Source organism: Deltaproteobacteria bacterium, assembly GCA_030690165.1.
Lineage (GTDB): Bacteria > Desulfobacterota > GWC2-55-46 > UBA9637 > UBA9637 > JACRNJ01.
The window spans coordinates 1-57,671 of sequence record JAUYHF010000023.1; the positions used below are offsets into that span (position 1 = coordinate 1).

The window sequence follows — 57,671 nt, forward strand, 5'->3', positions numbered from 1 at the left end:
AGGAGAAGGACAAGACCTATGGGTGTGTTCAGCGACAGAACGAGTATGGAAAGAATACTGTATGCTGTATTTACCTATGAAAACAAAAAGGAGGGAACTAATACCCCTTTCTTACTGACACATAATAATTGACATTACCCACAATAGAACCGCAACTGCTGTTCGTAAAATAGAACAGATTTACTTCTCCGGCTCAAGCCGCGCCAGCATGCCGTTCGATTCGTCGGTGAGTAAATAGATATAGCCGTCGGGGCCCACTCGCACGTCGCGGATACGGCCGATGGCCGTGCGCACGAGCCGCTCTTCCTTCACCACCTTTTCGCCGTCGAGTTCCAGGCGCACCAGCATCTCGCCGCGCAGCGCGCCAACGAGAAGATTGCCGCGCCATGCGGTAAATTTATCGCCCTCGTAGAACGCCATGCCCGATGGCGCAATCGACGGCACCCATTTGTAGAGCGGCTGCTCCATTCCGGGCTTGTGCGTACCCTCGCCGATTTTGGTGCCCAGTCCGTAGTTGACGCCGTAAGTAATCACCGGCCAGCCGTAATTGCGCCCGGCGCGCATTACATTGATCTCATCGCCGCCCTGTGGCCCGTGCTCGTGCGTCCACAGCTCGCCGGTTATCGGATGCAGCGCCGCACCCTGCATGTTGCGGTTGCCGAGCGTGAATTTTTCAGGTTTGGTGCCAGTGCGTTTCACGAATGGATTGTCCGTTGGCACGCGCCCATCGTCGTGCAGCCGGATCACCGAACCAGCATGATCGTCCAGTCTCTGCGCACGCTCCATTTCCCCGCGGTCACCAAGCGTGAGATAGACATAACCCTGTCGGTCGAACACGATACGTCCGCCGAAATGATGATCCGAAGAAGTCTTGGGCTCCATGCGGAACAGTACCTGCGACTGCGTAAGCCGGTGGCCGTCCAATTTAGCGCGCATAAGCTCAGTGCCATAACCGCCTGCGCCTGCGCCGCTGTACGATAGGTATATCCAGCCGTTATCTGCGTATTTCGGGTGCAGCACAACATCGAACAAGCCACCCTGTCCCACCGCGACCACGCTCGGCACGCCCTCGACGGGTCTGGGATCAAGTTTGAAATCCTTAGATATGATGCGCAGCCGCCCCTCGCGCTCAGTAACCAGCATGCGCCCGTCTGGCAAAAACGCCATCGACCAGGGATGCGAAAGCCCTTCGACCAGCGTCACCAAGTTGAAAGCATGTTTTTCCGAACTCATTGGCCTGGAATCGGCGGCCGCAGCAAACTGCGATATAACCGCAAGCCATGTGGAGACACATGCTATCCCCTTCATCATCACATGTGCTTTCATATCTGTGTAACCCCCTATATTTTATGCTTTTAAAACAACATGCTATAATTATTTATCAGATTTTTTCAATCCACGCTCCCGCGTGGTGGGCTACCACGCGACTTTCACACCATCGCCACACAGTCTTGAGGAAAAGGAGATATGTAAGCTGTTCAACATAATCCCCATAGCTCATGCCGTCGTCGCGGAGGACATTGCAGTAATTCCAGAGTTTTTGAACAATTTGTGCAGACCCGTTAGCCATATCTTTATGAGAAACGATTAAGGAATTCGGTTATCGTAAGTATCTCTATACCTTTGTATTTTTTTAGGCGAAGCAGGTGGGAGTCTCCGCTCACAATAATATCAGCCTTGCCGTCAATAGCAAGATTGATAAAGACATTGTCTGAAGGGTCTTCAATGACAACATATTCATTGGATATAATATTGACCTGTTTCCCAAATTTCTGTATATCTGCAATAATCCCATATATCTCCGAAATCTCAAGAGAGAATTTGACGGACAGTACCCGTACGAGTTCATCCAGAGTCTGCAGGGAAAAGAGGAGGTTGTAACTGGTTTGTATCAGCTTCAATGCCTGCCGCGGGGTTCCCTTCCACAGATAAGCTGATATAAGGACATTTGTATCAACAACAATATTACGGATCACTTCACTCCTCTGACCTCATGAACGATTTTTTCAATCTCTTTCATTGTCATCAGAGCAAGTTTTTTCTTTTTCACAACCGCGTCCATGGAATCAAAGATGTCCTTTTCTTCCGCAGGGAGAACAATCACTTCCACCTTGCTGCCTGCCTTAAAGGGAAGCGCTGTCAAGTGTATGCTCTTTTTCTCGTCTACTTCCAATAGCTTCTTAACTACATTCATATCAAGCCTCCTTCATGCTTTATTTTACTACATCTGCTCATAATAACAATGCTATTCAATATAATCGCCATCGCGGAGGACATTGCAGTAATTCCAGCCTGCCTGTGCGTGTCCGCACGCAGACAGGAGTTTTTGAACGATTTGTGCAGGGGCTCATATTTTTAACCTTTCTGTGAAGTATCGTATCGTTTAGATTTTTTCATATTGCATTCATTTTAATTTCAGAGTTTTGAAGGATTGACAGACTCATAATAATTCTTTGAAAAATCAGAATGAATTATTATGCTCTGCTAAATGCATATTTCTTTTCGCGCATATGAAAAGCAGCTTCTCCTCCTTCTAATATTTCGCAAACTTTCTCCCTTGTACCCAAATCTTTCCCTGTTGGGTCCTTCCTCGTATCTTCAATCGCTCCCAATGAATATGTTATCTTTGTTTCTCCAGAGGGAGGCGTCTTTTCAAATGAAGCAACTATTACTTGTTCTGAATCAGTGTTCACTACAAGGTTTGGATTGTGTGTTATAAGAATAATCTGTCTTCTGGTCTTAGCCTTCTGAAAATATCCAGTTAAAACTTTGTAGACAGATTGGTTGTCAAGATTCTCTTCTGGTTGATCTATCAACAGCGGTCGTCTGTCATTCTTGTCCATCTCTAAATACAGGATCAATAATACGATTCCTTTTACTCCAGGCGATAAGTTTTCTAACTCTATCCCATCGTACTTAATTCCGTAATTAAGACTTATATGATCTGTGCTATACAGCCAGTCATCAAATTGGGCCTCAGATATTTCAGATAATAATTGAGATTGTAAAGTATATTCTCCATTTTTATCATCTAATGTTTCTCTTAACTCCAGAAGAGCTTTTTCAATATTCTCCTTATCTCTTGTTATCCAATATTGCTCTATTATTTCTTTTGCCTTAGTCGCCAGATCACCAGATGCTCTATACGGACCTTTTGTTCTATGGTCAAGTAGCGATTCCCCCTTATTAGCCCAATCAGTTGTACGAGCTTCCCATTTAATATAAAACTCTAAGCTTCTCTCTTCTTTATTACCAGCTTCCAAAGTATGACTTAGCGATCTATAGAGGTCTTCAAGTGTTTTCTGCTCCTCTTTAAGATTGTCGAAATAGCTTAAATACTTTCCCCATCGGTCTACAGATTTATTTTTTAGCTGTTCTGATTTACTTGATTTGATATCTTCTATTGTTTTATTTAGTTTATCAATCTCTGTATCAATAGCTTGAATCCTCTTCTGAATTTCAATGCTTTTTTGCTTCTTTGCCTGATCAACTGTTGATTTGGCTTCTAATTCAGCAATACGCTTGTCTATAGATTTATGAGTTGTTTTTTCCGGGTATGCATCTGTATCAAGCCCTGAGATTTCTTTAATTTCTCGTTCCAGTTGGTCATTTCTTTGATTCAATGGGGTTATTACGTCACCTTTAAATAAAGGTTCAAAATTACCAATTGTATCGCCTTCTATTCCTATATGTGCCAAATCACTCTTTAATTGCTCGTAAAATTCATTTATATCTTCCTTGAAACTTTCTACCCTGTCTCTAATTTTCACAATCAGCTCAACGAGTTGCTTACTTTCACTTATCTTCTCAACAATTATTTTCCTTAAATCTCTCAGCTTTATTAATTCTTCTTCTATTTTCTGCTCTTCCTCGTTATCAAATGAAGGTATCTGCTTCTTAAGACCCTCTTTTTCATTCTTCAATTCATCAATTCTTTTCTCTTTTGAAGGCAATGACCTCTGTTCTTGATTCAGATGTAGTATTTCCTCATTAAGTTTGGTGATCGCAGCTCTAAGCCTTATCCTCTGTTCTCCAATTCGTTCTGTTTTCGTAGCTCTCAGATCTGCGAAGCTGGTTTCGCCAAGTTTATCTGTATCATCTAAATATTCAAATATTACATTCTCAATTTCATTTACAAGCTCCAGACCCACACGATCTTCTGAACATAATTGTTCAACAAATTGTTGTGAAAGGTATCGGACTTTATTTTCTTTACCCGGCAAAAGAGGCTTTCCTATTTTTTTATTATCTGGTGAACCACCCAACCACTCCACAGTAACCTCAGTTCCTATGAGTTCCTTATGCGCTTTGTAAAGAAAAGATGCCTTATTCTCCTTCCACGATCCAGTTGCAAAGGCTGTTAAGTCAAGCAATGCTGTTTTGCCTGATCCTTTACCACCGATTACACTCACTAATGCGGGATTAATTGGGAATTTAATATCTGCAAACCATCCATTAGAATTTTTAAAATGGAGAGACTTTATAATACGATTTTCATCACGCGTATCAGGAATTGTTTTGCCAATATGAACTCTTGCTTCAGGTTCATAAAGTATCTGGCGAAGACCTTCAAAAGTAGGATCAGCTTTTATCCAGCAATAACGATCTAAATCTGGTTTAAAAAGCTTATCCTCTTTATGAGCGTCAGAACCATGCACACATGGCTTTCTACCATTAATTTTTCTTTCTAATTCTTCTTCTGTGTCTACTCCTTGTCCTAGAAAATATATGCGATCATTCGGATTACTTGATAACACTATGTGACTAAAACGGTAAATTTCAAGTCTTACAGCTTTATAACCATCATCGTGTGACAAACCAGATGCTCCATCATTACTACTATTAGAAACTGCTATTATTGAATTCTTCTTGAGCCACGCCTCATTCTTAAACCAGTCCTTGAAACTATCGAAACTCGGCTTAAATTGACAAATTCCTTCTCTGTAGGCTACTTCATCTGTAATTAGTAAATCTTGTTTGTAAATTTTTCCAAGATTTGTTAGGCCGATTTGGTTGCAAGGGTATTTTTGCTCATTAAATGTGAAAGTAAAGCGGCTAAGTGCATCTTCAATATTATCAATATGATTGGAATCGGAAACATCAACCAATATATGAATATTTATAGCAGCGCCTTCCTTAGTAAAAGGTGATATCCTGAACTCAATATTAGGCAAAATCAAATGAAAATTTTGAAGACGGTTGTTAACATTTTTCTCTTTGTAAATATTTTTATAGCCATCTATTGAGGCATAATCAGTAATTCCTATTGCACATATACTTGCATCAGCTAACTCAAGAGCTTTGATGTATGTCTCCCATCCTTCAAACTTATTATGTAGAACAGATTCTGGTGTATGAATGTGTAAATCCCATCGTCTCCACTCTGATCCTTTCGGGTATTTACTTGGCATAATGAACCCCTCCCTTAGAGTTGCTTTTATTGGCCTGATGAACAAGGCTTCCCGAAAACGCCCTTTTCAAAATCGCCTGCCGCAGGCGTTCAGCACGTTTAAGATTAATGTTCATTGTTCCTTCTATTTCCTCTGTGTTCACCGGGGACAGTCCCATCGTGTTCTCTACTCATTGCGTCCGTCCTTATTATTTTTTTCTATACACTTCATCGTGACTCCCTATATCAAAAAGGATAATTTCTTTTTCTTTAACGATAATTGTCAGCGTAACACGGTAGCTATGGGTTAGACTCACTGCCTGTACGCCCTCAAGTTTTCCACCGAGGTAATGGAATTCAAGATGCGGCTGAAATGGATCACGCCGCAAATCTTCAACGAGTTCCTCAAAAGCCCGTTTCAAATCAGGGTGCTTTTTAAAAAACTTCTTTGCACAGCGCAAAAAATAGTTGGTGGTTGTTAAGCTGAACACTATTTTTCCAGTTCAAGCGCCTTTATCAACTCTTTGGCATTTTTAAATTTAGTTACCCTTCCTGCCTTTAAATCTTCAAGCGATGCCCGGATGCGGGCATTATACGCCTCATCCTCAGCCTCGACCAGTTCCTGATACCGTTCTTCTGAGAGGACAACATACTGAGGCTGATTGTTTTTGATAATGTGGACAGGCCCCTCTTTCAAAACTTCATCTACGGCCGAAATCCCCTTTCTCTTAATTTCCTGTGCAGCCAAGGTATTCATTTTGATACTCCTTTAAGTATCTATTTTAGCGCTTAATTTATCTCAAAATTCCTTTTTAGTCAATCTAAAATCTTTAAATCGCAAATCTAAATTCATAGTAACCCCGCCACCCCCACATTCTGCCATGTGCCGCTTACGACCTTCCAGTCTTTGTTTTCCTTTTTGAATATCAATTCAAATCTGTAGCCTGCAGCAGATTCAGGGATTATATCTTTAATGCTTTTTACTTCCTTGCCCCTGACAAGAATCACATTGGCCTTTACAAGGGCTGTGCCGCCCTTTACCTCTGCGTCTACGCTTCTCACAAAGATAGAAACAGTCTCTGCCCTAATGAAATGGTAAAGGAGTAGCCTCCTGACACTATCATAATCATTCCCTTCTTGATCTCTGTATGATTTGGAGATATGTTTTCTTACTCCGTCTATATCCTTTTTCTGGCCTGCCTCTGCAATATCTTTTACTATGCCTTTTAATATATCTTCATCTGGCACACCCTTTGCACAGCCTGAGAAAATAAGAAGGCTAAGAAGAATAATCGCTGATCTCATAACCACCTGCTCTAATTTTTTATTTCCATTCCTTTCCAATCCTTGCGCCTATGAGTTGGCCTGCAAGAAGGGCAATAACGCTTACAGGGATAATGGCATAGCTGAAACCAAAGAGCCTTCGCAGTATAATGTTTGCAAGTATGGGTATGTATATGCACCTCGCCCATGGCCTTGAAAATCTTGTAAATCTTTTTCGGTAGAAACCAATCGGAATATTACCAAGCAGTATCAGCGACAGAAATGCAATAATGGAAAAACCTCCTGCCTCTACCATCCCGCCTCCTCTCTGATATTTTGAATCTTATTTAGAATATTCCCGCCTGCTTCTGGAGCCAACGGATATACTGAATAATCTGCTCTAACTTATCCCGGCTTATATTGGGAAGAGGCGGCATATTTCCAAATGTCCAATGGTGCGCTATTACGCCATTCTGAACCGCACGATAGAATGCCTCATCTGCATGATGATTTGGTTCATAAATTTTGTGCACCAACGGCGGCCCATTATTAGCGCCTATTCCAGCCTGACCGTGGCATAAAGCACAGTTTTTGTTGAACAAGGTTTCCCCGCCTGTCAACTCCTTGGGAAGCTTTGCCTGCGCCAAAACAAGCGCAAGATGAAGAGTTATGCTCAACAAAAATCCGCATATTGCCGCAAAAAAGATATTTTTTATCGCCATAAATTTATTCCTCCTTATAATGTAATCATAATCTCACCCAAAAAACACCTCTGCCACTTTGTATATATCCATATCAACTGTTTTTGTCTGCTTAACGCCTTCTTCAAGCGGGATGGCGACGATCTTATTTCCCTGAAGCGCAACCATCGTGCCAAAATTGCCTTCATTTATACACTCCACTGCCCTGACGCCGTATCTTGTTGCCAAAATCCTGTCGTGGGCTGTCGGGCCTCCGCCTCTCTGCAAATGACCCAGGACAACATGCCGGCTCTCCACGCCTGTTGCCTTTTCAATCTCCTTTGCAAGGAATTCGCCGATGCCGCCAAGCATAGCATGGCCGAAGGCGTCTTTTTTTGCGTCCTTTGTAATATAGCCTTCAATCCCCTTTGGCACCGCGCCTTCTGCCACAACAATTATACTAAATCCCCTTCCCTGCCTTGCCCTTTTTCTGACAATATCAGCAACATCCTTAACCTCAAATGGCTTTTCAGGGATAAGTATCATATCCGCGCCGCCTGCAAGACCGCCATATACGGCAATCCATCCTGCGTGTCTCCCCATCACTTCAACAACCATTGCCCTGTGATGCGCCTCTGTTGTTGTGTGTAGCCTGTCAAGCGCCTCTGTTACGATGCTTATTGCCGTGTCAAAGCCGAAAGTAAAATCCGTGCCTGAAAGGTCGTTGTCTATGGTCTTTGGCACGCCTATTGTTTTTATTCCTTGCTTGTATAATTTTGCGGCAACACCAAGCGTATCATCGCCGCCAACGGCTATAAGCGCATCCAGTCCAAGCTTCTTTATATTATTTACAACCTTCTCTGCCATTTCAGGAGACTTGAAGGGGTTTGTCCTGGATGTGCCGAGGATCGTCCCACCCCTGGGAAGTATGCCCGATGCTGCTTTGGTATCCAGCGGCACGGTGTCAATCTCCACCAGCCCTTTCCATCCGTCCTTGATGCCGATAACTTCATAACCGTAATTGACAGCCTTTTTTACAACTGCCCTTATTACAGCATTAAGTCCGGGGCAGTCGCCGCCGCCTGTAAGAATTCCTATTTTCATAATCTCACCTCCGTTTTTAGCTGATAGCTGATAGCAACTACTATGAGCTATGAGCTACGTTCACTGTTTTGCCATCTCATCCAATATCTCTGCTGTCCTGTCTTTAACAGGCAGATACACCTTAAACACGCTCCCTTTTCCGGCCTCGCTTTCCACCTCTATTTTACCGCCGTGCGCCTCTGCAATCTCTTTGCAGATGCTTAAGCCGAGACCCACGCCGCCCGCGCCTGTTGTCCTTGCCTTATCCACTCTGTAAAAGCGGTCAAATATATGAGGAAGGTCTTCCTCTGCAATGCCCATGCCTGTGTCAATTACTTTAATTATAGCCCAATTATCCGACTGTTCCAGCGAAATCTCTATCCTGCCGTCCTTTGGCGTATATTTAATGGCATTATATATCAGATTGAACAGAAGCTGGCCTATCCCAATCTTGTCCCCCATTATAACAACACCTTCTTTCTTAGCCATAACCATATCAATGCCTTTGTCTTTTGCCAGAGGCAGGGTTTGATTAAACCTCTCTTCAACAATCCCATCCAGCTTTATATTATCATTAGGCAGTCTAACCCTGCTGTCAAGTTTTGCAAGATTAAGGAGGCTCTTTACAAGGGCGCTCATCTTATCTATCTCTTCAAGGCTGCTCTTAATAACCTCCTTGAAGCCTTCTACTGTTTTTTCAGTTTTAAGCGCAATCTCCATCTCGCCTTTCAGAACAGTCAAAGGGGTTTTCAGTTCATGAGACGCATCTGCTGTAAATTGCTTCATCTGTTTAAAAGAAAGTTCAAGCCTTGCAATCATGTCATTAAATGTCTTTGCCAATCTCCCGAGTTCATCTTTAGGGCCGGAGACATCTAATCTCTCGTTTAAGCTCCCTGCCTCTATCTTTCTGGCAAGGACTGTAACCATATCCACAGGGCTAAGCGCTTTTTTTGCAAGGAACCAGCCCACACCGCTTGCCAATATTACAGCAAGAGGGATTCCAAATATCAGGATATAAAACAAAGCGTTTAGCGCCGCAGTAGATTCCTGCAGCGGCGCGCCGACCTGCAATATGCTTATTAGCTGGCCATTTTCCATTAAAGGAAATGTAACAATCCTGACCGGATACTGGCCTATGTTTTTTATGGTCTCATATGTGGCATTGCCGGCAATAGAATGATGATACGTCTGGGCTGACAAAGGAAGATGGTTTTTCCCGAGGGTTGAAGATGTAAATACTATCTTGCCATATTCATCCATCAGTTGAATAAAATTGCCTGATGTCTTTATTCCAAAGAAATGCTCAAGAAAGATATCAAAGTTTTGAGGCAGATTTACGGTGCCGGGCCTGAATACTGCCCTGGAAACCATATCGGCCATGGAGAATAACCGCGCATCAATTGAGCTTATAATGTTTCTTGAGAGCGCAACATACAGGATAGAGCCGAATGTGATGAGGCTGGCAGCAAGAAGCGTTGTATACCAGATTGTCAGTTTAGCCCGGATGGGAAGGGTCATAATAAGTAAGGATTAGAGGTTGTTTTCAAAACTTTATCAGAGAAAATACCGGATAGTCTTTGAGTTTGCTTCTGCCGTTGAGCGCCTCAATCTCAGAAAGGAATGCGCATCCTACAATCTGGCCGCCCATTTTTTCTATAAGATGTATAACTGCCGACATCGTTCCGCCTGTTGCCAGTACATCGTCTGCTATAAGCACCTTTTGGCCGGGGCTTACGGCATCCTGATGTATCTCAAGACTGTCTTCGCCATATTCTAATTTATAAGATGCCTTATGGGTTTTGTGCGGCAGCTTGCCGGGCTTTCTCACGAGTATAACCCCTGCGCCAAGCTTGTATGCCAGCGCCGCCCCCACAATAAACCCCCTTGCCTCAATACCTACAATCAGGTCAATGTGCTTCCCGACATAGCGGTGGCTCATCAAGTCCACTGTTGTCTGGAATGAAACAGGGTCTTTTAAGAGCGTTGTTATGTCTTTAAAGAGTATCCCCTTCTTAGGGAAATCAGGGACATCTCTTATAATCTTTTTTAACGCTTCTACCATAATCATCCCTCCTATGAAACTCAAACAACAACTCAAAACTCAAATGTCAAATCTCAAAATTAAAACTCAAAACCTTAAAACTGATTTAAAAGTTTTGAGTTATAAGGCTATAGTTTTGACTTTTGAGTTATGTTTGAGTTTATACTATAAACTATTTTAAGGCAAGAAAAAAAGAGGGTTTCTTGGCTTCTTGTCCTTTCTTACTTCAAAGTGCAGATGCGGACCGGATGAATTGCCGGTATTCCCCAATCTGGCGATAACACTCCCCTTCTCCACCATCTCCCCGCCCTTTACAAGGTTTTCCCTATTATGTGCATAAATCGTGATGAAGCCGTCTTTGTGCTTTAACATCACCATATTGCCGTAGCCTCTTACGCCGTCGTCGCTGTATATAACCTCGCCGTCAGCAGCGGCTAATACAGAACTGCCTGTCGGAGCGGCTATATCTATTCCATCATGCTTTTTTCCATTCCTTACGCCAAATAAAGAAATCATCTCACCCTTTACAGGCCATGAAAATCTCCATTTTTCCACAACTATCTTGCCTTCCGGTCCTTCTTTTGATTCTTCTCGGGAGGGAGATTGGTTGTTTGTAGATTTGCGTATATCTTGAGTCTTCGGTTCCCTGCTTAAAACTTGCGGGGACAAGCTTGAGTCTTGCAACTGATATGGTTCAACCTTTAAAACCTGCCATGCGCCCGGTATAAATAGTTTCTGTCCTTCTTTTATCTGCGTTATATCGGTAATGTCATTAAATTCAGCCACATCCTGAATATCAACATTATAAGTCTTTGCTATCCTCCACAAAGTCTGGCCCTTTTCTATTTTGTGATAAACTCCGTATGAAATAGCGCAGCCAAGCAAAACAAGACAGGCCACAGACCAAAGACTCAGGACTAAAGTCTTTAGTCTCGTGTATTGTGTCTGTTTTAATGAACCGAACCTGTCCACTTTTTTGCCGCAATAAAACCTAATATTAAAAGCCAAATAAAGATTAAAGACAGGACATTAAAATATTTTTCAATAAATTCCTTTATACGTTGACCAAATCTATGTATCAGCCATGCAACAATATAAAACCTAAGAGACCTTCCAACAATTGATGCGATAGTAAATGTAAAGATATTCAGCTTAAATGCGCCTGCTGTGATTGTAATTAATTTATACGGTATCGGCGTAAATGCGGCAATAAATACAATCATGGCATTATGCTCCTCATACGAGCGCCTTATAATCTCATACTGAGAAGTCACGCCATAGAACTTGATTATAGGAAATCCGATAATGTCCATCATTTGCCAGCCTATGAGATACCCAAAAAGGCCGCCGATAATAGAGCCTAAAGAGCATATAAAGGCGTATCTGAATGATTTGGCGGGTATTGATATGGCAAGCGCGATAAGGAGCACATCCGGCGGAATAGGGAAAAACGAGGATTCTGTAAATGCCAGAATAAAAAGCGCCCATGTGCCGTAGGGCGTGTGCGCCCAGTGCAAAACCCAGTCATACAACCTTTTTAAAATGTGCTGTCTTCTGCCTTCCATCCATACCTCCCGACAAGTTTTACAAATCTGCATCCGCCCATTTCCTGTCTTGTTATTCCTTTCTTGGTTTTCATTATCTTTACAAGGGTTTGAGAGTATTCATCCCCCACTGGAATAACCAATCTTCCGCCTATATTAAGCTGTTCAACATAACACTTCGGTATATCCGGAGCAGCCGCTGTAGTAAGTATCGCGTCAAACGGCGCCTCTTCAGACCAGCCAAGGGTTCCGTCCCCGATATTTATCACCACATTGGAGCATCCAAGAGAATCAAGCACCTTTCTTGCTCCGGCTGCGAGGCTTGATATCCTCTCTATGGAATAAACCTTTTCTGTCAGCATCGAAAGAATAGCGGTCTGATAACCTGAGCCTGTCCCTATCTCAAGAACCTTTTCAGTTCCTTTCAGTTCAAGGGCCTCTGTCATAAAGGCAACAATATATGGCTGGGATATTGTCTGCCTTTCACCGATAGGAAGCGGATAGTCGCTGTATGCCTGGCTCCACAGAGCCTCTTCAGGAACAAACAGATGCCTCGGTATGGTCAGCATTGCCTCAATAACCCTCTTATCCTTTATACCCCTCGGGATGAGCTGGGTCTCAACCATTCTCTGGCGGCTCCTCAGATAATCATCTTTCTCTTTTATTTTTAACGGCGGCATAAATTATAGTTTCCAATTCTTAAGCTCCTCAAGCGATGCATAATTGGTCAAATCCAGATGAACCGGAGTAACTGATATAAATTTACTATCAATAGCCGCAAAATCACTATCCTTGCCGCCTTCGCACCTCAGAATATCTCCGCCTATCCAGTAATATTTCTTGCCCCTCGGATCAATCTTTTCTATAACGGCGTCGCCGTAAACCCTCTTCCCCTGCCTTGTTATCCTGTGGCCTTTGATATCGCTCCCTTCAGGCACATTGACATTCAAAAGGGTATCCTTTGGAAGCTTGTTTCTTAATATAAATCTGGCAAGCCTTGCCGCAAATCCAGCGGCGCTCTTAAAATCAAAATTATCTCTTGATACAAGGGATATGGCAAAGGATGGAATTCCGAGGAGGGTCCCTTCCATGGCAGCGGAGACAGTGCCTGAATATGTAACATCATCACCGAGATTGCCGCCCTTATTTATGCCTGATACCACAAGGTCAGGCCTTTTTTTAAGTATGCCGTTTACTGCAATGTTTATGCAGTCCGTTGGCGTTCCGTCAACAGCGTATGCATTTGGACTATGCCTCTCAACACGCAGAGGCCTGTGAAGCGTTAAAGAATGGCTTACCGCGCTCTGCTCCCTGTCAGGCGCAACAACAATGACATCGCCTACCCTTTTAAGCGTCCTTGCAATGGCCTTTATGCCTTCAGAATGAATACCGTCATCATTCGAAATAAGGATTATCTTTTTCAAACAAATCACCTTCAATTGGCAAGATAGCTTAAAGTTTAACGGATTGTCAATCCGAAAAATTATAAATATCATTGCAACTATGCCTTAAAGTTGCTATGTTTATTTGCGTAGAGGAAAAGAATTGGAGGAACAGCCCCATGAAGATTACCACCTTAATCGGTTTATTGGCAGCCACCTTGACAACATTATCCTTTGTTCCGCAGGTCGTTAAAACATGGAAAATGAAAGAAACAAGGGACATATCTTTATCAATGTTTTTAATCCTGGGTATCGGTATAATTCTATGGACTATTTACGGATTTATGATTCAGGATTTGCCTGTAATTTTAGCCAACTGCGTATCGTTTATTTTTACTGCAATAATAATATTTTTTAAGGTCAGGTATAAATAACGGGCCTTAAAAAAAGTTTTTACTGTGTCATTGCAGACCTCCAATAATCAACTGCCCCAGGCTTATCCCGCCGTCATTAGGCGACAGTCTGTTGTGTGTAAAGACATTAAAACCCATATCTTTCAGAAGACAAACTGCCCGTTCTGTTAAAACCTTATTCTGGAAAACCCCGCCGGACAGACATACGGTATTTAAGCCCTTTTCCTGCCTTGCCATCTTTGCCACATGCAAAATCAACTGCGCAAGGGTTTCATGAAAATTTTGTGAAATCGTCGTCATGTTAACATTTTTCCACACATCTTCAGCCATAGACTTGAACATAGGCTCCCAATTAAAAATATTCATATTGCCATGGCTTTTAACCTCTATTGGATATGCTGAACCTGTCCTACCGTCTGCCTTAGCTTCCAACATCATTGCGCCCTGCCCTTCATAAGTTGCCTTATGGCATATACCAAGCAAAGAGGCAATTGCATCAAAAATCCTGCCGGATGAGGTAGTAAATGGTGAATTAAAACCTTTTTTCAGCATTTGCAGAAATATAGCCAGTTCCGCTTCTGTAAAAATGTCTTTTAAATTTGCAATTTGTAATTTGCAATTTACAATTTTTTCTGATCCCTGTTTTAAAATATCCTCTCCATATATCTCATAAAGGATAGAAAAGAGCGCCCTCTCCGGTTCTTTTACAGCCTGCTCCCCGCCTAAAAGCCTTAATTTACGGAATGTGCAGAATCTTTCAAATCCTTTATAATCTGCAATCAAAAACTCCCCGCCCCATATTGTGCTGTCAGTTCCGTATCCTGAGCCATCCCATGAAACACCCAGGACATTATCAGTCAGGTGGTTATCCAGCATACATGCTGCAATGTGCGCATGATGATGCTGAACCTGAATATGTTTTACGCCATTTTGTGAAAACGCCCATTTTGTAGAAATGTAATCAGGATGCATGTCTGAGACAATCCTTGCAGGTTTTATATTATAAAAACCGGTCAAATCATCAATTGCGTTTTCAAATGCCTCTTTGCCCTCCTCTGTTGTTAAATCGCCGAGATGCTGACTCATCACCGCCTTATCTTCCCAGCCAAGCGCTATCGTAACCTTCTGATTTCCTCCTACCGCCAAAATAGGTTCATTTAGCTTATACGGGAGTTTGAATACCTGCGGCGTATAGCCCCTTGAGCGTCTGATAAATACCGGCTTCCCGGCAATGACACGGATAACAGAGTCATCGCATCTTCTGACAATATCCCTATTGTGGAGAAGAAAACCGTCTGCTGTTTCTTTAAGTCTCTCCATAGCCTCTTTATTGTCTTTTATAATAGGGCTGTCGCTGAAATTTGCGCTCGTTGCAACAATGGCAGTCTTTAAATCTTTTAGCAATATATAGTGCAAAGGAGAATACGGCAGAAAGGCGCCAACTGTATCAAGCCCCGGTGAAATATATCCTGACAGCCGTGAGTCATCTCTTCTTCTCAGGACAACTATCGGCCTTTCCCTGTTAATCATTGCCATTTCTTCATCTCCACTTAAAAAGGCCTCTTTCTTCACATACGAAAGCATGTCGTCTTTGTCTGCCGGAAAGAGCACGGCAAACGGTTTCTCATATCTGGCCTTCCTGTTTCTCAAAAGACTGACCGCATTATCATCTGAGGCGTCTGCCATAAGATGAAAGCCCCCTATGCCCTTAACCGCTGCTATGCGGCCGCTTTTTATTGCCTCTTCGCATAGTTTGATTGCATCGCTATCTTTTGCAGCAATCCTTCCATCCGGCAGAGCCCAGCATACATGAGGCCCGCAAAGAGGACAGGCATTCGGCTCTGCATGAAAGCGGCGGTCAAAAGGGTCGGTGTATTCCATTAAACATTCGGGGCACATTTTAAATGAGGCCATTGACGTAAGGGGGCGGTCATAGGGAAGCCCTTTGATTATGGTAAACCTCGGGCCGCAGCCCGTGCAGTTAATGAACGGGTATCTGTACCGCCTGTTGGATGGATCAAAGAGTTCTTTAAGACAGTCCTCGCATACAGAAAAATCAGGCGGAAATAAAGGCCCTTTGCCGTGAGACCTCCTGCTTTCTTTAATTACAAAATCAGCATCTCCTGCAAGAGATACCTCTTTTATCCTGATATCTGATATGCGGGCTGATGATGGGTGACCGGCAAATATATAATTCACAAAATCCTGCAAATCATGTCCGTTTCCCTGAACCTCTATAATAACCCCGTCTGATATATTCTCTACAAAACCGGCAAACCCTCTTTCCTTTGCGCATCTATAGATAAACGGACGGAATCCGACCCCCTGCACTATGCCGTTTAAAAAAATTCTTATGCGGCTTAAAGTCTGCCCCCGATTGAAACTATCGGGGGCAGACGAAATTGGCAATGCCATATTGTGTCCCTTCAGACTACGTCGCCTTTATCCTCCATATTGTTCCTTTGGAGGTATCTTCAAGGAGAATACCCTTTCCCTCTAATTCTTTTCTTACAGCATCAGCCTTCTTGAAATCTTTTTTCTTTTTTGCCTCATCTCTTTTCAGGAGAAGATTTTTAATCTCCTCTTCCGATATGATAAGGCGCGCCTTTTTCTCTCCAAAATATTCTTCCGGGCTCCTGTTAAACACGCCGAGAATTTTCCCCACTTCTTTAAAAAATGCCCTGATAACAGGCAAAACCTCCTGAAACTCTTTGTCCACTCCTGTTGTTTTAGCCAAGTCCAACAAACGATTTGCCCTGTTTACTTCTTTAAAGACAAAGCCTACGGCAGAGGCGGTATTGAAGTCATCATCCATAGCATTGATAATGGATTGAAGAACCAACTTTTTCCGTTCTTCATTTACCTCTGCATTTACAACATCCGGCCAATCCCTTTCCATTCTCTCCATGGTTTCATGGAATCTATCCAACTCTGCCTCAGCATTCCGAAGCGACTCCTGAGAATAATCTATCGGCGACCTGTAATGGCTTGACAAAAGGAAAAGTCTTACAGCCTCTGCTGAATAATTCTTCAAGGAATCCCTTATTGTCAGGATATTTCCCAGCGACTTGCTCATCTTTTCCTTTTCAATATTCACAAAGCCGTTGTGAAGCCAGTATCTCACAAAAGGCTTGCCTGTTGCAGCCTCGGACTGTGCAATCTCATTTTCATGATGAGGGAAAATCAAATCCTTACCGCCGCCGTGGATGTCAATTGTCTCTCCAAGAAATTTCTGGCTCATTGCAGAGCATTCTATATGCCAACCAGGACGCCCTTCGCCCCAGGGAGTGGGCCACGACGGCTCGCCTGGTTTGCTTTTTTTCCAAAGTGCGAAATCCAGAGGGTCTTGTTTTCTCTCATCCACCTCAACCCTTGCGCCTGACTCAAGCTCTTCTATATTTTTCCCTGACAACTTGCCATAGCCCTTGAATTTCCTTACAGAATAATAAACATCGCCGTTAAGCGTATATGCAAACCCCTTATCAATCAATCTCTGTATTACATCTATCATCTCTTTTATCGTCTCTGTTGCCTTCGGGCAATCAGCGGGAATCTCCACACCAAGCGCAGCCATATCTTCATCAAACGCCTTTACATACCTTTCAGCAATTTCCTTCCAGTTCACACCGTCCTTATTCGCCCTGTTTATGATTTTGTCATCTATGTCTGTATAGTTCCTCGTGTATCTGACATTAAAACCTTTGTATTTCAGATAACGATAGATTACATCAAAGGCTACAGCGCTTCTGGCATGGCCTATGTGGCTCAAATCATAAACAGTAGGTCCGCAGACATACATAGTAACATCGCTGCCTTTAATGGGTTTGAATTCTTCTTTTTGACGTGTAAGGGAGTTATAGATTCGTAAAGGCATGGAAGATTCACGGACAGCCGAGGCTAAAAAGCCCCGGCGTCTCGGTGAAAACAATGTATTGATTTAAAATGTTTTACTTATTTAACAGATAACAACTCAACTTCAAATATAAGCGCGGCATTTGGACCTATTACTCTGCCTTGACCACGTTCGCCGTATGCTATCGCCGTCGGCAGAAACAACTGCCATTTTGAGCCAACCTTCATCATTTGCAGTGCCTCAGTCCAGCCCGGTATAACACCGTTCAAAGGAAAGCTTGCAGGCTCTCCACGTTTATAAGAACTGTCAAACTCTGTGCCGTCAATTAGTGTACCGCTATAATTGACTGTCACGGTATCTGTCGCCTTAGGCGTCTGACCATTTCCATCCTTGATTATCTTATACTGTAAACCGCTCGATGTAGTCTTTACTCCCTCTTTTCCCTTGTTTGCGGCAAGGAAGGCCTCTCCCTCTTTCTTGTTTGTTTCAGCAAGCGCCTTTGTCTGCTCACCATGTTTGGCTGTCATTTCCTTTTGAAAGGCCGTCATGGTTTCCTGAATCTCCTTCTCTGTCATTAAAGGCTTGCTGCCGGAAAGGGCGTCTTTTATACCTTTTAGAAGGACGTCCGTGTTGATATCCACTGATTGACTTTTAAAATTGCCGCCAATATTAAGCCCGATGCTGTAACTGACCTTGTCTTTCTCATTTTTCAACATTGTGTCGCCTCCTGCGTTCGCACAACCTGCTATAAGCACAGTGCTTAACGTTACTGCCAATAGTGTTTTCATTCTTTATCTCCTTTTTTAGTGGTATATATAGATAATTTATAGAGCCGAAAGTGTAACAACTCAAATCAGATTTGTCAAAACAAATATCTATTAAAACATCTATTTAATTTATTACCTCAATTCACTCGTAGTTTTTATTGAACCATCTTTATCAATGTAAAACTTCCCGCCGTATGGGTCTTTGGGGATTTCCTTGATTATGTTTTTTGCTAACAGGTCATTCAATGTTTCAGGCCGAGTTTTAAATCTATCCTCGTAAACTGACGCAGCCCTTTCCAGAAAGAGTATGGCTTTAAGCGCATTCAATCGCATCCCATACATCTTTTTTGTATTTTCATCATCGGTTCTTAACAACATCTCTTGTAAAAAGATGATAGCATTTTCAGTCCTGTTGGCCTTATACATGAGCCTGGCCGCAAGTTGGGGAAGTAGTGACGGAGAACCAGACCGCTTCGATGCCTCCATTAAATAAACTGCGCCCTCTTCATTATTCTGTAAAAAATAAAAATGGTTGAACCCGATATAAAACGGTATATTCCAATCCCAATCTCTATATCTGCTCCCTTTTTCCAGCAATGTATTTGTCTCCCTCACCATATTACCTTCCCATATTAGATGGGCCTGAGCCACATAGTAGGGATCCAAAAAATACGGATCAAGATCAGTGGAGGCATTTAAGATATTATAAAACCATCTCCACTCCCATTCCTTTAACCGCGGTCTTTCCTTTCGTTCAAAGGTGCTTCCAAAAAAGACCAGGCCCTGCAGAAAGGCATAGTCTGAGGCAAGGCCGTCAAATTCAAGAGCCATTATCTTTAATATCGGCGAGGGCAGGACATAAGATGTATCTTCACCCTTTGGGAGCAGTTTCTTACCCTCTGTAACTTTAGAGATAATAGAGGCATGAACGGGGAATAACAAGAGAATGAGAATAATCGGCAATGCCCTCTGCATATTAAGGGAACTCCCTCCTTCTAAAAATAATGCTGGCAAGGATTATGGTTAAACATGTATAAACAACTCCATAAGAGACTGCCCAGAAGATATATGACAATGATATTGGCAGGGCATGCGCTGCCTGAAGTTTGATGTCAAATATGGAAAGATTCGGAAAGATATAATATGCCGCCTGAACCACCTTTACAGTTACAGATGAAACCTTAATGCCCACTGCCTGAGGGGCCTCCACAAGTGCCTTCACATCCATTATAGACTGGCCGATGATGTAGGATACAATGGTCAAAACTAAAGTAATAAAAGATGTGGATGAAAGGGATGCAAAGAGAAAGGTCAATGCAGAAAGGAGTATAAGCGAAATTGTAATAAATGATATGGATAGTAACACCATGGGCCATGAGAACCTGGGGAAATAACCCGGATAGCTCAGCTTAACCATTAAGATAGAGATGATAGCAAAGATGCTCAAGATAGATATGGTCGTCAGGATAAGGAGCGCCATCCCAAAGAATTTGCCGAGGATATATTGAGGTCTTGATATAGGCCGGGAGAGGACCATATAGATAGTCTTTTTATCCAGATCCTTTGCCATAAGATTAATCCCTACAAACAAAACAAGAAGCAGCCCTGCAAATGATACAGTGGATAAGGCCATATCTACAGCCACCTTGCCCACCTCTTGCATAATCATACTGGAGATAAGGAGGTTTGCGCCCAATAAGAGAAGCGCAAATATGGAAATACCATAAATTGCCCTGTTTCTGATTCCCTCTTTAAAGGTTATTACTGCAATAGGCCAAAGCACAGTCATACTTCAGCACCTCCGCCAGACAACTCCACCTCTCTCAAAAATATCTCTTCCAAAGTAGCCGCCCCTGATAAGAGGCTATCTAATCTATCAACCAATCTTAATTTACCGCCGACAATAATTCCCACCCTGTCGCAGAAACGTTCTATATCAGTAAGGATATGAGATGAGAAAAAGATGGTCTTGCCCTGCGCCTTTAGTTCCATCATTATATCACCCACCATCTTTCTCCCTATGGGGTCAAGGCCGCTCATAGGCTCATCAAGTATGACGACATCAGGGTCGTGTATCAGCGCAAGGGCAATGCCCGCCCTCTGAACCATGCCCTTGGAATATGTCCTTAATTGCCTCTTGCGAGCGCTATGGAGATTGACCTTGTTTAATAACTCGTCTGTCCTTTCCCTAATAGCAGTAGAAGATAGACCTGACGCCCTTCCGCCGAACCAGAGGAGTTCCTCTGCCGTGAGATAATCATAGAAATAGGGGTTTTCAGGGAGATAACCGACATGCCTTCTCGTATCCTTATCCATCACATCCATTCCCATTATGGATGCATGGCCGGCATCAGGAGAAATAAGGTTTATAAGTATCTTTATGGCAGTGGATTTGCCTGCTCCGTTTGGCCCTAAAAAGCCAAAGACCTCCCCCTTATGAATATCAAGGGTGAGGTCTTCCAATGCTATGATCTTTCTGTAGCTAATACTCTCTTTAAATTGCTTTGAAACCCCTTCAATCCTTATCATAAAAATTATTTATACTCATCCTTTCCGCAATGTCAATATTTTTTCTTGGACAGTCCAATAAAAAGGACCCTATTTTTGACAATACATCGAAATCTTAAAGACTATAAGAGAGGCCATCAAAAGTATAGTTTTAACATCCTGATCAATGACCAATCGTTAGATCATGTATTATTATTTTGACTCGTAGGTTTGAGATTTGCTATCAATGGATGAAATGGCCTTTTGCGCTGGAATAAAGTCTGGCCTTAATTTTAAAGCTATCTCAAATTCTTCTTTAGCTTTATCCATCAATCCCTTTTTTTTATAGGCATTCCCAAGGTTAGTATGTGCCTCTACAAAATCCGCATTAAGTTTTAGTGCAGTCAAGTATTCTCCTATGGCCTCATCAAGCCGACCTTGGCTAAAATAGACAGAACCAAGATTATTATGTGCTTCTGCATAGCCTGGGTCTAATCTCAATGCTATTTCATATTCTTGCAGTGCCCCATCCAATCTTCCTTGTTTGGCATAAATATTCCCTAAATTATAATGAGCCTTTTCACTGTCTGATTTAAGTCTTAATGCCGCAAGATATTCATCTTCAGCCTCTTTCAATTTTCCTTGGCTCAGATAGAAATTCCCAAGATTACTATGAGCCTCTGCAAACTCAGGTTTGAGTTCTAATGCCATTCTGTATGCCTGCAGCGCCTCGTCCGATCTCCCCTGTTTAGAATAGATATTACCCAAGTTATAATATGCTTCTGGAAGGTCGGGTTTTAGCCGTAATGCATTCAGATATCCATTAATAGCCTCGCCAAATTCCCCTCTGTCATAATATGCGTTTCCAATGTTGTTGTATGCCTTTGCGTTGCCGGGACTTAATTCTACCGCAATCCTATATTCCTTTAAAGCCTCATCCAGCCGCCCCTGCTTTGAATATACATTACCGAGGTTTATACGGGCCTCCACAAGGTCGGGGTTTAGCTTTAACGCTGTTAAGTGCCTTGTAACAGCCTTATCAAAATCACCTTTATCAAAATAAGCCACACCAAGGGCAGTGTATCCGCGCCCCTTTTTAGGACTTCCCCTCTCCACATCCTCCCACAGCAGCAGTTCATCTTGCCATAATTTGTTTCTTTTAAAGGTTGTGAATGCAACAGGGATTATAACTAATATAAAAAGGGCATGAATATACAACATCTTAAGGGCAGAAGAGGTATTGCAAAGATTATCCACAGGCGCTTTGCCTCTGTTTTTAGTTCTTCCGGCTTTTTCTGTCTCGGGCATTGCCTTTTTGAACATAAGGTACGTTTGGTTGGGTCAAACGCAGTGGACCCAACATTGTTTTGATGGGTTCGCTTTGCTTAACCCATCCTATAGTCTAATTATATTAAATTGGAGGAGAATAAAAAAACTGTCCGGTCAATCTTTAATTGACCGGACAGCGAAAGCTAACTCAATAGTAAAAATAACCATTTGCTACTGGGAAATAAAGTTTGTGCATTTACCTACGGTTGCAGCGTTAAGATTATCTGCTGTAGCTACTCCAGTAGTGGAAGCAGGAATATCTCCAACAACAAGGGCTATCCCCTCCTGATTCAGAGACGTAGCCCTATATGATGCTGTGCTATCAGAATCCCTTCCATAACACGCGTTACCGGCTGTATGCTTTGCTACAATTACATAAGCGCTGCATGCTGTTCCTGATGCCGGAACTGTACCGCTAGCGCCGATACCAACATTATTGCTTACAGAAAACCCAGCTGTACCCCTTGCATTAAAGAGGAAGGTACCAGCTACACTTGGTGTTGAAGGGCTTAGCGGCCCGGTGGCCATAACTGGACCAGCTGTGCAGGCGCCTGTTGTTGCTGGTAATGCAACTGTGTCAATTTGTCCATACGCCTGTGCATCTGCAAAAAGGGCCTCTTGGGTTGTTGCAAGGTTCCTTGAATCAGAATTGGCCGCGGCATTAAACCCCCTGATTCTGTATGCGCTGAACTGCGGTATTGCTATGGCCGCCAGAATGGCGATGATTGCCACAACAATGAGGAGCTCAATGAGTGTAAAGCCCTCTTCCTTTCTGAGTGTTGGACTCAGTAATTTTGCTAATTTTGTAAACATGGTAGTTTACCTCCTTTTGAGTTTTTTGTAACTTAAACCTTTAGGTTTGAGGTTTTCAAGGTTTAAGCCTTGAGCTACAGTTTCTTCTCCACCTCCTTTTTATTTTAAAGTTTTCAATAAACCTTTTTAAACCTCTTTGATAATAAGTTACTGCAAACCTTATGCCAAATTTATTTTTATAAGTAAAAACAATTAGTTAGAATTTAATGGATTTTATCGGGAGACAAATCTGACAAAAATTGTTATTAGTGAGACAATAATTGTCACGAAATCCCTTGACGGAAGCGTCCATTTTCCTTTAATCGGTCATTTTAAATAAAAAATGCAAGAATCCTTTAATGTCCCTTTTAAGACATTTGAAAGCCGTATCAAGTTTCTTTGCAAGAGATAAGACCTTCTCTGGTTTTATGTTGAAGGTGTAAATATTTCTTGCAAGATGCCTGAATTTACGAAAATCGTCTAATAAGTCATAAGTTTTCACGCTAATAACAGGCGGCCTGAGATTTCTTACATCCCTGGTCATATTTTTGAGAAGAATGCTGTGCCACCTTTCTCCCTCAGGCAAACCTTCTTCTGTTGCCGCGCAAATCATCTTGAGTATCTCTTCAACAGCCATGTAAAAGTTTTCTATGTTATGAGAGATACTATCTATGTATACTTCATAAGCGCCGTCTGAAGATGACGGAAGGTTATCCATTCTCACTTTTATGATTTCCGCAATCCTTCTTACATTTTCCAGTTCCTCGGACAACTCTGTTTCAAACCGCAGAATCTCTTCCTTCTTAAACAAGGACGCCCTCCCTTTCGATCTTTTGCCTCACCGTCGGCAAAGTCTCCTCCATGTCTACAAGGTCAAATGGTATGTCACCCAATATTTCTTCTATAAGTCCAATAGCCTTAAAATATGCATTAGAAGACAACCCCTCTACGGCAATATCAACATCCGAACCCCTGCGAAACCTCCCTGTTGCAAGGGACCCAAACAAGACAACTCGTTTCCCTCCAATTCTTTTTATCGCAATTGCGCACTCTTTAACCTTTTCCATTAACCGGATACGTCTTAACATTAGCATCTCCTCTTCCAGACGCCTTCGATTATCCCATGCCTTTTTATATTTGTCCGCTTCCATATTGACTCCCTTTGGATATGTTCTTTTTCCTAAATCTTTATCCGGACAGAATTACCCTGCCGCCGCCCGATGGCCATTTTTTCAGCGCTGGAATAAGGCCAATATAGCAATTAAAGAACCTCCCTTTTCAGGTATGAGATAAAGACAGGATATAGTTCCTGTTACGGATGAGCCGAAAAGAAAGGCAAAGACCACATCGTCCCTCTTTTCAAAATAGGTTTTGAGGGGCTTTAACAATGTATCAGGCAAATTCTGTTTCATAAATTTTATCCTTGCCTTTTTGTATCACAAACTTGCTACCCTGTCCATAAGAATCCCCACCAAGTATGTTTACTCTATTCCATATTTGTCCAGCTTATACCTCATAGAGTGGACAAAGCCCACCCTACTTTCTTCCTACTCCAAACCAAGCACCCGCTTAATCCCATTTTCAATCATAGGCCATTCATTTCCTGGAATCTCACCTATCTTCTTTTTTAATCTGGATTTATGAATCGGGCCAATGGATTCGCATTTTGCATAACTTTTTTGTTTCAGTCCTGTAGCTGATTCGTCTTCTAACAAAGGGATTCTTAAAGGGCCCGGCTTCGTTGTTACAGGGATAAGAATGACATCCGGACAGAGATCATTAATTGGGTCGATGCTTGCAACAATGGCCGGCCTGGGTTTTGGATTGGCCAATAATTCTACTATCCACACTTCTCCCCGTCTTATTCGCTCCACATAGCCTCCTCTACAGTGGATTCCCATGATTCCCGCTCTGCCTTTTCATCATCCCCCTCTTTGCAGCCGGATAGCAGGCTGCGAAGTTTCTTTTCTTCCTTTATTCGTTTGACTTTTTGTAAAAGACGTTCCAGTTTTTCTGAACGGCTTTCACCTGGCAAAGAGTCGAGGAAATTGATTAGAGGTTTTTCAATGGTAGTTGATAGCTTAGCCTTCATAATTGTTTATCCTCCTTTATAGAAGATATTATATCTTCTTTATAAGAATATTGCAAGGATGATTTTTCTGTCTACTCTATCCCGTATTTGTCCAGCTTGTACCTCATAGACCTGAAACTCATACCCAGCAGTTCTGCCGCTTTTTTCTTTACACCGCCTGCCTTTTTAAGGGCGTCTATTATAATTGCCTTCTCGTAATCTTCTACATTCTTTTCCAGATTAAAACCCTCTTGCGGAATCTCAATTTTAGGCTGAAGGCTTTCGTCTAAGGCGGAAGCTGAAAGTTCTTTCTCTGACACTTTGACTTTCTGATACTTTGCTTCTCTTTTTAAATATTCCGGCAGGCTTTCAGGCATAATGAGGGGAGTGGATTCCAGCGCAATAGCCCGCTCTATTATATTTTCAAGCTCTCTTATATTGCCCTGGTATGAGTAAGACTCAAGATAATCCATTGCCTCACGCGATATGCCCTTTATATCCTTGCCAAGCTCTTGCTTGTGTTTTTCAAAAAAGTGTTCTGCGAGAAGCCGGATATCTTCTTTCCTTTCTCTTAAGGGCGGCATATGGATTGGGATTACATTCAGTCTATAGAACAGGTCTTCCCTGAACCTTCCCTCTTTGACCTCCCTCTCAATATCCTTATTTGACGCCGCAATTATTCTCACATCCACCGATATATCTTCAATTCCGCCAACCCTTCTGAAATTTCTTTCCTGGATTACACGAAGGAGTTTTACCTGAAGCTGGATTGGAAGCTCTGTGAGCTCGTCAAGAAATATCGTGCCTTCATTTGCCACCTCAAACAAGCCGCTTTTATTCGCCGCTGCGCCGGTAAATGCGCCCTTCTGGTAACCGAACAGCTCGCTTTCAAGCAGATTTTCTGGTATCGCGCCGCAGTTTATCGGAACAAACGGCTTATCCTTTCTTATGCCCTCATAATGGATAGCCCTTGCCACAAGCTCTTTGCCTGTGCCGCTTTCGCCGGTAAGAAGGATGTTTGTCTTTGTATCCGCGACCCTTTTTATAATCTCGTATATCTCCAGCATCTTCGGACTTGTGCCGATAATGTTGCCGAAGGCATGTTTTGTCTTTAATTCCCTTTTTAAGAGGATATTCTCAGTCTCAAGCCTTTTCTTATCCAGGGCATTTCTTATGATATGCTTTACTTCGTCTATCTTGAACGGCTTTGTTATGTAGTCATACGCCCCTGCCTTCATCGCATCAATTGCAGTGTCAACTGATGCGTATGCTGTAATCATAAGGACTACAGTTTCAGGATTAATTTCTTTTATACTTTTCAAAACTTCAACGCCGCCCATGCCTTTCATCCTGACATCGCTTATTACAAGGTCATAGCTGCTGTTATTAAAGAGCCTCATTGCCTCCTCTCCGCCAGGGGCAGAACTAACTCTGTAGCCTTCCTTTTTAAGCATTATCTCAAGGAAGTCCCTTATGCCCTTTTCATCGTCAACTATGAGTATCTTCTCTTTTGACATATTTACCCCTTACTTCGTCCCGAAAACACCATCTTTACCCCATCCCCACCCTAACCCTCCCCTTGAAGGGGAGGGAGATTTTCCTCTCCCTCCGGGAGAGAATTTTCCCTCTTTTCTTCCTCTCCCTCAGGGAGAGGATTAAGGTGAGGGTGGGGTTAATTTTCATCCTCCTTTGTGAGCGAAGCTCATGCGGGTTTCACCTATTTACCATCGGCAGTGTTATTTTAAAACTCGTCCCATCGCCCTTCTTGCTTTTTACCTCTATCCTGCCATGATGACCTTCCACAATCCTGTGAACAACGGCAAGGCCAAGACCTGTGCCGAAATCACTTGTTGTAAAGAATGGGTCAAATACCCTGTTTATATCCTCTGCGTCAATGCCGCTGCCTGTATCAGAGATGGTAATCTCTGTAAATTCAGGGGTCAGGGTTCGGGGTTCGGGGGGCAACCCCTGACCCCTGACCCCTGACCCCTGACCCCTGTTTTTTTGACACCTGACCTCCAATCTTCCCCCATTGGGCATTACATGCCCTGCATTCAAAAATAGATTCCAGAATACCTGCTTTAACTGTCTGATATCGCCTTCCACTATAAGGCCGTCTTCTAATTTAATCTGAATGTCAATCCCTTTACATTCCGGGCTATTCTTAAATATTTCTATGGTTTCCATTATGATCTCATTCAGGCTAACATCAGTCATCTTAACAGCGGGTTTTGCAAACAAGAGAAAATCTGTAATAAGGGTATTCAGCCTGTCTGACTCCCTGATAATAATATCCATAAGGTGTTTATTGTCGCCGCCCAATACCACACTGTCCTTTAAGACCTGCACTGACCCGCTTATAGACGCCAGAGGATTCCTTACCTCATGCGCCATGCCTGCTGCCAACTCGCCAAGCGCCCTCAATCTATCCGCCCTTTTAAGCTGTTCCTCTATATCTTTAATCCTTGTCAAATCCTGAAATATTATTATATAGCCGCCCTCTTTCATTGGCGATACCGAAAGGCCAAGAAATATCTCTTTCCCATCCTTTCTTTTAAAGGGTTTATCTATCCTCAAATATGACTGGTCTCCTTCTAAAGATGCAACAGAATAACCCTCCTTCATCAAAAGAGGAAACACCATGTCAACTGCTTGATTGTATACCTCGCCAAGGGTATAGCCGGTAATCTTTTCCGCAGCCCTGTTAAAGGATGTTATCCTTGCATCAGCGTCTATAGTAAGTATGCCGCTGTTTATATTTTCTATAATATATTTATTTATGGCCTCAAGTTTCCTGAAATCAAACTTCTTTTCCTCAAGCTCCTTCTCTACTGTTACTGTCCTTCCTGCAAGATACCCTGTCAGAAACGCGACAGTAAAAAAGCCTATGATGTTAAGCGCCAGAGTAGCAAGTATATCCCCTCTTTCGTAACTAATGCCGCCTATTAAAATAACTTTATATTTTGCCGGAAGCGCCCTGTAAAAATCAAGGTTAACCAAAAGTCCATACGCTATGCTGCTTGCAGATGCGGCATAAAACCCGCCTTTGCGGTTAAGGAGGATGCTGGCGCTTATTATTGACAGAAAATAGAGGAATGATAAAAAACTTTCCAGTCCGCCTGTCACATACACAGTGGCTGTGATAAGGAATATATCGCCGAATATCTGGATGTATGCAAATACCTTTGCATTTTTAATCCATCTGAATATAACCGAATATATAATCGTAAAGAAGCAGGTAATAATTACAATTGCATACAACGGATATATGTTTGTTTGAAACGGCGAGGAACCCTTCAACTGAAACCACGCAGAAACCCCGGTGAATAGAACAACCAGCGCCACCCTCAAGACCATCAGCCATTTGAGTCGGGTTTTTAAGATGATATATAGGGAAGGTTGGGTAGGCATCTTAAGAGAGAGTCAAAGAGTCAGAGAGTCAAAGGGATAAAGTTTTTGCTTTGACTCTCTGACTCTTTGATACTTTGATGCTGTCTTATCATCCTCCAACAGCGCCGGCAAGGCTGAATATAGGCAGATACAACGCAATAATCAGACCTCCAACAGTCACACCGAGGAAGGCCATAAATACCGGTTCTATGAGGGACATCAATGTATCCACTGCCTGGTCCACCTCTTCTTCATAGAAATCCGCAATCTTGGAAAGCATGGCATCAAGTGCGCCGGTAGACTCGCCAACCGCTATCATCTGAACAACCATAGAGGGAAAAACTTTTGCTTCAGCAAGCGGCTCTGCCAGTGTTTTGCCCTGGCTAAGTGCTGTCCTTGTTTTCATAATGGCCTCTTCTATTATTTTGTTGCCTGCTGTCTTTGCGACAATCTCAAGCGCCTCAAGTATAGGCACGCCGCTTGACATCATGGTAGACATTGTCCTTGTAAATCTTGCAACAGCGGTTTTTCTTATCAGGTCTCCAAATATAGGGAGCTTTAACTTAATACCGTCCATTACTACCCTGCCTTTGGGTGTCGCATTGAACTGTTTAAGACCTATTACTATGCCTGCAATAGTCCCTATAAATATATACCAGTATGCCTTTAAAACATTGCTTAAGTTCACAACAAACTGCGTAGGCGCGGGAAGCGCCCTGCCAAAGTCTTTAAACATACCTTCAAAGATTGGCACAACAAACAAGAGCAAGCCGCCGACAATCACAACAGCAATTATAGATATTACAAGAGGATACATAAGTGCGCCTTTAATCTTGCCTTTTAATTTTTCCGCCTTTTCCATAAAGCCTGCAAGCCTGCCCAATATAGTATCCAGGATACCGCCAACCTCGCCTGCTGCAACCAGGTTTACATAAAGGTCGTCAAATATCTTTGGATGCTTGCGAAGGGCGTCGGCAAAGGTTGAGCCGCCCTCAACGCTCTTTTTTATTTCTGTCAAGGTTGTTTTAAATAGCGGATTTGGCTGCTGGCTGGAAAGTATATCAAGACACTGGACAAGCGGAAGGCCCGCATCAATCATGGTTGCAAACTGACGGGTAAAGATAACTATCTCTTTAGTTGTTACCTTGCCGCCAAATCCTGGGAGCTTTAAGGTAAAGCCCACTGCCTTTTTTTCCGCAACCTTACTTGTTATTATCTGCTGTCTTCTAATATTGGCAGTAGCAACAGCAAGGCTTGAGGCCTCTATCTCGCCTTTCCTCGGCTCACCTCTTAAGGTTTTTCCTTCGTATATAAATGTTGGCATCTTGTCGCTTCGCTCCATTGCAAATTGCAAAATGAAAATTGCAAATTGTTTTCCCGTTTTAAAATTTTCAATTCGCAATCTTCAATTTGCAATCTTCAATCTTCAATTTGCAATATCCCTCTATCTTGCCATTCCCCCCGGCCTCATACCGCCTGCATTTGACATCATCTGTCGGAGTTCATCCGGGTCCGAACTTCTGCCAATAGCCTCATCAAGAGATATAAGCCTTCTTTGATAAAGCAGCAGAAGAGATTGGTTCATTGTCTGCATGCTGAATTTGGCCTGGCCTACCTGCATCTGTGAATATATCTGGTGAACCTTGTCTTCCCTTATAAGGTTTCTTATGGCGGCATTGGGAACCATCACCTCCAGCGCCATGACCCTTCCCTTGCCATCCGCTGTTGGTATCAGGAGTTGAGACATAACACCTTCCAGAACAAAAGAGAGCTGCGCCCTTATCTGCGGCTGCTGATTCGCCGGGAATACATCAACAATCCTGTTTATGGTTTGAACGCAGGAATTGGTATGGAGGGTAGCAAGGCAGAGGTGTCCCGTCTCTGCAACAGTAAGAGCTATTTCTATGGTCTCCATATCCCGCAGCTCACCAAGCAGAACAACATCCGGATCCTGCCGCAACACATGCTTCAATGCCTTTTTAAAGCTGCTGGTATCCGCGCCAACCTCTCTTTGGTTCACGAGGGCCTTTTTAGATGGATGGAGATATTCGATAGGATCTTCAATGGTTATGATGTGCTCTTCCCTTTCCTCGTTTATCTTGTTTATCATGGCAGCAAGGGTTGTGGTCTTGCCGCTGCCTGTAGGGCCTGTCACAAGGATAAGCCCCCGCGGCTTTTTAGAAAGCTCTTCTACAATAGGCGGCAGACCGAGCTCCTGAAATGTCTTTATCTTAAAAGGAATTGTCCTGAAAACACCCCCTGTTGCCCCCCTTTGAACAAACAGATTGCCCCTGAATCTGGACAAGCCCTTTAAACCAAATGAGAAATCAAGCTCATTTCCCTCTTCAAATGTGTGTTTTTGGGCATCGGTTAACACGGTATATGTCATCTGTTTCGTATCAACAGGGGTCAAAGGCGGAAGTTGTTCCAGCGGCAAAAGTTTGCCGTTTACCCTTATCCTCGGCGGCGAGCCAGCTGTTATATGCAGGTCAGAACCTCCCTTGTCTATCATAACCTTCAAAAGGTCCTGAAGTGGCGGCATCTTTTTTTGTTCTGTGGCTGCTTCCATTATATCTCCCTCTTTATAGAGTCAAAGAGTCAGAGGGTCCAAGAGTCAAAGTTTTTACCTCTGACTCTATGACCCTTTGACACTCTGACACTGTACTTTTAATCCGCCATTGTCGCCCTTACTACTTCCTCTATTGTTGTCACGCCCTCTTTTATCTTTGTGATTCCGCTCATCCTCAGGCTCTTCATCCCTTCCTTTATAGCGCCCCTTTTTAATTCAGCGGATGATGCGCCGTTAAGCACAAGCTCTTTTAATCCCTCTGTCATGGGCATAACCTCGTAAAGCGCTATCCTCCCTTTGCATCCTGTGCCACCGCATGTTGCGCAGCCCTTTCCATGAAAACATTTAAATGTCTTTGCCTCTTCAGGAGGAACGCCGATCTCTATCAATGCCTGAGGCGGCACATGTATCTCCTCTTTGCAGTCCTTGCATATCTTTCTTGCAAGCCTCTGCGCCAGTATAAGGTTTGTGGCTGAAGAAATAAGAAACGGCTCTATACCCATGTTTAAAAGCCTGTTTATTGTGGACGGCGCGTCGTTTGTATGAAGCGTGGAAAGAACCATGTGGCCTGTAAGCGCCGCCTTAACGGCTATTTCAGCGGTCTCAAAATCCCTTATCTCTCCGACCATTATTATATCCGGGTCTTGTCTTAAAAATGACCTTAATGCGCTGGCAAAGTTCAAACCGATAGCCTCGTGCATCTGAACCTGGTTTATACCTGCGAGATTAAACTCTACAGGGTCTTCAGCAGTAGATATGTTATCAGAAATCTTATTTAATTCAGAAAGCGCTGAATAAAGAGTTGTTGTCTTGCCGCTTCCTGTCGGGCCTGTAACAAGAACCATACCCCAGGGTTTTTCAATCGCATCTTTAAAATCCTTCAATGCCTTCTCTTCAAACCCAAGTTTGGTCATATCAAGCTGGAGGTTGGATTTGTCGAGAAGCCTCATAACAACCTTCTCGCCGAAGAGGGTCGGAAGGACAGAAACCCTGTAATCCATCTCTTTATCCTTGCCGAGCTTCATCTTTATCCTTCCATCCTGCGGAAGCCGCCTCTCTGCAATATCAAGATTAGACATAATCTTCATCCTTGAAACAATGGCGTTCTTAAGCTTAAGCGGCGGTTTCATAACCTCTGATAAAACACCGTCCACCCTGTACCTGACCCTGAACGATTTTTCATAAGGCTCTACATGGATATCGCTTGCCCCCTTTTTAATTGCATCGGTGAGGATAATATTAACAAGCTTGACTACAGGCGCATCTTCAACTGCCTTTTTAAGATCAGCTACATCAACATCTTCCTCCTCATGCAGAATCTCCATTTCACTTTCATCAAATTCTGTCAGGACATCCCCAAGCGCCATCTCCTCCTCAGCAACAGCATAATATTTCTCTATAGCGTCTTTTATAGCCGTCTCAGAGGCAATCACTGATTCAACATTGTACCCGGTAAGAAATTTTATATCATCTATTGCAAAGATATTGGACGGATCTGCCATTGCCATAATCAAAGTGGAGCCTGTTCTGCTAATTGGAATAACCTGGTATTTCTTGGCAACATCTTCCGGAATAAGTTTGATTATTTCCGTATCTATCTCTGTGGCAGTAAGATCTACTGAAGGTATGCCGTATTGCCTGCTTAAAAAGGTTGTAAGGTCTTTTTCATTTATATAACCCAGCTTAGCCAGATTATACCCCAGCCGCCCGCCTGACGACCGCTGTTCCTCAATAGCCTTTTTAAGCTGTTCAGCGCTTAGAAGTTTTTCCCTGACTAACAGTTCACCGAGTCTATCGGCCATAATCCTGCTCCCTTTATAGTTTAAAAGTTGGTTCCCTAACCCCTCAACTCTTTTTCCACATTTTATTAGAAAGCTACCTAAATTGTCAACCTAAAAACAGACATAGACGACATTGCCTAATATCTATAGCCGCAGCTTTATGTTTGCTAACCATTCACCATCCCCTTCCTCCGGCCACAACTTTTCTTCCAGAACTTTTAACAGACTGCCCAGGGTCTCTTTGTGGGTAGCGGATACGGCCACGGCGTTGTGGCGGCGGCAAAGATTTTTTACTATATCAGGGTCAACCAAATCCTCTTTATTAAAAACAAGAAGCCTCTCAATATTATCCAGGCCTATTTCTTTTAAAACATTATCCACCACCTCAACCTGTTTCTCAAAATTAGGGCTGCTTATATCCGCAAGGTGGATAAGAAGGTCTGCGTCCTCCATCTCCTCAAGGGTTGACTTGAATGCCTTAAGAAGGTCAAGAGGCAGATGCCTGATAAATCCCACTGTATCTGTTATAACCGCATCCCTTTCCCTTGGAAATCTGAGCCTTCTGGATGCAGTATCTAAAGTCGCAAACAAAAGGTCTTCCACCTTTGTTTCGCTCTTTGTAAGGGCATTTAAAAGCGTTGTCTTCCCCACATTTGTATATCCCACAATGGATATTATGGGCACGTCGCTCTTTGCCCGGCTGCGCCTCCGCTCCAGTCTTCCGCGGCTTAAATGTTTGAGCTGTTTTTCAAGATGGCTTATCCTGTCCTGCACCCGCCGCCTGTCAACCTCAAGTTTTGTTTCACCCGGCCCCCTTCCCCCTATGCCGCCTGCCAACCTTGACATGGCGCTGCCTTTACCGGAAAGTCTTGAAAGGCGGTATTTTAATTGGGCCAGTTCCACCTGCACCTTGCCGTCTCTGCTGTGCGCCCTTCTGGCAAATATATCAAGTATAAGCTCTGTTCTGTCAATTACCTTCAGTTCTGTCACCTCGCCTATCTCACGCATCTGCGTTGGCGTCAGTTCCTGGTCAAATATTATAAGGGTTGCCTCTTTCTGAAGGGCATTTATTATGAGTTCCTTAAGCTTTCCGCTGCCCATGAGATATTTTGGACTGAGTTCCTTTGGCCTCTGAATAATCGCATCCAGCGCCGCAACATTTGCAGAGCGGGCTAATTCTTTAAGCTCCTCCATGGAAAGAAGCTGTTCTTCTCTGTCTCCTCTTGATACGCTTACAAGGATTGCCCTCTCCCTTTTATCCTTTACATCCCTTACTATAGTCCTGCCCATCTCATGTTCAATGGCCTCAGTAAATTCATCCATCTTTAAATTCAGCCTGTGAAATGATATGGGCGGATGAAGTTCATAAGTCTTGCCTTCAGGGTTTAACGGCAAAAGATGAGACATATAAATATTGCCCGGCAGACCGTCTTCAAGAACGCCTATTGCTGCCATAATGTCCAACCTGAGCAAGGCAAGGTCTGTGAGGTCATCCTGGCTTAGGGGTTCATTTTTAAGGTGGGTGTGTATGCAGCGAATACCCCTTAAATGTCTTCTTCCGAGTGGATAATCAGAGAGGACAGGTATGACAATCTCCCTTTCATCTCCAACGATTGCGCATACAACAATGCCCATGCGGTTTACAATAATGCCTATCTGTCTGCCTATTTCTCTGGAAAGCTCTGTGAGGTATCTTCCGAATTCAGGCTGGATAACGAGGCTGGGTGGAATCCGGCGCCGGTATATAAGCTGTAATTTTCTTATTTGATTGGCCTTAAGGCCTGCGGTATTTCCGTAGAGATGTGATATGAAAAAACCTCCTGATTATTGCGTATCTATTTTTGACTCAGCAATCACTGTTTATTCTCCTCTTTCTTCACTGCCCCTTTTCCCTTCCCAAATTCCTTCAATGTCTTTGCAAGCCCTTTGAGCCGTTTTGCAACAAGGAAGTTTACAGTTCCATCAGGGTATACGCCGTCAGGCTGCCTTTCTCCCGCAGCCGCTCCGGTGAGTATTTCCAAGCCCTCTTCTACTCTCTCAATCGGATAGACGGCAAACTTTCCTGTCTTCACTGTTTCAATCACCTCTTTTTTAAGCATGAGGTTTCTTACATTCTTCTTTGGTATTATCACACCCTGTTTCCCTGTAAGACCTTTTGCAGCGCAGACATCAAAGAACCCTTCTATCTTTTCATTTATCCCGCCAACAGGCTGAACCTCGCCAAACTGGTTCATTGAACCTGTTACTGCAATGCCCTGAGAAATGGGAAGACCGGAGAGGCTTGAAATAAGCGCGTAAAACTCAGTGCATGTGGCGCTGTCTCCTTCTATCTCTTCATAGAGCTGCTCAAAACAGATGGACGCAGAAAGTGTCAGAGGCGTATCCTGCGCAAACTTTTCTCCGAGATAGCTTGTTAAAATCATGAGGGCCTTATTGTGGATACGGCCGCTCATCTTTACCTCCCTCTCAATATTTACCACGCCGGCATCGCCGAGAAATGTCTTTGCCGTTATTCTTGAAGGCTTGCCGAAGGCATAATCTCCCATATCAAGCACCGCTATGCCGTTTATCTGACCTGCCACAGCGCCATCTGTGTCTATGAGGAAAGTCCCTTCTGTGATAAGTTCTCTTATTCGCTCTTCTATCCTTGAATTCCTGAAAATCCGCTCTGACACAGCCCTGTCCACATGGCCTGCTGCGACAAATTTGCCCCCATCCACCCCTGCCCAATAACTTGCCTCTCTTATTATATCCGTTATCTCGCTGAATTGCGCGGTGAGTTTTTCTTTATCATTTGCAAGCCTTGCCCCGTACTCAACAACCCGCGCTGCGCCTGTCTTGTCAAAAGGGTTAAGTCCTTCTTCTTTGCACCTTGCGGCAATAAAGGCGCCATACTTTGCTATATTTTCCGCGATTAGCGGCATCCTGTTGTCAAAGTCAGCCTTAACCTTAAACAATTTTCTATATTCATCATCAAGGCTGTAAAGCAGATAATAGATATACGGACTTCCTATCAGAACTATCTTTATGTCCACAGGTATCGGCTCCGGCTTTAACGTTGTTGTGGATACAAGTCTGTATTGTTCCCACACATCTTCCACCTTCACCTCTTTATTCTTTATCATCCGTTTCAGCGCATCATAAGCAAAAATATTCCGCAAGAGGTCAAGGGCATTAATGACAAGATAGCCGCCGTTTGCCCTTTGTATAGAGCCTGCCTTAATCATTGTAAAATCAGTCATTGCAACGCCGTACTGGACGCGGTGTTCAATCCTGCCAAAGAGATTATAATAGGTCGGGTTAGTTTCAATAACAACAGGCGCGCCCTTTGCCTCCTTATTGTTTACCAGTAGATTCACACTATATCTCTCAAAGCTTGGCTCCATCTTTGGAAGCTTAAGCCCCGGCAGGGAAAGCGCAAACTCCTCCTTTGGCCTGAAATCATCTGAATGCGCCAGCACATCTTCCTTTACCTGACTTAGATATTCAATTACATCCGGATACTGCTTGTATTTATCCAGAAGCTCATTGAGCAGAGGATTTACCACATACTGGACAACCTCTCTGTCCAGGGCATTTATCCTTTCTTTTGTCTCCTTTTCAACAACCCTTGCCTCACGGATTGTGTCGCTGAGCCTGTCCTGTAAAAACTTGCCCTCCTCCTCTATCCTTGCCTTCTCGCCTTTTGAAAGTTTCTCAAAATCTTCATGGCCAAATGTCTTGCCGTCCTTTGCCGGCAAAACAGCCAAGCCGCTCACAGTCTTTTTGAGGATAAAGCCTTTTTCCTGAGCCTTCTGCTCCAATCTGTAAAAAAGGGCCTTTGTCCTTTCCTGCTGGCCGTCCAAAATCTCATCCCTGTGCTTTTCATAATCCTTGCTCTCAAAGACCTTCGGTATATCACGTCTTAACGACTCTACCAGATCCGCCATATCAATTTTTAACCCGCCGCCAATCCCCTGCGGAAGATTTAATGCATTTGGCCTGTCAGGATCCGCAAAATTATATACATAGCACCAGTCGTCAGGAACCTTTTCATTGCCCGCCTTTTTTTCAAGCATTGCCCTGACAGTGGATGTCTTTCCTGTTCCGCTCTCGCCAAGGACATAGATATTAAAGCCGTGGCTCTCAAGCCCCAGGCCAAAATCCATTGCCCGCAAGGCCCTCTCCTGGCCGATAGTTTCCTCAAGCGGCTGGATTTCATCTGTTGTCATGAATGGAAACTGATTAGGGTCGCATGTCCAGCGCAGTTCTTCAGGCGTTAACGATTGTGGTTTTTTTGGCATAAGACCTCCGTTTAAATCTCTGTTTTGCATTTCGGACAGATAAACCTGTTTTCAATAGCTATATCATAAAGAAAACCGGGCAAGAGAAAGAAAAGCCATAAAAATATCCTTAACAGTATCTGCTTAGGCTGTGTAGACAATTTCTTTGCCTTTCCTTCGAAGCCACATTCACGACATTTTATCCAACGGTTATTATGAGACATATTCAAAGTTGTATAAACCAGCAGTAAATAGTTTCATCTAAAAATACCTTCTTTGTCATTCCGTAATCCTTTTTCTTGCCTTTCCATCTGTTCATGAATTTTTGTGATATGAGGCTGGATACCAAAAATCTCATTTTTTGTGAAAAAAGGAGTGATGTTGTCTATGTTGAGGTTGAGGTTGATGTTTGGCATTATCTACGGGTATCAGCCGTCAGAGGTACCGGCTTGTTAGATTGTGTAGTTTCTACCTGTTCGTAAGATAAGTACGGCAAACTTGCCTGCTCTCTGGCGTGCTCAATAGTCATTGCAACCAGATTGCCTGAAACATCGATGTCAATATATATGTTTTCGTTTATCTCCTTCGTCTCCGCTACTTCGTGATCAGAAAACTCTACTAGCGCAGTATCAGTATCTGAAAAATATTTGATTTTCATGGCATCCCTCCTTTAAAACTTCTATCAAAAAATGCATTATGCACTGTTTCTCCATCAGGAAGTAATACTACTCGTAGGATTTTACCCTCTTCCGCTATCTTTTTCCACTTTCTTATTCTTCCGTCTGCTTGAATTTCAGTATGGATTGGATTTTTGACGGCATCTTCAATCCACTCCATTTTTATTTTAGCACGGTCTGGTCGTTTTTTGACATAAAGAAAATATTGGGTGAATTTCATTGGAATAGTTTATATCCTAAAGTGATTTCACTTTTGATATTAAAATAAATCTCATTCCCCATCTTTTACACTAATTTTAAACAGCCTTCCGCCCCTGCTCAAGAAGAGATGCAAGATTAGTGATGAGGGTGGAATAGATTTGTGTTTTTATGCGCTTCCTCATTTTAAATTTTGAAGGTTTGATTCTTACAAAGAACTCCATTCATCGGCAGTAATTTGCCGGTCTATTATTGTTTCTACTTCTCTAATCATAAATCGTAGTTGAGGAATAGAATATTCGGCATTGGAAGGAATTGCTAAACGACATTGATTGTAAACCATGAACTGATGTCTTGTTCCTGAAAAAGGACCGTCAAAACCAATGTCCCGTAATCGCTTTATAAAATCTTTCCGCTTACACGGTGCCCACTGGCTCACGAATAGGCTCCTTGTTTAGATCAATACCTTCAATTACCGGTAAAGGATGACCAAGTTTTAATCCCACTAAAATCCAATCTTCAAGAGTTGAACGCAATTCATCCTCGCACCCGCGCAATGTAATCCCAAAAGCCAAAACCCCTTTACACGAAGGAATTCTACCGGTGAATGTGCCGTCTTCAAGTTTGTCATAGACAGCCCCTGACATAGCCTGTTCCAGATACTCACTCAAAATATAATGTATAGGCATAGTGTTCCTCCCTTTGTTCAGTCTTCAAACAAGACATATTATAACAGATTCCCTTTTGAATGTTAATCTTACCCACCCTGTTATTATTGTGGCGAGCCTGTCGAAATTCAAGATTCAAGACCCTATTTGCGCTTTGAACCAGTAAGTAGCCACCAAAGCAGTGTTCACATACCGCACTGCTGTCTTGCGCCCCTGCTTAATTAGAGAAGCAAGGTCGGTGATGAGGGTGGAATAGTTTTGTGTTTTTATGTCCTTCTTCATTTTAAATTTTGGAGGTTTGATTCTTGCTCATTTCCAACAAAAAACCTCACCTTTCAAATTTCAAGAGGGTTTTAGCAATTGTCTTTTCGTTAAAATACTCAAATTCATCAGTTCTTTTCTTGTCTTTGAGTTTCTTATTACATAAAGGAACCGCTCCGTACTCTCTTCTAAATGCCAGAACAAATGCAGCTTCAAGTTTTTTCCAAATTAAAACTTTATTTCGTGGTTTACATGAAATAACAAATGCCTCAATATGCGTTATACCATGTTTACCAAGAGCAAGCTCTCCTCTATAAACGATGCTTTGGCTAACACGTGAGGCACCTTTTTTTGTTGTTCCAATATAAATTACTTTTGACCGCTTCACTTGGTATTTGATTGGTTTATTTGCCACAAGCAGATAGATGCATTTGTCCTTCTTGAAGGCTATCCGTTTTAGTGTCATAACAATTTTTGGTGAACTAAATTTCATGTCAAACCTCTGAAATATTACTATGCAGTGCAAGATAGCGTCTAACTCGTTTATATCTGAAACTGTTTCGTCTATACTCCTTATTTGGAGTGCTATCCGAAGTATTTCGTATATCCCAATTCTGGCGACATTTATATCAAATAAAGATAATTCGTTCCCCTCACCCTAACCCTCTCCCGCAAGGGGAGAGGGAACTTAATTTTCCCCCTTGACGGAAAGGGAACTTATTATTTCCCATCCCTTGACGGGAGGGGATTCAGGGGCGGGTGAATCATGTGTCAACTTATTTAAGTCGTTCACTATAGTTTTATCAATGCCCATGCTCCTTATGTTCAATAGTCCTGAAAAGCTGGCTGGTCATGCAGCCGTTGCACTCTGCCTGTAGGGTAGTATAGAAGATGTGGTGGTCTTTGGCAAGTTTTTGGTTTATCAATTCAAGGATTTCACCTCTGCGGTTGCTTGCTTTTTCTTCCATATCTATATGCGCGCTCATGGCATGGATGTTTGAACAGATGCTCCATATGTGCAGGGTATGGATGCCCTGCACTCCGTCTATAGCCTTTATATCCTCCACAATACTTTTGATATTGACCTCTCTCGGCACCCCCTCTAAAAGTATATGGGCGGACTCCTTGATTATTTTAACAGCGCCAGGGATAATTATTATGCCTATGCCGATGCTTATGAGCGGGTCCGCGGCAAACCAGTTTGTCCAATAAATTATAATGCCGCTTAAAATAACGCCGACAGAGGCAACCGCATCCCATACAACATGGAGATATGCGCTCCTTATATTCAAATCTTCATGTTTATGCCCTTTGAGCCATGATGCAACGATAATATTGACTGCAAGGCCGATGAATGCAACGACCATTGTGCCTATGGCTCTGACCTCCGGCGGAGATACCAGCCTTTGATATGCCTCATAGAATATAACCAGAGATACAAATAAAAGCGTTACGCCGTTTATAAATGCCGCAAAGACCTCGCTCCTGTGCCATCCGTATGTCCTCGTCTCAGTAGCCGGCATGGCGCATATATAAAGGGCAAGCCAGCTTAAGCCGAGGCTGGATACATCCATGAATACATGGGCGGAGTCAGATAAGAGTGCAAGGCTGTTAAATAAAAAACCGCCAATAAACTCAGCGAAAAAGATAAACGCTGTAAGAAATATCGCGAGCTTAAACCTGCCCCTTAGTTCTATGTCAATGTGGGAGTTTGCCATCAGCCCCATCCTGCCTTTCAGGTATTATCCATATACTCTCTTTTTTCAAAGACACTGCAATCTTTTTGCCTTTGCTGAGTTTAAGTTTTCTATATACAAAATTCGGAATTTCTATCTTAAACGTTGCATCCCTGTCTTTCACCTTAAGGTATATGGTATAGCTGTCCCCTTTCCCAAGGGTCGTCAGAACCTCGCCTTCCAGTATATTATCCTGAACCTGTTTATCTATCGGTTTATCGGGTCTTATAATCATAATCTCTTCAGGCCTTATTCCGAATGTTATTTTTTCTCCAATAACGAGCTGGGCATCTTCAGGATGTATAAATGCCTTAACCTCTCCAATATCAGGGTTTTCTATTGTAACTGTTATACCATTCAAAGAAATAACTTTACCGCTGAACATATTCCTTGCGCCCAGAAATTTTGCAACGTTTTTTGTCTTAGGCTTATAAAAGACATCTTCCCTTGCGCCGAACTGCTCAAGTCTGCCGTTGTTTATTATCGCAATCTTTTCACCCATGACAAACGCCTCTTCAAGGTCATGGGTGACAAAGAGCGTTGTTATCGGGTATCTCTGGTGTATCATCAAAAGGTCAGCCCTTAATTTTTCCCTGACCTGATAATCAAGGGCTGAAAACGGCTCATCGAGGAGGAGTATTCTGGGTTCTGTTGCAATGGTCCTTGCAAGCGCCGTCCTCTGCCTCTGTCCGCCTGACAACTCCTTTGGAAATCTGTCCTGAAATCCGCCAAGCCTCATAAGAAGAAGAAGCCCTTCAACCTTTGCCTTTATTTTATTTTTGGGCAGATGGCTTATGCCGTAGGCGATATTTTCAAAAACAGTCATATGCGGAAAAAGGGCATAGTCCTGAAACACAAAACCTATCCTTCTGTCCTTTATCGGAATGTCTATTCCTGCTCTGGAATTAAAAACCTCTGTATCGTCAATCCTGACAAAACCTTCGTCAGGTCTTATAATGCCTGAGAGCATATTTAAGAGAAGACTCTTTCCTGCGCCCGACGGCCCGAACAGGACAGCCATATTTTCTTCAGTAGAAAATCCAAGGTCAATTGAAAAACCATGGAAATGTCTTTTAAGATGAAAGGAAAGTGACATGTCGCTTCGCTCCATTGCAAAATGCAAAGTGAAGATTGAAAAACTAATCCGCATTTTGCAATTTACAATCTTCAATTTGCAATGAACTAATACTTGCCTCTGGTAAACCGGTTTACAAAATAAATCACCGAAAATGAGAATAAAGTTATAATTCCTACAAGGAGATTTGCCGTCGCTGTATCTCCCATCTGCACTGCATCATATATGCCAACCGGCAATGTTTGTGTCACGCCAGGGATGTTTCCGGCAATCATAAGGGTTGCGCCGAATTCACCGGTTGCCCTGGCAAATGCAATTATGCCGCCTGCAACAATCCCCCTCCATGCCAAGGGGATTGTTATGGTTTTTAAAACCTCCCATTCTGTCTTGCCGAGAAGCCTCGCAGCATTTTCAAGATTTCTGTCAACACCTTCAATGGCAGCCCTTGCCGGCCTTACAAACAGAGGCAGAGACGCCACAAATGCCGCAACTACAGCGCCTTTCCATGTAAATACCAGGGTTATCCCCGCAGTATCTTCAAGAAATCTTCCTAATGGGCTTGATCTGCCTAATAATACCAGCAGATAATATCCAAGCACAGTCGGAGGTATTACAAGGGGCTGCATGATAATGGCGTCAAGAATGCCTTTTCCAAAAAAATCCCTTCTTGCCATGAGCCATGCAAAACACAGGCCGATAACTATAGAAAAAAAGGTTGCGAAGATAGAAACCTTGAGGGTCAGGTATAATGGAAATACATCCATTGTTAAAACTCCCCCGGCAGGAGGAAACCGTATTTTTTCATGATCGGCCTGCTGTGCGGGCCGTTTACATAATTTATAAATTCCCTTGCCTCTTTTTCAGCCTTTGTTATTTTAATCACAGCTACTGCCTGATTAATAGAATTGTGGATGTTATGGTCAATAAGCGTCCATGTTATTTCTGGCGCATCAGCAACTGATAATGCTATTATACCCGCTTGGGCATTGCCTGTCTGGATATACTGCAATGCCTGTCGTATATTTTCGCCATACACAAGCTTTGGTTTTAGGGCATCCCATAAATTCAGTTTTTTCAATGCCTCCATTGCGGCAATCCCATAGGGGGCATGGTCAGGATTGGCGATGGCAATCTTTTTAATGGATGGGTCAAACAGGTCTTCCAGTTTTTTTGCATTTATCCCATATGTTTTATTCACAGCAAGGACAATCCTTCCCTGCGCATACAGTTTTTTCGTATCAAGGATAATAAGACCTTTGTCTTTCAATTCGTCAATATACTTTTCACTGGCAGCAAAAAAAATATCGAAAGGCGCATCGTTCTCTATCTGCCGGGTGAGCATTCCTGTAGAGCCAAATGAGAGCGCAACTTTTATGCCGGTATCTTTTTCAAATTTTTGAGATATTTCCTTTAATGCAAAAGAAAGGTCAGCGGCAGCAGCGATTGTGAGATGTTTTTCTTCTGCAAAAACTGAGGCAGCAAGCAATAAGCAGGATAAAAGAAGAAGCTGTAAAATGCAAATGGGAAAATGCAAATTTAAAGGAAAAGGCTTTAAGTTTTGCAATTTACAATTTGCATTTTGCATTTAAGATAATTCCCCCTTCAATCTCCTTGTCATTAAATCCATAACCGCATCCTTTGGCGATTTATCTTCATACAGGACGCGGTATACCTGCTCTGTGATTGGCATCTCCACCCCATATTTTTTAGCAAGTTCATACGCTGCCTTTGCAGTCTTTACCCCTTCTGCCACCATCTTCATCTCTGATAGTATATCATTTAGTTTGCGGCCTTTTCCTATCATCATGCCGACAGACCTGTTCCTGCTAAGTTCGCCTGTGCATGTTAAAACAAGATCTCCAAGCCCGGACAGGCCTGCAAATGTTGCCGCATCCGCCCCCATGCTTATGCCGAGCCTTGAAATCTCCGCAAGGCCTCTGGTTATAAGGGCTGCCCTTGCATTCATTCCAAGGGACAGACCATCGGATATGCCTGCCGCTATGGCAATTACATTTTTTAATGCGCCGCTAATTTCAACACCTGTCATGTCGCTATTTGTATAAACCCTGAAATAATTGGTATTAAAAACCTGCTGCACTTTTTCCGCCACAGCCTTTTTATTAGCTGCGACACAAATGGCAGTTGGAAGTTTCCGGCTTACCTCTTTGGCAAAGGTCGGGCCTGAAAGCACGGAAAGATTTTGATGGAATGCCTTGGGAAGGGATTGCCTTAATATCTGGGAAACAGTCAGCAGGGTTTCCTGCTCAATCCCCTTTGATGCGTTTACTATAATTGCATCTTTTGATAAAAATTTTGATGCCTGCGCGAATATGTCCCTTACCCCATGAGACGGAATTACGCATAGGATAATAGCCCTGTTTTTTACAGCCTCCTCTATGGAATTGGTTGACGTGATATTGTGCGCGAGTTTTATGCCGGGGAGGAAGAAGGCGTTTTCCCTTGTCTCCCGGATGATCCGATATAATTCTTCTTCCCTTACCCAAAGGCTTATATCAAAGCCTTTCTCAGCAAGGATATTCGCAAGGGTTGTCCCCCAGCTTCCTGCGCCGAGCACACATATCTTTTCCATTTCAGTCATCCTTTTTCAGCGCCACCGGGGTATTCTTGTTTTCCCTCGCCTCTATTGCATCTATCCTTACCTTTATAGCTTCCGGGTTGGGATAGCTTTTTTCCAACTCCTTATAAAACCTCATCGCCTCCGCAATATCCCCTGTCTCTTCAATGCAGACAGCCTTATTAAGCCTTGCCTCATTAGCATAGGAGTTGTTCGGATATAACGAAATCACCCTTTCGTAGGCATTAATAGCCTCTTTATAATCACCCTCCAGATGATAGGTATTTGCTATCTGATAATAAATCTCCGGGCCAAGGGTAGAATCTGGAGAATTTTTGACAATTTCCTGAAGCTCTATCCTTGTCTGCTTAATATCTGTGAGCTTAAGATAGGTCATGGCTATCTGATATTGAAAATTGTCCCGCTGTATCCCGCCTGAATTTCTCATCAGCCATTGATACTCTCCTATGGTTTTTCTGTAATCGCCTTTTCTTGCATATATCTCTGCCATATCCTGCCTCGCCAATAGCACCTCTTTGCTATCAGGATAAAGGAGCATCAATGCAGCATAGGCATTCATAGCCCTTCTCATATCCTTAAGATAGAGATTGTTGATAAGGCCGATCTTATACTGGCTGGCAGGGGCATACGGGCTTTCGGGGTGTTTGTTGACAATATTACTGTAACTTTCTATAGCCTTTGCATATGCCATCTGGCTGAAAAGCCCTTCTGCCTTTTCATACAAAGGCTGGGCAGGGTCTGCGGAGCAGGATAAAAGAAGAATACATATTGCAAGTTGTAAAATGCAACTGGGAAAATGCAAATTTGAAGGAAAAGACTTTAAGTTTTGTAATTTACGATTTACAATTTGTAATTTGCAATTTGCAATTTGCATTTAAGATTCCTCCTCTTCCTCTTTCTCCGCAATCGGCGCTATACCGGTCACCCTCTCATCCTTTTCAATATCAATAAGCTTAACACCCTGCGTATTTCTGCCGATTACAGACACACCTTTCATTGCTATCCTTATAATCTTTCCGATATTGGTGGTAATCATGAGTTCGTCTTCACCCGTTACCTGGGCGATGCCGACAACAGGGCCGTTCTTCTCCGTAACCTTGATGTTGATTATGCCCATCCCCCCGCGCAGTTGGCTCCGGTATTCTTTAATCTCAGTCCTCTTGCCATATCCCCTCTCTGTTACAGTCAGAATAGTTCTCCCCTCTTCAAGGGCCTCCGCTGCCACGACCACATCGTCTTTGCCGAGGTTTATTGCCCGCACACCTCTCGCAACCCTTCCCATATCCCTCACCTGCGATTCATTAAATCTTATTGCCTGGCCTTCCTTTGTGCCAAGGAAAAGTTCCTTAGAGCCGTCAGTCAACCGTGTTGCAATCAATTCATCCCCTTCATCCAATCCGAGGGCAATGAGACCGCCTGATCGGATATTGGCAAAGGCCGGCAGATCGGTCTTTTTTATCACGCCGCATTTTGTGGCCATAACAATAAATTTTCCCTCTGTAAATTCTCTTACCGGCAGGAATGCGGTCATCTTTTCTCCCTGTGCAAGGTTCAAAAGATTGACAATGGCCTTCCCCTTTGTAGCAGTGCCTGCCTGAGGAATATCATACACCTTCAGTGAATAGACCTTGCCCTTGTCCGTAAAGAAGAGTATGAAACTGTGGGTTGACGCAACAAACATATGCTCAACAAAATCCTCTTCCTTTGTTGTCATGCCGATCTTGCCTTTGCCTCCACGTCTCTGTGTTCTGAACAGGCTTGTCGGATTCCGCTTGATGTATCCGCCGTGGCTGATGTTCACCATCATGTCCTCTTCGGCAATGATGTCTTCCATAGTTATTTCGCCGGTCTTTTCAATGATCTCCGTGCGCCGCTCATCGCCGAACTGCTTTTTAATTTCTTTGAGTTCATTGACGATAACTTCAATCAGGAGTTTTTCGTCGGTCAGTATCTCTTCCAGCCTCTTGATTAGCTTCAAAACCTCTTTATATTCCTCAATGATCTTATCCCTCTCAAGGGCAGTCAACCTCTGAAGTTTCATATCAAGGATTGCCTGAGCCTGAATATCGGAAAGCTTGAATCGCTTTATCAGGCCTTCCCTTGCCTCCTGAGGGGATTTGCTCTTTCTAATCAGGGTTATAACCTCGTCAAGATTATCTATTGCAATCTTTAACCCCTCTAATATATGGGCGCGCTCTTTTGCCTTTTTAAGTTCAAATATTGTCCTTCGTGTTACGATCTCATTTCTGAATCTTACAAATTGCTGTAGAAGTTCCTTTAGATTTAATACCTTTGGCTGACCGTCAACAATGGCAAGGTTTATAATGCCGAATGTGGTCTGCATCTGGGTGTGCAGGAACAGATTATTGAGGATGACCTCTCCAACCTCATCCCTCTTTAAGTCAACAACAATCCTCATCCCATCCCTGTCAGATTCATCTCTTATATCAGCAATACCCTCAACCTTTTTATCCCTGACCAATTCCGCAATCTTTTCAATAAGCCTTGCCTTGTTCACCTGATAGGGTATCTCGGTTATTACAATCGCCTGCCTGTTTGTCCTCGGATTCTTTTCTATTGCGGCCCTTGCCCTCATCTGGATAATGCCTCTGCCGGTTTCATACGCGGCCTTGATACCTTCCCTTCCGTGGATAAAACCGGCGGTTGGGAAATCAGGGCCTGGAATGAGCTTCATCAATTCCTTGATAGTTGCGTCAGGCTTATTTATTATATGTATCAGGCCGTCTATCACCTCTGAAAGATTATGCGGAGGCATGTTTGTAGCCATGCCAACAGCAATGCCTGACGAGCCGTTTACAAGGAGATTGGGGAACGCAGCAGGCATCACTAACGGCTCTTTCAGGGATTCATCATAGTTTGGCCTCCAGTCAACAGTCTCCTTATCTATATCAGACAGAAGCCCGCCTGTAAGCCGCGCCATCCTCACTTCCGTATAACGCATGGCAGCAGGCGCATCTCCGTCAACAGAACCAAAGTTGCCCTGGCCGTCTATTAAGGGGTATCTCAGGGAAAAATCCTGAACCATCCTTGTTATTGCGTCATAAACAGCAGTATCACCATGAGGATGATATTTACCGATCACATCTCCGACAACACGGGCGGATTTTTTATAGGGCTTATTCCACTCAACCCCCATCTCATGCATTGCATAAAGTATTCTCCGGTGAACCGGCTTTAACCCATCCCGCACATCCGGCAATGCCCTGCCGACAATTACGCTCATGGCATAGGCCAGATACGATTTTTTCATCTCATCTTCAATATAAACCGGAATCTTTTCCTGAGCCATCTATCCTCCATTATTAGTTCATAGCCCATAGCTCATGGTAGTTACTATCAGCTATAAGCTGTTTTTTTATCTCTGGTATAATAATGTGGAATTACAGACCTGTCAAGATTATAAAGGAAAGTTTCATAGAAAGGCTATACCTATATCATAATTATCCATCTGTCCTGATTTTAGATTGGCCTGACTTTGGATTAGATAGATATTATTTGGCAGTGAGGTATGTATCTGGATAAAAAAACAGCCCCCTCCCCCTTTATACCCTCATAGAGGGGGACAGTGGGAGGGGGCTGTTACAGGAATTCCTGTGAAATCACAAAACCTATTTCTGTGTCTGTAATTCGCCTTGTTCATACTTTACAACTGCTTCTGCATCTGCTTCAGAAAGACCCGACTTGGGCATGTCAATCGGGAATTCTTTGTACTTCTTTGCTGCACCAGCGCGGCCTTCAAGGACGAGCTTTTTAAGATCTTCTGGTTTGCTCTCGATAATAAATTTATTGCCTTTGTGTGCCGGCGCCAGACCCTTCGTGCCCTGACCTTTCGCGCCATGACATACAGCACATTGTTTGTAGATCTCTGCCCCATCTCTTGCCATTGAATTAACAGCAAATACAAGGCTTATTACCACAACTGCCGACCATATAACTTTACGCATGATTTACCTCCTTTCTTTAGAATTTATTTACTATAATTTATAAATTAAATTAAAATATATACCTTGTCAAGTATTTTTTTAAAAACATTTTTTAAAAAGGAAAAGGTTTTACAGACGCTCTATATTTTTCGGGACGAATTTATACGTCATTAAAACCCACCAAGCCTTAAAAATACCGCAAAAAGCACGATAGCAAGCGCTATAAAAAGATTAGACCTGCCCAACCACTTGGCAATATTACTGTAAACAGACGAGTTTCTTGCTTTTGGGCCAAAAATAAAATCATGAAGCAGACTTGTAGATATGATAAAAATGACAAATAAGATTTTAATGGCTAATGTCTTGCCGTAAGGGGTTCTGTGGAAAGAAGGGTCAATAAGATTAGACAAAGGTGTTCCCATTAAACGCAGGTTTAATGTGCCTGTTATAACCAGTATTGATATGGCAACCCAGCCCCAGAACCTGAAACCTCTGCCGACACTCTGGTATATGCTGGACCGCTCCTTTGCATCCTGGATTGTCTTTAAAAACGGCGTAATAATCAGGGTTAAAAACAGCATCCCGCCTATCCAGAATAAGGCAGCAACAATATGAAAAAATAAGGAGAGTTTCAGCATAGTATTATATTATATAGAGTCAAATTTAAGATGCCTATAGGGTTGTTAATCCTCTAGCCATAGCAGCAGCGCCGATAACTGCCGCCTTTTCACCCAATCCGGCCTTGACTATTTTTAGATGAGTTGAAGCAGCCTTAAGGGCATGTTTCTTCACCCCTTGTTCAGCCATTGATATAAATATTGTCAAATTCTCAATCACGCCTCCACCAAGGATAATAAGGCACGGGTTAAATGCATTGACTATGCTTACAATACCGGCAGCCAGATACATGCCTGTCTCCTCAACAAGTTGACAGGCAAGGGGGTCTTTATCCTGATATGCCTTATTAAGCGCAACAGCAGTAATATTCTCAACACCCCCTGCAAGTTTAAGCAGATATAGACCTGATTCGGCATTACACTTTACAGCCTCCTTTACCCTTTCTGCAATAGCCCACCCTCCGGCATATGCCTCAAGGCATCCCATGTTTCCACAATTGCAGCGTCTGCCGTCAGCCCTAATGGTTATATGCCCAAGTTCTCCGGCTGTATTGCTGCAACCTTCAAGCATGCGGCCGCCGCTTATTACGCCGCCGCCGATACCTGTGCCAACAAAGATAGCGACAAGGTCATCCACACCATGCCCTGCCCCATAGAGCCACTCTCCATATGTGGCAGCGCGGACATCATTTGTAACAATTACCGGCAGACCAATGCCTTTTTCCAATTCGTTCTTAAGCGGAACATTCTGCCATCTCAGGTTAGGGGCAAACCGCACATTGCCTGCAGACGGCTCCACCTGACCTGCCACACCAATGCCCAGAGCAAGTATATCTTCCGATGTCTTGCCGAGACAATCCTTAACATAAGTTGTGATATCAGCTATGACCCCGTCAGGGCCTTTTTGGGGATTAGTGGGATATCGGCGGGAAAAAATTATACCTCCGGCGCCATCTACCACTGCCACATCCACTTTGGTGCCGCCCAAGTCAACACCGAGGGTTATGGGTTTCCTTTTTCGTCCCATTAGAACCGCCTATCCTTGTTTACCCCCACACCAAAGATTTTGGTGTGAGGGTAAAATAATATACTGTCTTTACTAAATTATCCATAAAATATTCAATAGATTTACACAACCACTTCCAAAAACATATAAAGTGTGATAGTCTTTTTACCCTATGCAACACGCCAATTTTGTCCATTTGCATCTCCATACACAGTACAGTCTCCTTGACGGGGCAATAAGGCATGATGACCTTTTTAAACTTGCCAGGGAATACAAGATGCCTGCCCTTGCAATGACCGACCACGGCAATATGTTTGGCGCAATTGAGTTTTATGAGAAGGCCTCTCACTATGGAATAAAGCCGATAATCGGATGCGAGGTGTATGTTGCCACAGGCAGCAGATTGAACAAAACTTCTGTGCGCGGCAATAAAGAGGGGGGTGAGCAGGAGGTATCGTTTCACCTGATTCTTCTGGTAAAAAACATAAAGGGATACAAAAATCTCTGCAAACTTGTCACTGCCGGCTATCTTGAAGGTTTTTATTACAAACCAAGGATAGACAAAGAACTTCTAATGGCAAATAACGAAGGTCTTATTGCCTTGACCTCATGCCTTCACGGAGAGATTCCATATCTTTTAAATAACGGGAATATGGAAAAGGGATTGAAGGTTGCAGAGGACTATAAGGCAATTTTTAACAATAACAGATTCTTTCTGGAACTTCAGGATAATAAACTGCCTGAGCAGAAAAAGGTAAACGAAGGGCTTCTTAATATCAGCAAGAAACTGGATATCCCGATAGTTGCCACAAATGACTGTCATTATCTTAAGAGAGAAGAGGCAAAGGCGCATGACATCCTTGTCTGTATTCAGACAGGGAAGACTGTGAACGCGACTGACAGGCTTAAATTCAGGACTGATGAATTTTATTTTAAATCGCCGCAGGAGATGGAAACAGCCTTTAGCTCCTATCCAGAGGCGATAAGGAATACGATTGAGATTGCAGAGCGGTGCAATCTTGAGCTTAAGCTTAACGAACCTCATCTGCCGGTCTTTCCTGTTCCAAACGCCGAAGATATTGACACCTTTTTTGAGAAACAGGCAAGGCATGGTTTAGAGAAAAGATTGGCAGATATGCATAACAAAGGAGAAGATGCAGAGTCGCAAAAATGGCACTATTATGAAAGATTGGAAAAGGAGCTTAAAGTAGTTAAGGCAATGGGGTTTGCAGGGTACTTTCTCATTGTGGCGGATTTTATAGGTTTTGCAAAAATGAGAAATATACCCGTAGGTCCTGGCAGGGGATCTGCTGCCGGCAGTCTGGCTGCATATGCGCTTGGCGTTACAAATCTGGACCCCATACAACACAACCTTTTGTTTGAAAGATTTTTGAACCCCGACAGAATAAGTCTTCCTGATATTGACATAGACTTCTGTATTGAAGGCAGGGATGATGTTATAAAATATGTTTCAGAAAAATACGGCAGGGATAATGTCAGCCAGATAATAACGTTCGGCCAGATGCGGGCAAAGGCGGTAATACGCGATGTAGGCAGGGCGCTGGATATTCCTTATAGCGAGGTTGACAGGATAGCAAAGCTTGTTCCGAATATATTGAATATAACCATTGAGGGCGCCGTTAAACAGGAGCCGAGACTCAAGGAATACATTGACAAGGATGCGCGGATTAAAGAGTTGATAGATGTTGCAAAGACCCTGGAAGGTCTGCCGCGGCATGCCTCAACCCATGCTGCAGGCGTTGTTATCTCAAATAAGCCTTTGCTGGAATATCTGCCGCTTTACAAGGGGCCCAAAGAAGAGGTTGTAACCACGCAGTATGCGATGAAGGATGTTGAAAAGATAGGCCTTGTAAAATTTGATTTTCTCGGTTTAAAAACTCTGACGGTTATAGACAGGACAGTAAAGATTCTCAAAGAGAATAAGGGGGCAGATATTGATATAGATAATTTGAGTCTTGATGATGCTGATACATACAAGCTGCTCAGCTCCGGCAATACAAATTGCATATTTCAGCTTGAAAGCTCCGGCATTAAGGAACTGCTCATGAAGCTGAAGCCGGAGACGTTTGAGGATATCATGTCGGTTGTTGCCCTGTATAGACCTGGGCCGCTGCAGAGCGGAATGGTTGATGATTTTATCAAGAGAAAACATGGCAAGGCTTCCATAAAATACGAACTGCCGCAGCTGAAAGATATACTGGCCAATACATACGGTGTTATTGTTTATCAGGAGCAGGTTATGGAGATAGCCAAGGTCCTTGCCGGCTTCGGCCCTGGCGATGCTGATGTGCTTAGAAAGGCGATGGGCAAGAAGCTTCCTGAAGAAATGGTTATTCAAAGGGAAAGATTTATAGAAGGGGCAAAGAAAAACAAGGTGGAACAGAAAAAGGCGGAAAAGATTTTTGATCTCATGGCAAACTTTGCGGGATACGGTTTTAATAAATCTCACAGCGCGGCGTATGCGCTCATTGCATATCAGACTGCGTATCTCAAGGCGCATTTCCCTGTGGAATTTATGGCAGCCACGTTGACCTCTGAAATGACCGATACTGACAAGGTAATCAAATATATCGGAGAATGCCGCGATATGGCAATAGAGATACTACCGCCGGATTTGAATGAAAGCAGGAAAGACTTTACGGTTATTGGCGGGAGGATAAGATTTGGACTGGCTGCTGTAAAGAATGTTGGAGAGGCTGCAATAGATGTGATATTAAAGACAAGGGAGGAAGAAGGGCAGTTTACATCTATTTTGGATTTTTGCACAAGGGTTGACTTGAGAAAGGTAAACAGACGTGTTATAGAAAGCCTGATAAAATGCGGCGCATTTGATTTTACAGGCGCGAAGAGGTCTCAGCTTATGGCGTCCCTTGATAGAATTATGGATATATCGCAGGCTGTGCAGAAAGATAAGGTCAACGGTCAGATAAGCATATTCCAGACAGCCCGCCCTGGCGGGGGGGGCAGAAACAGCGGGATGGCGGCAATAGAGCTTCCTCAGATGGAGGAATGGCACGAGGCGCAGCTTTTAAGCTATGAAAAAGAGTCGCTTGGTTTTTATATTACAGGCCATCCCCTTGAAAAATATGCCAAAGATCTGGAATATCTGACAAATGCCGATACAGAGGGTGTAAAAGAAAAACAGGATGATGAAGAGGTGACTATCGCAGGCATAGTAACAGCTGTAAAAGAGGTAAATACAAAAAAGGGCGACAGAATGGCATTTATAACATTGGAAGACTTGAAGGGTTTTGTTGAGGTAGTTATGTTTTCTGATGTGTATAAAAATGCCGCTTCATACTTTAGCGACGATGCGCCTGTTCTTGTTAAAGGTAAGGTGGATAAAGGCGGGGAGCATGTAAAGATTATTGCAAATTCTGTATATCCTGTGGCGCAGGCAAAGACAATGTTTGCCAATGTGGTTCATATTAAAGCCGACGCATCCAGACTTGAGACAGGTTCTCTGGAAAAGGTAAAAGGAATATTAAGCGCTCATTCAGGCAACTCCCCTGTCTATTTCCATCTCCTGTGGCCTGACAGAGATGTGGTAATTGCAATCCCTGAAAAACTCAAGGTTGCCCCTTCTGAAAAATTTGTAAAAGATATTGAAACGCTTCTGGGAGACGGCAGTATCAATATTGTTCAGGGAGGTGTTGCCTGATATGGCGCTTCAACAATTTATGGAATTTGAAAAACCTGTGGTTGAGCTTGAAAAAAAGATAGAAGAGCTGAAAGAGACAGCTCTGGAGAAGAAGATTGATAATAGCGATGAGATAGAAAAACTGAGCAAAGATATGAGCAGGCTCCAGGAGGAGATATTTTCAAATCTTACGCCGTGGCAGATAACGCAGCTTGCCAGGCACCCGCTCAGGCCATATACATTGGATTACATCCCCCGCATATTCAGTGATTTTATTGAACTGCACGGCGACAGAAATTTCAGAGACGACCCTGCCATAGTAGGCGGTCTTGCAATGCTTGAGGGAGAGCCTGTTATGGTTATAGGCCATCAAAAAGGCAGAACAACAAAGGAGAAGGTTTTTAGGAATTTTGGCATGCCCAATCCTGAGGGTTACAGAAAGGCCATCAGACTTATGAGCATGGCTGAAAGATTAAAAAAACCGATTATAACATTTATAGATACCCCCGGCGCCTTTCCCGGCATAGGCGCAGAAGAGCGAGGCCAGGCAGAGGCCATTGCCAAAAACCTTATGGTTATGTCAAGGCTTAAGGTGCCTATCATTATTGTTGTTATAGGAGAGGGCGGCAGCGGCGGCGCGCTGGCAATCGGTGTTGGCGATAAGATACTGATGCTGGAATACGCAACATATTCGGTAATATCGCCTGAAGGGTGCGCTGCAATACTATGGAAAGACGGAAGCAAGGCGGATATTGCGGCAAGGGCGCTCAAGATAACGGCAAAAGACCTTTATAACCTCGGGATAATTGATGAGATAGTAAAAGAACCGCCTGGCAGCGCCCATAGGAATCCGGATTCAATGGCAATTACCATGAAAGAGGTTCTTATAAAATCGCTTCAGGAACTAAAGAAATTATCTCCGGATGAATTGGTGGATATGAGATATAAGAAATACAGGAAGATAGGAAAGTTTTACGAATCAGTAGCTTAATGATATTGGAGCTTTCTATTATGGATAACTCAAAAAAACTAAAAGAGATAAGGGCAAAGATAGACGGCATTGACGATAAGATTCTGGAACTCTTAAATAAGAGGGCGGCCCTTGTTGTTGAGGCCGGCAAAGTCAAGAGGGAAGGGAAAAGGGAAATCTATGCGCCTGAAAGGGAAAAGGAGATATATAAGAGGCTGACAAAAAATAACAAAGGCCCGTTTCCAAATCAGGCGTTAAAAAACGTGTTCAGGGAGATTATGTCCGCATCATTGTCGCTTGAGAAACCTATAAAAGTCGCATTCCTTGGGCCTAAGGCGACATTTACGCATCTGGCATGCATGCAGCATTTCGGCATGTCAACGGATTTTATACCTAAAAATGATATTGCAGATGTGTTTGATGAAGTGGAAAGGGGCAGCGCTGATTATGGAGTTGTGCCTATAGAGAATACTACAGAGGGCGTTGTAAGCCACACGTTGGATATGTTTGTGACATCAAATTTGTATATATGCGGCGAGATCATGCTTGAGATAAGCCTTGCCCTTTTAAATAAGACAGGGGATATCAAGGATGTTAAAAAGGTCTATTCGCATCCCCATGCCATTGCAGAGTGCAAAAAATGGCTGAATGACAACCTTTCCAATGCAGCGGTGTTTGATGTGTCCTCAACTGCAATGGCGGCGCAGACAGTCATGGACGACGCCTCTGCCGCAGCAATTGCAAGCGAACAGGCAGCGGCGCTTTACGGCCTGCAGGTGGTTGCAAGGAAGATTGAAGACCAGTTGAATAATTTTACGAGGTTCCTTGTTATAGGGAAGAAACTACCAGGAAAGACCGGAGAGGATAAGACATCCATCCTTTTTTCCGTAAAGGATTCACCGGGCATCCTTTTTAGAATACTAAAGCCTTTTGCCGGAAGGGGAATAAACCTTACAAAGATAGAGTCAAGGCCTCAGAAGAAAAAGGCATGGGAGTATATATTCTTCCTTGATATGGAAGGGCATGTGTCTCTACCGAAGGTAAAAGAGGCGCTGAAGGAGATGGAAGAGATGTGCTCATTTCTGAAGATATTAGGGTCTTATCCAAGGATGGGGAAGTAGTAAAAATAAAAGAAAGGTAAAACAATGATTGCAATAAAAAAATTTGTATCAGACGAAATTGAGGCTTTAGTCCCATATCCGCCGGGCAAGCCTATGGAAGAGTTAGAGCGGGAGTTGGGGATAAAGGGCTCTATAAAACTTGCATCTAATGAGAATCCATTGGGGCCTTCTCCAAAGGCTTTGGATGCAGTTTCAAAGGCGCTCAAAAATCTCCACAGGTATCCTGACGGAGGATGCTATTATCTTAAAGAAAAGCTGGCGCAGCACGTTAAGATGAAGCCTGAAAACCTTATAATAGGCAACGGCTCCAATGAGATTATTGAACTTGTTGTAAGGACTTTTTTAAGGCCCGGGGAAGAGGCTGTAATGGGTAATCCTTGTTTTGCTGTTTATCCGCTGGCAGTGCCTGCTGCCGGCGGGAAGTCTGTGCTTGTGCCGTTAAAGAATCTTACGCATGATTTGGATGCAATGGCTGATGCAATCACAGAAAAGACAAAGATTGTGTTTATTGCAAACCCGAATAATCCAACAGGCACGATGGTTGCGAAAAAAGAGCTTGATAAGTTTTTCGCAAGATTGCCGGAAGATATAATCCTTGTTCTGGACGAGGCCTATTATGAGTTTGTGACAAGCAAGGATTTCCCAAACTCATTTGAGTATCTGAAAGAGGGGAGAAATGTTGTGATACTCAGGACTTTTTCAAAGATTTACGGCCTTGCGGGTTTGAGGATTGGTTACGGCATAGCGCCTGAAAAGCTTGTATTTTATATGAATAAGGTAAGGCAGCCCTTTAATGTCAACAGCCTTGCCCAGATTGCTGCAATGGCTGCTCTGGATGATGATGGGCATTTAAAAAGATCACAGCAGAATAACAGGGAAGGGCTTGCGTATCTCTTTGGAGAATTAAAGGCAATGGGTCTTGAATATGTGCCTACGCAGGCAAATTTTTTCCTTATAAAGGTCGGCAAAGGCAAAGAGATTTACGATGCGCTTTTAAGACAGGGCGTGATTGTAAGGCCAGTGGCAAGCTACGGCCTCGGCGAATACATCCGCGTAACAGTCGGAACGGCTGAGGAGAATAAGAGGTTTGTGGAGGCGATTAGGAAGGCATGGAGGTGTTTATGATTATTGTTTTAAGGCCGGATGTAACCAAGGAACAGGTTGACCATATTATTGAAAAGATAAAAGGTCTTGGCCTGACAGTGCATACATCAAAGGGCAAGGAAAGGACAATACTTGGCGTGATAGGCGATGAGTCGCTGTTGGAAGGCACTCCGCTGGAAGTCTTGCCGGGCGTGGAAAAAGTTATGCCGATACTTAAGCCGTATAAATTGGTAAGCAGAGAATTTAGAAAAGAGGATACAATAATAGATGTTGACGGAATTAAGATAGGCGGCAAAGAGATACAGGTAATTGCAGGCCCATGCAGCATAGAGACGCAGGAGCTTTTATTTGACGCCGCAAAAAAGGTGAAAAAGGCGGGGGCAAGATTCCTGAGGGGAGGCGCATTCAAGCCGAGGACGTCGCCGTATGCGTTCCAGGGGCTTGGCGAGGAGGGGCTGAAATACCTAACAGAGGCAAAGAAGAAGACAGGGATGCCTGTTGTAACAGAGATTATGGATCCGAGGGATATTGATGTTATCTATCAGAATACCGACATAATCCAGATAGGCGCAAGAAATATGCAGAATTTCAGGCTTTTGACAGAGGTAGGTAAAACGGATAAACCTATCCTTCTGAAAAGGGGTTTGTCCGCCACAATAAAGGAGTTCTTAATGTCAGCAGAATACATTGCCGCAGAGGGCAATCACAGGATAATACTCTGTGAAAGAGGGATAAGGACATTTGAGACCGCAGTTCGCAATACCCTTGATTTAAGTGCTGTGCCTGTTCTCAAAGAGGAAACGCACCTTCCCATAATAGTGGATCCAAGCCATGCAGTCGGGCGGTGGGACATGGTGGCGCCCCTGGCCAAGGCCGCAATTGCAGTTGGCGCAGACGGGCTTATGATAGAGGTTCACGCAGACCCTGAAAATGCCCTTTGC

Annotated in this window: 57 protein-coding genes and 2 pseudogenes (1 of these 59 running past the window's edge); 6 read left to right on the forward strand and 53 right to left on the reverse strand. The window is 43.3% G+C overall.

Annotation, left to right across the window (positions count from 1 at the left end; genetic code table 11):
* Window positions 1–180 precede the first annotated feature (180 nt).
* The 17 genes and pseudogenes from Q8P28_04670 to surE form a co-directional block, all read right to left on the reverse strand.
* Complete coding sequence (locus tag Q8P28_04670; protein MDP2682090.1) at window positions 181–1,233, reverse strand: PQQ-dependent sugar dehydrogenase; 1,053 nt, start codon at window positions 1,231–1,233, stop codon at window positions 181–183.
* A 217-nt stretch (window positions 1,234–1,450) separates the two neighbouring features.
* Window positions 1,451–1,570 (reverse strand): annotated as a pseudogene (locus tag Q8P28_04675) (type I restriction-modification system subunit M N-terminal domain-containing protein).
* 4 nt (window positions 1,571–1,574) lie between these two features.
* Window positions 1,575–1,976: a putative toxin-antitoxin system toxin component, PIN family gene (locus Q8P28_04680; GenBank protein ID MDP2682091.1), complete on the reverse strand. Its 402-nt coding sequence runs from the start codon at window positions 1,974–1,976 to the stop codon at window positions 1,575–1,577.
* Window positions 1,973–2,194 (reverse strand): hypothetical protein, encoded by a 222-nt coding sequence (locus tag Q8P28_04685; protein ID MDP2682092.1) that lies wholly within the window; start codon window positions 2,192–2,194, stop codon window positions 1,973–1,975. The genes Q8P28_04680 and Q8P28_04685 overlap by 4 nt, the downstream gene beginning before the upstream one ends.
* A 280-nt stretch (window positions 2,195–2,474) precedes the next feature.
* Complete coding sequence (locus tag Q8P28_04690) at window positions 2,475–5,411, reverse strand: hypothetical protein (GenBank protein ID MDP2682093.1); 2,937 nt, start codon at window positions 5,409–5,411, stop codon at window positions 2,475–2,477.
* Window positions 5,412–5,598: 187 nt separating this feature from the next.
* Window positions 5,599–5,883: a plasmid stabilization protein gene (locus Q8P28_04695; GenBank protein ID MDP2682094.1), complete on the reverse strand. Its 285-nt coding sequence runs from the start codon at window positions 5,881–5,883 to the stop codon at window positions 5,599–5,601.
* Window positions 5,880–6,146, reverse strand: coding sequence for a type II toxin-antitoxin system Phd/YefM family antitoxin (locus Q8P28_04700; protein MDP2682095.1), 267 nt, complete (start codon window positions 6,144–6,146; stop codon window positions 5,880–5,882). Before Q8P28_04700 ends, Q8P28_04695 begins: the two co-directional genes overlap by 4 nt.
* A gap of 92 nt (window positions 6,147–6,238) precedes the next feature.
* Window positions 6,239–6,694 (reverse strand): hypothetical protein, encoded by a 456-nt coding sequence (locus Q8P28_04705; protein MDP2682096.1) that lies wholly within the window; start codon window positions 6,692–6,694, stop codon window positions 6,239–6,241.
* Window positions 6,695–6,713: 19 nt separating this feature from the next.
* Window positions 6,714–6,968 carry a hypothetical protein gene (locus Q8P28_04710; GenBank protein ID MDP2682097.1) on the reverse strand — a complete coding sequence of 85 codons (255 nt, stop codon included), beginning with the start codon at window positions 6,966–6,968 and terminating at the stop codon, window positions 6,714–6,716.
* A 31-nt stretch (window positions 6,969–6,999) separates the two neighbouring features.
* Window positions 7,000–7,374, reverse strand: a complete 375-nt coding sequence (locus tag Q8P28_04715; GenBank protein MDP2682098.1) for a cytochrome c — start codon at window positions 7,372–7,374, stop codon at window positions 7,000–7,002.
* 33 nt (window positions 7,375–7,407) lie between these two features.
* Window positions 7,408–8,436: an ATP-dependent 6-phosphofructokinase gene (locus tag Q8P28_04720; protein ID MDP2682099.1), complete on the reverse strand. Its 1,029-nt coding sequence runs from the start codon at window positions 8,434–8,436 to the stop codon at window positions 7,408–7,410.
* Between the two features lie 60 nt (window positions 8,437–8,496).
* Window positions 8,497–9,933: an ATP-binding protein gene (locus tag Q8P28_04725; protein ID MDP2682100.1), complete on the reverse strand. Its 1,437-nt coding sequence runs from the start codon at window positions 9,931–9,933 to the stop codon at window positions 8,497–8,499.
* Between the two features lie 25 nt (window positions 9,934–9,958).
* Window positions 9,959–10,477 (reverse strand): adenine phosphoribosyltransferase, encoded by a 519-nt coding sequence (locus Q8P28_04730; protein MDP2682101.1) that lies wholly within the window; start codon window positions 10,475–10,477, stop codon window positions 9,959–9,961.
* Between the two features lie 156 nt (window positions 10,478–10,633).
* Window positions 10,634–11,356, reverse strand: coding sequence for a M23 family metallopeptidase (locus Q8P28_04735; GenBank protein MDP2682102.1), 723 nt, complete (start codon window positions 11,354–11,356; stop codon window positions 10,634–10,636).
* 50 nt (window positions 11,357–11,406) lie between these two features.
* The gene (locus Q8P28_04740) at window positions 11,407–12,021 is read right to left on the reverse strand and encodes a YqaA family protein (protein ID MDP2682103.1); all 615 of its coding nucleotides are present in this window, start codon (window positions 12,019–12,021) and stop codon (window positions 11,407–11,409) included.
* Window positions 11,994–12,680 (reverse strand): protein-L-isoaspartate(D-aspartate) O-methyltransferase, encoded by a 687-nt coding sequence (locus tag Q8P28_04745; GenBank protein ID MDP2682104.1) that lies wholly within the window; start codon window positions 12,678–12,680, stop codon window positions 11,994–11,996. Before Q8P28_04745 ends, Q8P28_04740 begins: the two co-directional genes overlap by 28 nt.
* Before the next feature lie 3 nt (window positions 12,681–12,683).
* Window positions 12,684–13,415, reverse strand: coding sequence for a 5'/3'-nucleotidase SurE (gene surE / locus Q8P28_04750; protein MDP2682105.1), 732 nt, complete (start codon window positions 13,413–13,415; stop codon window positions 12,684–12,686).
* A gap of 146 nt (window positions 13,416–13,561) precedes the next feature.
* Between surE and Q8P28_04755 the strand changes: the two genes are divergently transcribed.
* Window positions 13,562–13,816: a SemiSWEET transporter gene (locus Q8P28_04755; protein MDP2682106.1), complete on the forward strand. Its 255-nt coding sequence runs from the start codon at window positions 13,562–13,564 to the stop codon at window positions 13,814–13,816.
* Window positions 13,817–13,843: 27 nt separating this feature from the next.
* Here the strand turns inward: Q8P28_04755 and hypF are convergent, their stop codons facing one another.
* From hypF to Q8P28_04935, 36 genes and pseudogenes are all read right to left on the reverse strand, one after another.
* Window positions 13,844–16,210 (reverse strand): carbamoyltransferase HypF, encoded by a 2,367-nt coding sequence (gene hypF / locus Q8P28_04760; protein ID MDP2682107.1) that lies wholly within the window; start codon window positions 16,208–16,210, stop codon window positions 13,844–13,846.
* 16 nt (window positions 16,211–16,226) lie between these two features.
* A complete protein-coding gene (cysS, locus tag Q8P28_04765) occupies window positions 16,227–17,669 on the reverse strand; it encodes a cysteine--tRNA ligase (GenBank protein ID MDP2682108.1) in 1,443 nt (480 codons plus the stop codon).
* Window positions 17,670–17,746: 77 nt separating this feature from the next.
* Window positions 17,747–18,436, reverse strand: coding sequence for an FKBP-type peptidyl-prolyl cis-trans isomerase (locus Q8P28_04770; GenBank protein MDP2682109.1), 690 nt, complete (start codon window positions 18,434–18,436; stop codon window positions 17,747–17,749).
* A gap of 111 nt (window positions 18,437–18,547) precedes the next feature.
* Window positions 18,548–19,390, reverse strand: a complete 843-nt coding sequence (locus Q8P28_04775) for a hypothetical protein (GenBank protein ID MDP2682110.1) — start codon at window positions 19,388–19,390, stop codon at window positions 18,548–18,550.
* A gap of 1 nt (window position 19,391) precedes the next feature.
* Window positions 19,392–20,204 (reverse strand): ABC transporter permease, encoded by an 813-nt coding sequence (locus Q8P28_04780; GenBank protein MDP2682111.1) that lies wholly within the window; start codon window positions 20,202–20,204, stop codon window positions 19,392–19,394.
* A complete protein-coding gene (locus Q8P28_04785) occupies window positions 20,201–20,944 on the reverse strand; it encodes an ABC transporter ATP-binding protein (protein ID MDP2682112.1) in 744 nt (247 codons plus the stop codon). Before Q8P28_04785 ends, Q8P28_04780 begins: the two co-directional genes overlap by 4 nt.
* Window positions 20,945–21,115: 171 nt before the next feature.
* Window positions 21,116–22,225 (reverse strand): tetratricopeptide repeat protein, encoded by a 1,110-nt coding sequence (locus Q8P28_04790; protein ID MDP2682113.1) that lies wholly within the window; start codon window positions 22,223–22,225, stop codon window positions 21,116–21,118.
* 594 nt (window positions 22,226–22,819) lie between these two features.
* Window positions 22,820–23,020: pseudogene (locus Q8P28_04795) on the reverse strand (prepilin-type N-terminal cleavage/methylation domain-containing protein).
* Between the two features lie 322 nt (window positions 23,021–23,342).
* Window positions 23,343–23,834: a hypothetical protein gene (locus Q8P28_04800; GenBank protein ID MDP2682114.1), complete on the reverse strand. Its 492-nt coding sequence runs from the start codon at window positions 23,832–23,834 to the stop codon at window positions 23,343–23,345.
* Entirely contained in the window at window positions 23,827–24,174 is a 348-nt protein-coding gene (locus Q8P28_04805) for a nucleotidyltransferase domain-containing protein (protein MDP2682115.1), read from the reverse strand. The genes Q8P28_04800 and Q8P28_04805 overlap by 8 nt, the downstream gene beginning before the upstream one ends.
* An 81-nt stretch (window positions 24,175–24,255) precedes the next feature.
* Window positions 24,256–24,435: a hypothetical protein gene (locus Q8P28_04810; GenBank protein MDP2682116.1), complete on the reverse strand. Its 180-nt coding sequence runs from the start codon at window positions 24,433–24,435 to the stop codon at window positions 24,256–24,258.
* 135 nt (window positions 24,436–24,570) lie between these two features.
* The gene (locus Q8P28_04815; GenBank protein ID MDP2682117.1) at window positions 24,571–24,897 is read right to left on the reverse strand and encodes a type II toxin-antitoxin system PemK/MazF family toxin; all 327 of its coding nucleotides are present in this window, start codon (window positions 24,895–24,897) and stop codon (window positions 24,571–24,573) included.
* A complete protein-coding gene (locus tag Q8P28_04820; GenBank protein MDP2682118.1) occupies window positions 24,885–25,115 on the reverse strand; it encodes a hypothetical protein in 231 nt (76 codons plus the stop codon). Before Q8P28_04820 ends, Q8P28_04815 begins: the two co-directional genes overlap by 13 nt.
* Before the next feature lie 71 nt (window positions 25,116–25,186).
* Entirely contained in the window at window positions 25,187–26,611 is a 1,425-nt protein-coding gene (locus Q8P28_04825) for a sigma-54 dependent transcriptional regulator (protein ID MDP2682119.1), read from the reverse strand.
* A gap of 34 nt (window positions 26,612–26,645) precedes the next feature.
* Complete coding sequence (locus Q8P28_04830) at window positions 26,646–26,777, reverse strand: hypothetical protein (GenBank protein ID MDP2682120.1); 132 nt, start codon at window positions 26,775–26,777, stop codon at window positions 26,646–26,648.
* Between the two features lie 30 nt (window positions 26,778–26,807).
* Complete coding sequence (locus tag Q8P28_04835; protein MDP2682121.1) at window positions 26,808–28,505, reverse strand: ATP-binding protein; 1,698 nt, start codon at window positions 28,503–28,505, stop codon at window positions 26,808–26,810.
* An 88-nt stretch (window positions 28,506–28,593) separates the two neighbouring features.
* Window positions 28,594–29,808 (reverse strand): type II secretion system F family protein, encoded by a 1,215-nt coding sequence (locus tag Q8P28_04840; protein MDP2682122.1) that lies wholly within the window; start codon window positions 29,806–29,808, stop codon window positions 28,594–28,596.
* A 120-nt stretch (window positions 29,809–29,928) separates the two neighbouring features.
* Window positions 29,929–31,053 (reverse strand): type IV pilus twitching motility protein PilT, encoded by a 1,125-nt coding sequence (locus tag Q8P28_04845; GenBank protein ID MDP2682123.1) that lies wholly within the window; start codon window positions 31,051–31,053, stop codon window positions 29,929–29,931.
* A 98-nt stretch (window positions 31,054–31,151) separates the two neighbouring features.
* Window positions 31,152–32,855 (reverse strand): type IV-A pilus assembly ATPase PilB, encoded by a 1,704-nt coding sequence (gene pilB / locus Q8P28_04850; protein ID MDP2682124.1) that lies wholly within the window; start codon window positions 32,853–32,855, stop codon window positions 31,152–31,154.
* Between the two features lie 123 nt (window positions 32,856–32,978).
* Complete coding sequence (hflX, locus tag Q8P28_04855) at window positions 32,979–34,469, reverse strand: GTPase HflX (GenBank protein ID MDP2682125.1); 1,491 nt, start codon at window positions 34,467–34,469, stop codon at window positions 32,979–32,981.
* A 218-nt stretch (window positions 34,470–34,687) separates the two neighbouring features.
* The gene (locus tag Q8P28_04860; protein MDP2682126.1) at window positions 34,688–37,117 is read right to left on the reverse strand and encodes an ATP-binding protein; all 2,430 of its coding nucleotides are present in this window, start codon (window positions 37,115–37,117) and stop codon (window positions 34,688–34,690) included.
* A gap of 205 nt (window positions 37,118–37,322) precedes the next feature.
* Window positions 37,323–37,454, reverse strand: coding sequence for a hypothetical protein (locus Q8P28_04865; GenBank protein ID MDP2682127.1), 132 nt, complete (start codon window positions 37,452–37,454; stop codon window positions 37,323–37,325).
* Window positions 37,455–37,511: 57 nt separating this feature from the next.
* Window positions 37,512–37,754 (reverse strand): DUF2283 domain-containing protein, encoded by a 243-nt coding sequence (locus Q8P28_04870; protein ID MDP2682128.1) that lies wholly within the window; start codon window positions 37,752–37,754, stop codon window positions 37,512–37,514.
* Window positions 37,751–37,993 (reverse strand): hypothetical protein, encoded by a 243-nt coding sequence (locus Q8P28_04875; GenBank protein ID MDP2682129.1) that lies wholly within the window; start codon window positions 37,991–37,993, stop codon window positions 37,751–37,753. Before Q8P28_04875 ends, Q8P28_04870 begins: the two co-directional genes overlap by 4 nt.
* A gap of 394 nt (window positions 37,994–38,387) precedes the next feature.
* Window positions 38,388–38,660: a type II toxin-antitoxin system HicB family antitoxin gene (locus Q8P28_04880; GenBank protein MDP2682130.1), complete on the reverse strand. Its 273-nt coding sequence runs from the start codon at window positions 38,658–38,660 to the stop codon at window positions 38,388–38,390.
* A 307-nt stretch (window positions 38,661–38,967) separates the two neighbouring features.
* Complete coding sequence (locus Q8P28_04885) at window positions 38,968–39,393, reverse strand: hypothetical protein (protein MDP2682131.1); 426 nt, start codon at window positions 39,391–39,393, stop codon at window positions 38,968–38,970.
* Between the two features lie 310 nt (window positions 39,394–39,703).
* Window positions 39,704–40,618, reverse strand: a complete 915-nt coding sequence (locus Q8P28_04890; GenBank protein MDP2682132.1) for a cation diffusion facilitator family transporter — start codon at window positions 40,616–40,618, stop codon at window positions 39,704–39,706.
* On the reverse strand, window positions 40,599–41,747 hold the full coding sequence (locus Q8P28_04895; protein ID MDP2682133.1) for an ABC transporter ATP-binding protein: 1,149 nt from the start codon (window positions 41,745–41,747) through the stop codon (window positions 40,599–40,601). The genes Q8P28_04890 and Q8P28_04895 overlap by 20 nt, the downstream gene beginning before the upstream one ends.
* A 71-nt stretch (window positions 41,748–41,818) precedes the next feature.
* A complete protein-coding gene (gene modB, locus Q8P28_04900; protein MDP2682134.1) occupies window positions 41,819–42,475 on the reverse strand; it encodes a molybdate ABC transporter permease subunit in 657 nt (218 codons plus the stop codon).
* 2 nt (window positions 42,476–42,477) lie between these two features.
* Entirely contained in the window at window positions 42,478–43,197 is a 720-nt protein-coding gene (modA, locus tag Q8P28_04905) for a molybdate ABC transporter substrate-binding protein (GenBank protein MDP2682135.1), read from the reverse strand.
* Between the two features lie 99 nt (window positions 43,198–43,296).
* A complete protein-coding gene (locus Q8P28_04910) occupies window positions 43,297–44,301 on the reverse strand; it encodes an NAD(P)H-dependent glycerol-3-phosphate dehydrogenase (GenBank protein MDP2682136.1) in 1,005 nt (334 codons plus the stop codon).
* A gap of 1 nt (window position 44,302) precedes the next feature.
* The gene (locus tag Q8P28_04915; protein ID MDP2682137.1) at window positions 44,303–45,031 is read right to left on the reverse strand and encodes a tetratricopeptide repeat protein; all 729 of its coding nucleotides are present in this window, start codon (window positions 45,029–45,031) and stop codon (window positions 44,303–44,305) included.
* A 150-nt stretch (window positions 45,032–45,181) separates the two neighbouring features.
* Window positions 45,182–47,617 (reverse strand): DNA gyrase subunit A, encoded by a 2,436-nt coding sequence (gene gyrA / locus Q8P28_04920; GenBank protein ID MDP2682138.1) that lies wholly within the window; start codon window positions 47,615–47,617, stop codon window positions 45,182–45,184.
* Between the two features lie 319 nt (window positions 47,618–47,936).
* Window positions 47,937–48,272 carry a cytochrome c gene (locus tag Q8P28_04925; protein MDP2682139.1) on the reverse strand — a complete coding sequence of 112 codons (336 nt, stop codon included), beginning with the start codon at window positions 48,270–48,272 and terminating at the stop codon, window positions 47,937–47,939.
* 149 nt (window positions 48,273–48,421) lie between these two features.
* Window positions 48,422–48,889 (reverse strand): CopD family protein, encoded by a 468-nt coding sequence (locus Q8P28_04930; GenBank protein MDP2682140.1) that lies wholly within the window; start codon window positions 48,887–48,889, stop codon window positions 48,422–48,424.
* 34 nt (window positions 48,890–48,923) lie between these two features.
* The gene (locus Q8P28_04935; protein ID MDP2682141.1) at window positions 48,924–49,895 is read right to left on the reverse strand and encodes an ROK family protein; all 972 of its coding nucleotides are present in this window, start codon (window positions 49,893–49,895) and stop codon (window positions 48,924–48,926) included.
* Window positions 49,896–50,046: 151 nt separating this feature from the next.
* On the opposite strand from Q8P28_04935, the gene Q8P28_04940 reads away from it, so the two are divergent.
* The 5 genes in view from Q8P28_04940 to aroF are tightly spaced (at most 24 nt apart) and all read left to right on the forward strand, a layout consistent with a single transcriptional unit that may run on beyond the window.
* Entirely contained in the window at window positions 50,047–53,556 is a 3,510-nt protein-coding gene (locus Q8P28_04940; protein MDP2682142.1) for a DNA polymerase III subunit alpha, read from the forward strand.
* A gap of 1 nt (window position 53,557) precedes the next feature.
* Entirely contained in the window at window positions 53,558–54,526 is a 969-nt protein-coding gene (locus Q8P28_04945; protein MDP2682143.1) for an acetyl-CoA carboxylase carboxyltransferase subunit alpha, read from the forward strand.
* 20 nt (window positions 54,527–54,546) lie between these two features.
* Window positions 54,547–55,626, forward strand: a complete 1,080-nt coding sequence (pheA, locus tag Q8P28_04950) for a prephenate dehydratase (GenBank protein ID MDP2682144.1) — start codon at window positions 54,547–54,549, stop codon at window positions 55,624–55,626.
* Window positions 55,627–55,650: 24 nt separating this feature from the next.
* The gene (gene hisC, locus Q8P28_04955) at window positions 55,651–56,751 is read left to right on the forward strand and encodes a histidinol-phosphate transaminase (protein MDP2682145.1); all 1,101 of its coding nucleotides are present in this window, start codon (window positions 55,651–55,653) and stop codon (window positions 56,749–56,751) included.
* Window positions 56,748–57,671, forward strand: partial view of a 3-deoxy-7-phosphoheptulonate synthase gene (aroF, locus tag Q8P28_04960; protein ID MDP2682146.1) — the 5' portion only. It continues 90 nt past the right edge of the window; 924 of the gene's 1,014 nt are visible here — the first part of the coding sequence; it begins with the start codon at window positions 56,748–56,750; the stop codon falls past the right edge of the window. The genes hisC and aroF overlap by 4 nt, the downstream gene beginning before the upstream one ends.

Coding starts and splice junctions, on each gene's coding strand:
- Q8P28_04670 (MDP2682090.1), bottom strand. CDS start 1,233: ATGAGTTCGGAAAAACATGCTTTCAACTTGGTGACGCTGGTCGAAGGG.
- Q8P28_04685 (MDP2682092.1), bottom strand. CDS start 2,194: ATGAATGTAGTTAAGAAGCTATTGGAAGTAGACGAGAAAAAGAGCATA.
- Q8P28_04690 (MDP2682093.1), bottom strand. CDS start 5,411: ATGCCAAGTAAATACCCGAAAGGATCAGAGTGGAGACGATGGGATTTA.
- Q8P28_04700 (MDP2682095.1), bottom strand. CDS start 6,146: ATGAATACCTTGGCTGCACAGGAAATTAAGAGAAAGGGGATTTCGGCC.
- Q8P28_04705 (MDP2682096.1), bottom strand. CDS start 6,694: ATGAGATCAGCGATTATTCTTCTTAGCCTTCTTATTTTCTCAGGCTGT.
- Q8P28_04710 (MDP2682097.1), bottom strand. CDS start 6,968: ATGGTAGAGGCAGGAGGTTTTTCCATTATTGCATTTCTGTCGCTGATA.
- Q8P28_04715 (MDP2682098.1), bottom strand. CDS start 7,374: ATGGCGATAAAAAATATCTTTTTTGCGGCAATATGCGGATTTTTGTTG.
- Q8P28_04720 (MDP2682099.1), bottom strand. CDS start 8,436: ATGAAAATAGGAATTCTTACAGGCGGCGGCGACTGCCCCGGACTTAAT.
- Q8P28_04725 (MDP2682100.1), bottom strand. CDS start 9,933: ATGACCCTTCCCATCCGGGCTAAACTGACAATCTGGTATACAACGCTT.
- Q8P28_04730 (MDP2682101.1), bottom strand. CDS start 10,477: ATGGTAGAAGCGTTAAAAAAGATTATAAGAGATGTCCCTGATTTCCCT.
- Q8P28_04740 (MDP2682103.1), bottom strand. CDS start 12,021: ATGGAAGGCAGAAGACAGCACATTTTAAAAAGGTTGTATGACTGGGTT.
- Q8P28_04745 (MDP2682104.1), bottom strand. CDS start 12,680: ATGCCGCCGTTAAAAATAAAAGAGAAAGATGATTATCTGAGGAGCCGC.
- Q8P28_04755 (MDP2682106.1), top strand. CDS start 13,562: ATGAAGATTACCACCTTAATCGGTTTATTGGCAGCCACCTTGACAACA.
- hypF (MDP2682107.1), bottom strand. CDS start 16,210: ATGGCATTGCCAATTTCGTCTGCCCCCGATAGTTTCAATCGGGGGCAG.
- cysS (MDP2682108.1), bottom strand. CDS start 17,669: ATGCCTTTACGAATCTATAACTCCCTTACACGTCAAAAAGAAGAATTC.
- Q8P28_04770 (MDP2682109.1), bottom strand. CDS start 18,436: ATGAAAACACTATTGGCAGTAACGTTAAGCACTGTGCTTATAGCAGGT.
- Q8P28_04775 (MDP2682110.1), bottom strand. CDS start 19,390: ATGCAGAGGGCATTGCCGATTATTCTCATTCTCTTGTTATTCCCCGTT.
- Q8P28_04780 (MDP2682111.1), bottom strand. CDS start 20,204: ATGACTGTGCTTTGGCCTATTGCAGTAATAACCTTTAAAGAGGGAATC.
- Q8P28_04785 (MDP2682112.1), bottom strand. CDS start 20,944: ATGATAAGGATTGAAGGGGTTTCAAAGCAATTTAAAGAGAGTATTAGC.
- Q8P28_04790 (MDP2682113.1), bottom strand. CDS start 22,225: ATGTTCAAAAAGGCAATGCCCGAGACAGAAAAAGCCGGAAGAACTAAA.
- Q8P28_04805 (MDP2682115.1), bottom strand. CDS start 24,174: ATGGAAGCGGACAAATATAAAAAGGCATGGGATAATCGAAGGCGTCTG.
- Q8P28_04810 (MDP2682116.1), bottom strand. CDS start 24,435: ATGAAACAGAATTTGCCTGATACATTGTTAAAGCCCCTCAAAACCTAT.
- Q8P28_04820 (MDP2682118.1), bottom strand. CDS start 25,115: ATGAAGGCTAAGCTATCAACTACCATTGAAAAACCTCTAATCAATTTC.
- Q8P28_04825 (MDP2682119.1), bottom strand. CDS start 26,611: ATGTCAAAAGAGAAGATACTCATAGTTGACGATGAAAAGGGCATAAGG.
- Q8P28_04830 (MDP2682120.1), bottom strand. CDS start 26,777: ATGAAAATTAACCCCACCCTCACCTTAATCCTCTCCCTGAGGGAGAGG.
- Q8P28_04835 (MDP2682121.1), bottom strand. CDS start 28,505: ATGCCTACCCAACCTTCCCTATATATCATCTTAAAAACCCGACTCAAA.
- Q8P28_04840 (MDP2682122.1), bottom strand. CDS start 29,808: ATGCCAACATTTATATACGAAGGAAAAACCTTAAGAGGTGAGCCGAGG.
- Q8P28_04845 (MDP2682123.1), bottom strand. CDS start 31,053: ATGGAAGCAGCCACAGAACAAAAAAAGATGCCGCCACTTCAGGACCTT.
- pilB (MDP2682124.1), bottom strand. CDS start 32,855: ATGGCCGATAGACTCGGTGAACTGTTAGTCAGGGAAAAACTTCTAAGC.
- hflX (MDP2682125.1), bottom strand. CDS start 34,469: ATGGGCATTGTTGTATGCGCAATCGTTGGAGATGAAAGGGAGATTGTC.
- Q8P28_04860 (MDP2682126.1), bottom strand. CDS start 37,117: ATGCCAAAAAAACCACAATCGTTAACGCCTGAAGAACTGCGCTGGACA.
- Q8P28_04865 (MDP2682127.1), bottom strand. CDS start 37,454: ATGAGATTTTTGGTATCCAGCCTCATATCACAAAAATTCATGAACAGA.
- Q8P28_04870 (MDP2682128.1), bottom strand. CDS start 37,754: ATGAAAATCAAATATTTTTCAGATACTGATACTGCGCTAGTAGAGTTT.
- Q8P28_04875 (MDP2682129.1), bottom strand. CDS start 37,993: ATGAAATTCACCCAATATTTTCTTTATGTCAAAAAACGACCAGACCGT.
- Q8P28_04880 (MDP2682130.1), bottom strand. CDS start 38,660: ATGCCTATACATTATATTTTGAGTGAGTATCTGGAACAGGCTATGTCA.
- Q8P28_04885 (MDP2682131.1), bottom strand. CDS start 39,393: ATGAAATTTAGTTCACCAAAAATTGTTATGACACTAAAACGGATAGCC.
- Q8P28_04890 (MDP2682132.1), bottom strand. CDS start 40,618: ATGGCAAACTCCCACATTGACATAGAACTAAGGGGCAGGTTTAAGCTC.
- Q8P28_04895 (MDP2682133.1), bottom strand. CDS start 41,747: ATGGAGCGAAGCGACATGTCACTTTCCTTTCATCTTAAAAGACATTTC.
- modB (MDP2682134.1), bottom strand. CDS start 42,475: ATGGATGTATTTCCATTATACCTGACCCTCAAGGTTTCTATCTTCGCA.
- Q8P28_04910 (MDP2682136.1), bottom strand. CDS start 44,301: ATGGAAAAGATATGTGTGCTCGGCGCAGGAAGCTGGGGGACAACCCTT.
- gyrA (MDP2682138.1), bottom strand. CDS start 47,617: ATGGCTCAGGAAAAGATTCCGGTTTATATTGAAGATGAGATGAAAAAA.
- Q8P28_04925 (MDP2682139.1), bottom strand. CDS start 48,272: ATGCGTAAAGTTATATGGTCGGCAGTTGTGGTAATAAGCCTTGTATTT.
- Q8P28_04930 (MDP2682140.1), bottom strand. CDS start 48,889: ATGCTGAAACTCTCCTTATTTTTTCATATTGTTGCTGCCTTATTCTGG.
- Q8P28_04935 (MDP2682141.1), bottom strand. CDS start 49,895: ATGGGACGAAAAAGGAAACCCATAACCCTCGGTGTTGACTTGGGCGGC.
- Q8P28_04940 (MDP2682142.1), top strand. CDS start 50,047: ATGCAACACGCCAATTTTGTCCATTTGCATCTCCATACACAGTACAGT.
- Q8P28_04945 (MDP2682143.1), top strand. CDS start 53,558: ATGGCGCTTCAACAATTTATGGAATTTGAAAAACCTGTGGTTGAGCTT.
- pheA (MDP2682144.1), top strand. CDS start 54,547: ATGGATAACTCAAAAAAACTAAAAGAGATAAGGGCAAAGATAGACGGC.
- hisC (MDP2682145.1), top strand. CDS start 55,651: ATGATTGCAATAAAAAAATTTGTATCAGACGAAATTGAGGCTTTAGTC.